The 57671-nt window shown below is 73.4% G+C and carries 45 protein-coding genes, 1 tRNA gene and 1 pseudogene (2 of these 47 cut by a window edge); 26 read left to right on the plus strand and 21 right to left on the minus strand.

Going from position 1 to position 57671, the window contains the following annotated elements:
• A protein-coding gene (locus tag C569_RS0105575; protein WP_018784809.1) for a BON domain-containing protein crosses the window boundary here: on the plus strand, nucleotides 1–475 show its 3' portion. It extends 197 nt beyond the left edge of the window; the window shows 475 of its 672 coding nt (coding positions 198–672); the start codon falls outside the window, past its left edge; it ends in the stop codon at nucleotides 473–475.
• A gap of 77 nt (nucleotides 476–552) precedes the next feature.
• Nucleotides 553–1671, plus strand: coding sequence for a glycosyltransferase family 4 protein (locus tag C569_RS0105580; RefSeq protein ID WP_018784810.1), 1119 nt, complete (start codon nucleotides 553–555; stop codon nucleotides 1669–1671).
• A gap of 4 nt (nucleotides 1672–1675) precedes the next feature.
• On the opposite strand, the gene C569_RS0105585 is transcribed toward C569_RS0105580, so the two are convergent.
• Nucleotides 1676–3145 carry a serine/threonine-protein kinase gene (locus C569_RS0105585; RefSeq protein ID WP_018784811.1) on the minus strand — a complete coding sequence of 490 codons (1470 nt, stop codon included), beginning with the start codon at nucleotides 3143–3145 and terminating at the stop codon, nucleotides 1676–1678.
• Nucleotides 3146–3325: 180 nt separating this feature from the next.
• Here C569_RS0105585 and C569_RS0105590 point away from each other — a divergent pair, with 180 nt between their 5' ends.
• The 4 genes from C569_RS0105590 to C569_RS0105605 are packed head-to-tail and all read left to right on the plus strand — an operon-like array spanning nucleotide 3326 to nucleotide 8998.
• Nucleotides 3326–4159: a patatin-like phospholipase family protein gene (locus C569_RS0105590; protein WP_018784812.1), complete on the plus strand. Its 834-nt coding sequence runs from the start codon at nucleotides 3326–3328 to the stop codon at nucleotides 4157–4159.
• Nucleotides 4160–5185 carry a 1-acyl-sn-glycerol-3-phosphate acyltransferase gene (locus C569_RS0105595; protein ID WP_018784813.1) on the plus strand — a complete coding sequence of 342 codons (1026 nt, stop codon included), beginning with the start codon at nucleotides 4160–4162 and terminating at the stop codon, nucleotides 5183–5185. It abuts the gene before it with no gap.
• A 55-nt stretch (nucleotides 5186–5240) separates the two neighbouring features.
• Nucleotides 5241–5561, plus strand: a complete 321-nt coding sequence (cutA, locus tag C569_RS0105600; protein ID WP_013288324.1) for a divalent-cation tolerance protein CutA — start codon at nucleotides 5241–5243, stop codon at nucleotides 5559–5561.
• A 47-nt stretch (nucleotides 5562–5608) separates the two neighbouring features.
• Entirely contained in the window at nucleotides 5609–8998 is a 3390-nt protein-coding gene (locus C569_RS0105605; protein WP_018784814.1) for an SCO7613 C-terminal domain-containing membrane protein, read from the plus strand.
• Nucleotides 8999–9240: 242 nt separating this feature from the next.
• On the opposite strand, the gene C569_RS0105610 is transcribed toward C569_RS0105605, so the two are convergent.
• Nucleotides 9241–10056: an SDR family NAD(P)-dependent oxidoreductase gene (locus tag C569_RS0105610; RefSeq protein WP_255327258.1), complete on the minus strand. Its 816-nt coding sequence runs from the start codon at nucleotides 10054–10056 to the stop codon at nucleotides 9241–9243.
• Between the two features lie 248 nt (nucleotides 10057–10304).
• Here C569_RS0105610 and C569_RS0105615 point away from each other — a divergent pair, with 248 nt between their 5' ends.
• The gene (locus C569_RS0105615; RefSeq protein WP_018784816.1) at nucleotides 10305–11357 is read left to right on the plus strand and encodes an acyl-CoA desaturase; all 1053 of its coding nucleotides are present in this window, start codon (nucleotides 10305–10307) and stop codon (nucleotides 11355–11357) included.
• A 49-nt stretch (nucleotides 11358–11406) separates the two neighbouring features.
• Here C569_RS0105615 and C569_RS0105620 read toward each other — a convergent pair whose 3' ends face one another.
• Nucleotides 11407–12171, minus strand: a complete 765-nt coding sequence (locus C569_RS0105620; protein WP_018784817.1) for a hypothetical protein — start codon at nucleotides 12169–12171, stop codon at nucleotides 11407–11409.
• Between the two features lie 219 nt (nucleotides 12172–12390).
• Between C569_RS0105620 and C569_RS0105625 the strand changes: the two genes are divergently transcribed.
• Nucleotides 12391–13539 (plus strand): FHA domain-containing protein, encoded by a 1149-nt coding sequence (locus C569_RS0105625; protein WP_026267739.1) that lies wholly within the window; start codon nucleotides 12391–12393, stop codon nucleotides 13537–13539.
• A gap of 79 nt (nucleotides 13540–13618) precedes the next feature.
• Here the strand turns inward: C569_RS0105625 and rocD are convergent, their stop codons facing one another.
• From rocD to C569_RS0105640, 3 genes are all read right to left on the minus strand, one after another.
• Complete coding sequence (rocD, locus tag C569_RS0105630; protein WP_026267740.1) at nucleotides 13619–14833, minus strand: ornithine--oxo-acid transaminase; 1215 nt, start codon at nucleotides 14831–14833, stop codon at nucleotides 13619–13621.
• Nucleotides 14833–15648: a dimethylargininase gene (ddaH, locus tag C569_RS0105635; RefSeq protein ID WP_026267741.1), complete on the minus strand. Its 816-nt coding sequence runs from the start codon at nucleotides 15646–15648 to the stop codon at nucleotides 14833–14835. The genes rocD and ddaH overlap by 1 nt, the downstream gene beginning before the upstream one ends.
• Nucleotides 15649–15934: 286 nt before the next feature.
• Nucleotides 15935–16837 (minus strand): DUF4190 domain-containing protein, encoded by a 903-nt coding sequence (locus tag C569_RS0105640; RefSeq protein WP_026267742.1) that lies wholly within the window; start codon nucleotides 16835–16837, stop codon nucleotides 15935–15937.
• 441 nt (nucleotides 16838–17278) lie between these two features.
• Here C569_RS0105640 and C569_RS0105645 point away from each other — a divergent pair, with 441 nt between their 5' ends.
• Nucleotides 17279–18088 carry an Fpg/Nei family DNA glycosylase gene (locus C569_RS0105645; protein WP_026267743.1) on the plus strand — a complete coding sequence of 270 codons (810 nt, stop codon included), beginning with the start codon at nucleotides 17279–17281 and terminating at the stop codon, nucleotides 18086–18088.
• 1 nt (nucleotide 18089) lies between these two features.
• Here the strand turns inward: C569_RS0105645 and C569_RS0105650 are convergent, their stop codons facing one another.
• From C569_RS0105650 to C569_RS0105665, 4 genes are all read right to left on the minus strand, one after another.
• Entirely contained in the window at nucleotides 18090–18962 is an 873-nt protein-coding gene (locus C569_RS0105650; protein WP_018784822.1) for an aminoglycoside phosphotransferase family protein, read from the minus strand.
• A 52-nt stretch (nucleotides 18963–19014) separates the two neighbouring features.
• Nucleotides 19015–20436 (minus strand): WGR domain-containing protein, encoded by a 1422-nt coding sequence (locus C569_RS0105655; protein WP_018784823.1) that lies wholly within the window; start codon nucleotides 20434–20436, stop codon nucleotides 19015–19017.
• 131 nt (nucleotides 20437–20567) lie between these two features.
• Entirely contained in the window at nucleotides 20568–21944 is a 1377-nt protein-coding gene (locus C569_RS0105660; RefSeq protein WP_026267744.1) for an FAD-dependent oxidoreductase, read from the minus strand.
• Nucleotides 21945–21985: 41 nt separating this feature from the next.
• Entirely contained in the window at nucleotides 21986–23134 is a 1149-nt protein-coding gene (locus C569_RS0105665; RefSeq protein ID WP_026267745.1) for a glutamate--cysteine ligase, read from the minus strand.
• Between the two features lie 204 nt (nucleotides 23135–23338).
• Here C569_RS0105665 and C569_RS0105670 point away from each other — a divergent pair, with 204 nt between their 5' ends.
• The 3 genes from C569_RS0105670 to C569_RS0105680 all read left to right on the plus strand — a co-directional run bounded on the left by C569_RS0105670 (nucleotide 23339) and on the right by C569_RS0105680 (nucleotide 25995).
• Nucleotides 23339–23614, plus strand: a complete 276-nt coding sequence (locus tag C569_RS0105670; RefSeq protein WP_026267746.1) for a DUF6412 domain-containing protein — start codon at nucleotides 23339–23341, stop codon at nucleotides 23612–23614.
• Nucleotides 23615–23746: 132 nt separating this feature from the next.
• The gene (locus tag C569_RS0105675) at nucleotides 23747–24493 is read left to right on the plus strand and encodes a membrane protein insertase YidC (protein WP_018784827.1); all 747 of its coding nucleotides are present in this window, start codon (nucleotides 23747–23749) and stop codon (nucleotides 24491–24493) included.
• A gap of 77 nt (nucleotides 24494–24570) precedes the next feature.
• On the plus strand, nucleotides 24571–25995 hold the full coding sequence (locus C569_RS0105680) for a carbohydrate-binding protein (RefSeq protein WP_018784828.1): 1425 nt from the start codon (nucleotides 24571–24573) through the stop codon (nucleotides 25993–25995).
• Between the two features lie 54 nt (nucleotides 25996–26049).
• On the opposite strand, the gene C569_RS0105685 is transcribed toward C569_RS0105680, so the two are convergent.
• Nucleotides 26050–26712: a DedA family protein gene (locus tag C569_RS0105685; protein ID WP_018784829.1), complete on the minus strand. Its 663-nt coding sequence runs from the start codon at nucleotides 26710–26712 to the stop codon at nucleotides 26050–26052.
• Between the two features lie 177 nt (nucleotides 26713–26889).
• On the opposite strand from C569_RS0105685, the gene C569_RS0105690 reads away from it, so the two are divergent.
• Nucleotides 26890–28542: an alpha-amylase family protein gene (locus C569_RS0105690; protein WP_018784830.1), complete on the plus strand. Its 1653-nt coding sequence runs from the start codon at nucleotides 26890–26892 to the stop codon at nucleotides 28540–28542.
• Between the two features lie 60 nt (nucleotides 28543–28602).
• Nucleotides 28603–29361 (plus strand): 3-oxoacyl-ACP reductase FabG, encoded by a 759-nt coding sequence (gene fabG, locus C569_RS0105695; RefSeq protein WP_018784831.1) that lies wholly within the window; start codon nucleotides 28603–28605, stop codon nucleotides 29359–29361.
• On the opposite strand, the pseudogene C569_RS0105700 reads toward fabG, so the two are convergent.
• Together C569_RS0105700 and C569_RS0105705 are read right to left on the minus strand one after the other, a co-directional pair.
• Nucleotides 29334–29809 (minus strand): annotated as a pseudogene (locus C569_RS0105700) (hypothetical protein). The gene fabG and the pseudogene C569_RS0105700 sit on opposite strands and share 28 nt — an antisense overlap.
• Nucleotides 29802–30212 carry a hypothetical protein gene (locus C569_RS0105705; protein WP_081635903.1) on the minus strand — a complete coding sequence of 137 codons (411 nt, stop codon included), beginning with the start codon at nucleotides 30210–30212 and terminating at the stop codon, nucleotides 29802–29804. The pseudogene C569_RS0105700 and the gene C569_RS0105705 overlap by 8 nt, the downstream one beginning before the upstream one ends.
• 131 nt (nucleotides 30213–30343) lie before the next feature.
• On the opposite strand from C569_RS0105705, the gene C569_RS0105710 reads away from it, so the two are divergent.
• Nucleotides 30344–31240 (plus strand): Gfo/Idh/MocA family protein, encoded by an 897-nt coding sequence (locus C569_RS0105710; protein WP_018784834.1) that lies wholly within the window; start codon nucleotides 30344–30346, stop codon nucleotides 31238–31240.
• 58 nt (nucleotides 31241–31298) lie between these two features.
• Here C569_RS0105710 and C569_RS0105715 read toward each other — a convergent pair whose 3' ends face one another.
• Nucleotides 31299–31496: a DUF2795 domain-containing protein gene (locus tag C569_RS0105715; RefSeq protein ID WP_018784835.1), complete on the minus strand. Its 198-nt coding sequence runs from the start codon at nucleotides 31494–31496 to the stop codon at nucleotides 31299–31301.
• 132 nt (nucleotides 31497–31628) lie between these two features.
• Here C569_RS0105715 and C569_RS0105720 point away from each other — a divergent pair, with 132 nt between their 5' ends.
• Nucleotides 31629–32885, plus strand: coding sequence for an erythromycin esterase family protein (locus C569_RS0105720; protein ID WP_018784836.1), 1257 nt, complete (start codon nucleotides 31629–31631; stop codon nucleotides 32883–32885).
• A gap of 34 nt (nucleotides 32886–32919) precedes the next feature.
• Here the strand turns inward: C569_RS0105720 and C569_RS0105725 are convergent, their stop codons facing one another.
• The 3 genes from C569_RS0105725 to C569_RS0105735 all read right to left on the minus strand — a co-directional run bounded on the left by C569_RS0105725 (nucleotide 32920) and on the right by C569_RS0105735 (nucleotide 36218).
• Complete coding sequence (locus C569_RS0105725) at nucleotides 32920–35100, minus strand: MMPL family transporter (protein WP_018784837.1); 2181 nt, start codon at nucleotides 35098–35100, stop codon at nucleotides 32920–32922.
• A gap of 28 nt (nucleotides 35101–35128) precedes the next feature.
• Nucleotides 35129–35674, minus strand: a complete 546-nt coding sequence (locus C569_RS0105730) for a TetR/AcrR family transcriptional regulator (protein ID WP_026267748.1) — start codon at nucleotides 35672–35674, stop codon at nucleotides 35129–35131.
• Nucleotides 35675–35816: 142 nt separating this feature from the next.
• Complete coding sequence (locus C569_RS0105735; RefSeq protein ID WP_018784839.1) at nucleotides 35817–36218, minus strand: helix-turn-helix domain-containing protein; 402 nt, start codon at nucleotides 36216–36218, stop codon at nucleotides 35817–35819.
• Nucleotides 36219–36290: 72 nt separating this feature from the next.
• Between C569_RS0105735 and ligD the strand changes: the two genes are divergently transcribed.
• The gene (gene ligD, locus C569_RS0105740; RefSeq protein WP_018784840.1) at nucleotides 36291–37250 is read left to right on the plus strand and encodes a non-homologous end-joining DNA ligase; all 960 of its coding nucleotides are present in this window, start codon (nucleotides 36291–36293) and stop codon (nucleotides 37248–37250) included.
• A gap of 252 nt (nucleotides 37251–37502) precedes the next feature.
• Here ligD and C569_RS0105745 read toward each other — a convergent pair.
• The 4 genes from C569_RS0105745 to C569_RS0105760 form a co-directional block, all read right to left on the minus strand.
• Nucleotides 37503–37574: transfer RNA gene (locus tag C569_RS0105745), tRNA-Arg, on the minus strand.
• Between the two features lie 76 nt (nucleotides 37575–37650).
• The gene (locus C569_RS0105750) at nucleotides 37651–38346 is read right to left on the minus strand and encodes a winged helix-turn-helix domain-containing protein (protein WP_026267749.1); all 696 of its coding nucleotides are present in this window, start codon (nucleotides 38344–38346) and stop codon (nucleotides 37651–37653) included.
• Nucleotides 38347–38692: 346 nt separating this feature from the next.
• Nucleotides 38693–39367: a DUF305 domain-containing protein gene (locus tag C569_RS0105755; protein ID WP_018784842.1), complete on the minus strand. Its 675-nt coding sequence runs from the start codon at nucleotides 39365–39367 to the stop codon at nucleotides 38693–38695.
• 10 nt (nucleotides 39368–39377) lie between these two features.
• Nucleotides 39378–40214 carry a DUF3105 domain-containing protein gene (locus C569_RS0105760; RefSeq protein WP_018784843.1) on the minus strand — a complete coding sequence of 279 codons (837 nt, stop codon included), beginning with the start codon at nucleotides 40212–40214 and terminating at the stop codon, nucleotides 39378–39380.
• 100 nt (nucleotides 40215–40314) lie between these two features.
• On the opposite strand from C569_RS0105760, the gene argS reads away from it, so the two are divergent.
• The 9 genes from argS to C569_RS0105805 form a co-directional block, all read left to right on the plus strand.
• Nucleotides 40315–41982, plus strand: coding sequence for an arginine--tRNA ligase (gene argS / locus C569_RS0105765; protein WP_018784844.1), 1668 nt, complete (start codon nucleotides 40315–40317; stop codon nucleotides 41980–41982).
• Between the two features lie 60 nt (nucleotides 41983–42042).
• Nucleotides 42043–43452, plus strand: coding sequence for a diaminopimelate decarboxylase (gene lysA / locus C569_RS0105770; RefSeq protein ID WP_018784845.1), 1410 nt, complete (start codon nucleotides 42043–42045; stop codon nucleotides 43450–43452).
• Nucleotides 43449–44753, plus strand: a complete 1305-nt coding sequence (locus tag C569_RS0105775; protein WP_026267750.1) for a homoserine dehydrogenase — start codon at nucleotides 43449–43451, stop codon at nucleotides 44751–44753. Before lysA ends, C569_RS0105775 begins: the two co-directional genes overlap by 4 nt.
• Nucleotides 44754–44864: 111 nt before the next feature.
• Entirely contained in the window at nucleotides 44865–45914 is a 1050-nt protein-coding gene (thrC, locus tag C569_RS0105780; protein WP_026267751.1) for a threonine synthase, read from the plus strand.
• A gap of 225 nt (nucleotides 45915–46139) precedes the next feature.
• Entirely contained in the window at nucleotides 46140–49382 is a 3243-nt protein-coding gene (locus C569_RS0105785) for an efflux RND transporter permease subunit (RefSeq protein ID WP_018784848.1), read from the plus strand.
• 152 nt (nucleotides 49383–49534) lie between these two features.
• On the plus strand, nucleotides 49535–50779 hold the full coding sequence (locus tag C569_RS0105790; protein ID WP_018784849.1) for an MFS transporter: 1245 nt from the start codon (nucleotides 49535–49537) through the stop codon (nucleotides 50777–50779).
• A 64-nt stretch (nucleotides 50780–50843) separates the two neighbouring features.
• On the plus strand, nucleotides 50844–51746 hold the full coding sequence (gene thrB, locus C569_RS0105795) for a homoserine kinase (RefSeq protein WP_018784850.1): 903 nt from the start codon (nucleotides 50844–50846) through the stop codon (nucleotides 51744–51746).
• Between the two features lie 336 nt (nucleotides 51747–52082).
• Nucleotides 52083–54146, plus strand: coding sequence for a transcription termination factor Rho (gene rho, locus C569_RS0105800; RefSeq protein WP_018784851.1), 2064 nt, complete (start codon nucleotides 52083–52085; stop codon nucleotides 54144–54146).
• 141 nt (nucleotides 54147–54287) lie between these two features.
• Nucleotides 54288–57671: the 5' portion of a phosphodiester glycosidase family protein gene (locus C569_RS0105805; protein WP_018784852.1), read on the plus strand. It continues 51 nt past the right edge of the window; 3384 of the gene's 3435 nt are visible here — the first part of the coding sequence; the start codon lies at nucleotides 54288–54290; its stop codon lies off the right edge, out of view.

Raw genomic sequence — 57671 nt, forward strand, 5'->3', positions numbered from 1 at the left:
CCAAGCGGTCGCCAGTGACCTGGCGGTCGACCTGCCCGCCACGGACCTGCGTACCGACGCCGACATCGCGATCGCGGCGAGCCGGGCGCTGGAGTGGGACAGCTTCGTGCCCGCCGAGCGGCTGGACGTGACCGTCGCAGACGGCTGGGTGATGCTCCGGGGCGAGGTCGAGTTCGGCTTCCAGCGCCGTACCGCCGAGCGGGAACTGCGCCGGCTGCGCGGCGTACGCGGTGTGACGAACCTGGTCGAGGTGCGGCCCCCGGCCCCGCCGAGCGACGAGCAGAAGCGGCTCGACCTGCGCCGCCTGCTGCTGCGGCGTACCGGCACCGAGCGGATCGACGCCAGGGTCGACGGCGACACGGTGGTCCTCGACGGCGTCGTGGGTGCCTGGTGGCAGCGGGAGGACGCGGAACGGGCCGCCTGGGCGCTGCCCGGCGTACGGGAGGTGCACGTCGGGATCGTGGTGTCCGGCTGACCGGGCTGTCGTTTACCGCGGGCCGGGCCGGGAACCCGCGCGCAGCGGGGTACGCCGGGGACCGACGGGGAGGACTCGTGGCCGTGAACCAGCAGTCCTCGGAACGTGCGTGGTCCGCGCCGTTGCGGATCGCCATGGTGGTGCCACCGTGGCTGTCGGTGCCGCCACCCGGCTACGGCGGGCTGGAGACGGTGGTGGCGGGGCTCGTCGACGCGCTCGCCGACCGTGGGCACCGCGTCACGCTCTTCGGCGCCGGGACCGAGCACGGCACCGCCGCCGACTTCGTCTCCACCTGTGACGACCTCCAGTACGAGCGGATGGGCGAGTCGCTGCCCGAACTGGCGCACCTGGCCCACGTGGACCGCCTGGTCGACCCGGCCGGCTTCGACCTGATCCACGACCACACCACGATCGGCCCGATGGTGGCCGGCCGGCGCCGGGTGCCCACGGTGGCCACCGTGCACGGCAACCCGGTCGGCGAGTACGGCACGGTGCTCGGCAACACCGACCGGGGCGTGGGGCTGGTGGCGATCTCACACGCCCAGCGCCGCGCGAACCCGGGGCTGTCCTGGACCGGCACCGTGCACAACGCGATGCCGCTGCGGGACATCCCGCGCAAGCGCAGCCCGGGTGCGGGCCCGGTGCTCTGGCTGGCCCGGTTCAGCCCGGACAAGGGCCCGGACGTGGCGATCGCGGCCTGCCGGGCGGCCGGGCTACCACTGACGCTCGCGGGCAAGTGCAACGAGCCGGCCGAGCGCCGCTACCTGGAGCAGGTGGTCCGGCCGCTGCTCGGCGACGACGTCACGCCGGTGGTGAACGGGGACCGGGCGACCGCGCTGCGGCTGCTGCTGGACGCCCGCTGCCTGATCATGCCGATCCAGTGGGCGGAGCCGTTCGGCATGGTGATGGTGGAGGCGATGGCGACCGGTACGCCGGTGGTGGCGCTGGGCCGGGGCGCGGTGCCGGAGCTGGTCCGCGACGGGATCACCGGATTCGTCTGCGACCACCCGGGCGAGCTGCCGGCGGCGTTGCGGGCGGCGGCGGACCTGAACCCGGCGGACTGCGTCGCGCACGTGGCGGAGAACTTCTCGGTGGAGCGGATGGCCGCCGACTACGAGGCCGTCTACCGGGGCTTCCTCGCCGCGCGGGCGCCTGCACGAGCACCCCTGGCGGCGGCGCGCGCCGTCGCCGGCTGACCCGTCAGGTCTGCCCGGCCACGAGTTCCGCCGCGGCGGCGTCGAGTTGCCGCGCGTACCCGGGGCTGATGCTGCCCTCGCGGCGACGCTCGTCGATCTTGCCGCGGAGCCGGTCCACGGCGGCCGTCACCTCGTCCTCACCGGTCGCGGCGACCGCGTTGCGCAGCAGGTTGCGCAGGTCCACCCCGACGTCCTCGCGGATCTGGCCCTCGGTCAGCCCGGCGTCGATCAGCCCGTCCACCCGTTCGGCGGCGTCGGCCTGACCGGCGGCGGGCGGGCGGGCGCCGCCGGTCGGCGGCGGAGCCGTCGGCCCGGCGGGCGGCGTGGTGGCCGGCTGTCCGGTCACCTGTGGTTCGGCGGGCGACGGCTGCGCCGGCCCGGCGGTCGGCAGCCCCTGGGGACCGGCCGGCCGCTCGGGCGTCAGCGCGGGCGCCAGCAGCGCCGCCGCGGCGACCACAGTCACGCCGACGGCCGCCAGCGTGACTGTCCGGCGCCGTCCCGGCGCGGCAGCGGGGGTGCGCGCCGCCTCCGGAGCCGGGTTCGCAGCCGGACCGGCCGGCGGAGCCGGGTCGGCCGGGGGCGGGGAGGTCAGCGCGGGCAGCGTCATGGTCGGCGCCAGCATGGTGGCCGCCTGCGGGTCGGCGGGCAGCAGTTGGTCGCGCAGCACCGCGGCCACCCGGTGCGCGGTGGGTCGCCGGCGTGGGTCGCGGGCCAGGCAGCGCAGGCAGATGTCCGCGACCGGTGCGGGCAGTCCCGGCACGCCGTCCAGTGTGGGCTCCGGACAGTCCGCCAGCGCCGCGCCCAGTTGCTCCCAGGTCTCCGCCGGGTACGGCGGCTGCCCGGTCAGCGTCTCGAACAGCAGCACGCCGAGCGAGTACACGTCGGTGGCCGGCTGGGCGGGCGCGCCGTCGAGCCGTTCCGGGGCCACGTACGCGGGGGTGCCGAACGTGCCGCCGTCCTCGTCGTCGTCCGGCGTGCCGACCCGGGTGGCGATGCCGAAGTCGAGCACCTTCGCGCCGGTGCCGGTCATCATCACGTTGGCCGGAGTCACGTCGCGGTGCACGATGCCGAGCCGGTGTGCCGCGGCCAGCGCCTCGGCCACCTGCGCGCCGGTCTCCACCGCCGCCGGCCACGGCAGCGGCCCCTGGGTCAGCAGGTGTTCCAGCTCCTCGCCGCTGAGCAGTTCCATCACCACGAACGAGGTGATCGAGCCGTCCGGGGCCACCGTCTCGCCGTAGTCGTGCACGGCGGTGACGTGCGGATGGTCGAGCTGGGCGGCCGAGCGGGCCTCCTCGCGCACCATGTCGCGGAACCGCGCGTCGGCGGCGAGCGAGGGGGCGAGCACCTTCACCGCCACCACCCGGTCGAGCACCTCGTCGCGGGCACGCCAGATCACCGACATGCCACCGGCGCCGATCCGGTCGATGAGCCGGTACCGCCGGGCCAGCAGACGGCCGGTTTGGAATGTCGCCATCAGCTCGCACCTGCCTGGGCTCGGGAGCGCTATCAGGTTGCGGGAATGTGTCTGACATGTCAACGGTCGTCCCGTTGACGATCGCGCGGGGTCAGAACCAGGGTGGCGTCGCGTGACGCCCTCCGTCCCGGTCGGGGCGGCCACCGGGTCGGGTGTGGACCACGTGCCAGGATGAACGGCATGGCAGCGGGTCCGGTGGCGTTCGTGCTCGGCGGCGGGGGAGTGCTCGGCGCGGTCGAGGTGGGCATGCTGCGTGCCCTGTTCCGCGCCCGGATCACACCCGACATGGTGCTGGGCACGTCGATCGGCGCGGTCAACGGCGCCCTGGTCGCCGCCGACCCGACCGAGGCGGTCACCGACCGGCTGGTCCGGCTCTGGGCGTCGCCCGAGGCCAGCGAGGTGTACGGCGACTCGGTCGCCCGGCAGTTGCGCCGGTTCGCCGCCCGTACCCACCTGCACTCGCCCCGCCCGCTGTACCGCCTGCTGGAGAGCGCGCTGGGCGAGGACACCACGTTCGCCGACCTGGCCGTGCCGTTCCGGTGCTGCGCCGCGAACATCGAGCGTGCCGCCGAGCACTGGTTCCACACCGGACCGCTGGTGCCGGCGGTGCTCGCGTCCGCCTCGGTGCCGGGGCTGCTGCCGCCGACGAAGATCGACGGCCAGCACTACATCGACGGCGGGGTGGTCAACTCGATCCCGGTCGGCGAGGCGGTGCTGCTCGGCGCGAAGCAGATCTTCGTGCTCCAGGTGGGCCGGATCGAACGCGAGCTGAGCCCGCCGCGCCGCCCCTGGGAGATCGCCCAGGTGGCGTTCGAGATCGCGCGCCGGCACCGGTTCGCGCGGGAGATGGCGGCGCTGCCCGAGGACGTCGAGGTGCACGTGCTGCCCACCGGCGGGCTGGAGCCGCGTGACGACAGCCCGTGGGCGTACCGGGACACGGCGGCGGTGGGACGGCGGATCAGCCGGGCGTACACTGCCTCCCGCCGATACCTGGACACCGCGCTGGAGCGCTGAATGCCGCTGCCGCCCCGCTGGCTACGCCGGCTGGTGCTCGCCCCTGGCGTGGTGCTGCTCGCCTTCTTCGTGGTGACCACGCTGCCGGCCTGGGCACTGCTGGCGCTCGCCGCGTCCCCGCTGGTGCCGGGACGGCTGCGCCCGCTGCGGCTGCTCTGGATCGGCGCCGTCTACCTGGTGTGGGACGCCGCCGCGCTGCTCGCCCTGTTCCTGCTCTGGCTCGGCTCGGGCTTCGGCGCGTACAAACGCGCGCCGGCCTTCCAGCGGGCCCACTACGTCCTGGCCGGCTGGTTCCTGCGGATCATGTTCTGGCAGGCCCGGTGGACGCTGCGGCTGAGCATCGACGTGGTCGGCACCGACCCGGACACCGCCCTGCCGGGCCGTCCCGAACTCGTGGTCTGCCGGCACGCCGGGCCCGGCGACTCGTTCATCCTGATCCACGCGCTGGTGAACTGGTTCAAGCGGGAACCCCGGATCGTGCTGAAGGAGACCCTCCAGTGGGATCCGGCCATCGACGTGCTGCTCAACCGGCTGCCCAACCGGTTCATCGCGGCCGGTCCGGACGGCCGGGATTCGGTGGTGCGGCAGATCGGGCACCTGGCCGCCGGCCTGGACGACGACGACGCCTTCGTGATCTTCCCGGAGGGCGGCAACTTCACCCCGTCGCGGCGGCTGCGTGCGATCGACCGGCTGCGGTCGCTCGGCCTGGAACGGATGGCCCGGCGCGCCGAACGGATGCGGCACGTGCTCGCCCCGCAGCCGGGCGGGCTGCTCGCCGCGCTCGACGCCGCGCCGGACGCCGGGGTGATCTTCGTGGCCCACACCGGCCTGGACCAGATGCTCACCGTCGCTGACGTGTGGCGCGAACTGCCGATGGACAAGCGGATCGCGATGCGGTTCTGGTCGGTGCCGCCGGAGGAGATCCCGGCCGGCGAACAGGAACGCATCGACTGGTTGTTCGACTGGTGGGCCCGCATCGACACCTGGATCGCGGCCAACCGCAACGGCGCGGCCGACGACGCCTGAGCGAATCGCCGCGTGTGGTCAGCGCGGCTTCAGGTCCGCCGCGTAGGGTGCGCTGGTGGACCAGATCTGCGTGGTGACGACTGTGGTGGACGCCCGCGGGGTCGCGGACGTGCTGGCGGCCGCGGCCGTCGCCGGCCGGCTCGCGGCCTGCGCCCAGGTCGGCGGCCCGGTGGACAGCACCTACTGGTGGCAGTCGGCGATCCAGACCACCGCCGAGTGGCAGGTGCGGTTCAAGACCGCGCCGGACCGGGTGGACGCCCTGGTCGACCAGCTCCGCGCCAACCACCCGTACGAGGTGCCGGAGATCCTGGTCAGCCGGGAGGACAGCGGGAACCCCGGCTACACCGCCTGGGTACACGAGCAGACCCGGCCCTAGGTACTCCTACTCTGTCCGGCCGCCCCGCCGCTGACGAAGCTGGCGGGGTGGAGAACACCGGCTACCCCTGCCCCGGTTGCGGCACCCCGGCCGACCTCGTCGCCGGATGCCGCGCCTGCGGCCGTCCGCCCTACCCGCCCGCCGCCGAGGTGGTCCGGCTGGACCGGGAGATCACCGAGCTGGTGCCGCGCGTCGAGGCGGCGCGGCTCGCGTACCAGGATCTGTCCGGCCGGCTGGTCACGGCCCGGCAGCGGCGGGCGGCGCTGGCCGCCCGGATCCGACAGGAGATCCCCACGCCGAGCGCCGCCGGTCCCGCGCCGCTCCCGGCGCCGATGCCGCCGCGGCCGGTTCCGGTTCCACCCACCCCCGCGGTACGCCCCGGCGGCGCGGAGGCCTCCACCCGCGCGGTCCAGGGTCTGCTGTTCGTCCTCGGTGGAGTGCTGCTCGGCACCGCAGCCGTGGTGTTCACCGCCGTCGCGTGGGCCACGTTCGGGGTGGCCGGCCGGGCGCTGATCCTGCTCGCCGTCACCGCACTGGCCCTGGTCGCGCCGCTCGTCGCCCGGGCTCGCGGCCTGCGCGGCACCGCCGAGACGCTCGCCTCGGTGGCGCTGCTCCTGGTGGTCCTGGACGGGTACGCCGCCTGGTCGGTGGACCTGGCCGGGGTGACCGGCCTGCCCGGCAGCCGGTACGCGGCGCTGGTGACGGCGATCGGTGCCGCGGTGGCGGCCGGGTACGGCCTGATCAGCCGCCTCACCGCACCCTGGTTCGCGGCGTGGCTGCTCGCGCAGCCGGTGCTGCCGCTGGCTGCCGCCGCGTTCCGGCCCACCGCCGCCGGCTGGGCGCTGGTGCTGACCGCCGTGGCGCTCGGCGACCTCGCGTTGGTGGTCGCGTTGCGCCGCCGTACCTCCGGCACGCGCGCGGTGCTGGTGACCGGGCAGGTGCTGGGCTGGACCGGGCACGGCGTGGCGCTGGTCCTGGCGGCCGGCTGCGCGCTGGTGCCGGTGGCGCTCGGCCGCGCGGCGGGCACGCCGCTGCTGGCCGGCGGCCCGCTGCTGGTGGTGGCGCTGGCGCTGGTCGCCGGCGCGCTCGCCGCCGGTGGCCGCCTCTGGCGCGCGACGGCCGCCGGTCTGCTGGTGCCGGTGCTCGCGGTCGCGCTGGTCCGGCCGGTCGGCGAGCTGCGCCCGGGTCTGCTGCTGCTCGCCGCGGGCCTGGTGGTGGCGGCGCTCGCCGGTGCGGTCCGGGCGTTGCCGGCGTCGATCCGGACCGGCCCGCTCGTGGGCGCGCTCGCCGTGGCCGCCGCGCTGGGCCAGGTCGCGGTCGTGCTCACCGTCCTGGTCGGCGCGGCCACCGCGAGTGCCGGATTCCCGGCCTGGCAGGGCGGCCGGGACGTGCCGGTGCCGTCCTGGGGCTGGCAGCTTCCGGCGGCCCTGCTGCTGACCGCCGGGGCGGTCGCGCTGCTGACGCCCCGGGCCGTCCGGCCGCTCACCGGTGTGGCGGCGGCCGGGCTGGTCGCCCTCGCCGCGCCGGCCGTGACGGCGACGCCGTGGCCGCTGGTGCTGGTCGTGGACCTCGCGACGGCCGCCGCGCTGCTGCTGGCGGCGGTGGCCCGGCCGCGCGGGGGGCGGGTCGTCGTGCCGGTCACCGCGTCGGCCGGGGCGGTGCTGCTCGGGCACGCGCTGCTGGTCGGCTGCGCCGCCCCGGCCGGTGCCGTCGCCGTGCTCGCCGTCACCGCGGTGCTCGGCGCGACGCTCGCCACGCTGGGCCGGCGTGGACAGGGCGCGCAGCCGGTCGTCGGGGGCGTGGCGCTCGCGGTGGCGCTGCTCGCCGTACCGGCGGGCGTGGCGGTCACGCTGCTCGGCCTCGGCGCGCCGGCCTGGTGGCAGCTGCGCGGCGCGACCGCCGCAGTCGTGGTGCCGGTCGTCGTCGTCCGCACCGTCCGTCGCCTGTGGGCCGAGCTGACCGGGTACGCCTCGACGGGGCTCGCCGTGGCGCTCGCCGGTGTCGGTCTCGGTCCGCTCGCCGTGCCGGGCGGGGAACCGGTGGCGCTGTACGCCGCGGTGGGGGTGCTGCTGGCGCTCGCCGCCGGGGCCGGCTCCCGGCCGCCGGTCGCGCTGCGCGCAGCCGGTGCCGCGCTGGCCGTCCTGGCGTTGCTCGCAGTCGCGCCGGTGGTGCTGACGGTGCTCGTGGACCTGCCGGTGCAGCCGTGGTCCGGGGTGCCGGCTGCCGGGGAAGCCTCCGCCGAGACCGCCCGCGCCGGGCTTGTGCTGCTGCTCCTGAGCGCCGCCGCTGGAGCGTACGCCGCGACGGATCGCCGCATGGCGTGGTGGCTCGCCGCGCTGCCGTTCGGCGCGGTCGCGCTGCCGGTGCTGGCGGCTGCGGCCGGTGCTCCGTGGCCGGTGGTGCCGGCGGCGGCGTTCGGCGTCGGGCTGGCCGCACTGCTGGCCGCCGCGCTCACCCGTGCACGCCCGGTGGTACTCGTGCCGCTGGGGGCGGTGCTGGCCGGACCGGGGTTCGGTGGCCTGCTCGCCACCCGGGCGGGGACGCTCGCCGCGCTCGGGGCGCTGGTGGTGGCCGGTGCCGTCACCGGGGCGGCCGGGCGGCCGGCGGTGGTCCGGATCGCGGGGTGGCTGGGTGCCGTCACAGCGGCGACCGGGTTCGCGGTCACCGTCCCGCTCGCGGCCGGGCTGCCGCTGCGTACCGCGGCGTTCGCCGCCCTGGCCGTGGCGGCGGTGACGCTGCACGCGGCGCCGCTGCTGCGCGTCGCCCGGCCCGCCGGATCCACGTGGGCGCTGGAGGCGGCGGCGCAGGCGGTGGCGCTGCTCGCGCTGCTGCTCACCGGCGGCTCGCTGCGGTACGCGGCGGCGGTCTGCGTGCTGTGGGGCGTGGCCGTCGCGGTCCGGGTGCCGCGCCGGGGTGAGTCGCCGGCCGGGCGTCGTGTGCTCGCCGCGGTGGCCGCGGGCAGCGAGCTGGTCGGTGGTTGGCTGCTGCTCGCGGCGGGCGGGGTGGTGGTGCTGGAGGCGTACACGCTGCCGGCGGCGGCGCTCGCCCTGGGCGCCGGGCTGCTGGCGCTGCGGCGGCGGTCCGGGCTTACCAGTTGGCCGGCGCTCGGCCCGGGACTCGCCGCGGGGTTCCTGCCGAGCCTCGTGTCGGTGCTGGTCTCCGGTGAGCCGCAGCCGTGGCGGCGGCTGGCGCTCGGCGCGGCGGCGCTCGCCGTCGTGCTCGGCGGGGCGGCCCGACGCTGGCAGGCGCCGGTGGTGCTGGGTGCGGCCACGCTGGTGCCGCTGGCGCTGCACGAGCTGGCCCGGGGCTGGGACCTGCTGCCCCGCTGGATCTTCCTGGGTCTCGGCGGGCTGCTGCTGATCGGGCTGGCCGCCACCTACGAGCGGCGCCGGCGCGACCTGGTCCGGCTGCGCGAGGCGGTCGCCCGGCTCGGCTGAAACGGCGGAAAAGGCCCGCCCCCGTTCAATTCAGGCAACGAGCGCCAAGATCTTCAGTTGGGACGAAGCTATTCGGAAAGCGGCCATGCTCCAGAAGGCGACGTGGGAGCGGGCAGCTCGACGTTGCGCCCCTCATCATGTCCACCGAATCTGAGGGCGGACGGAGCGGTCAGCTCCGTCCGCCCTGGAGCCTGGGGCACCTGAGCGGGCACGCCACCCTGCTTCGGTACCGCTCTCGTGCCTCACCTGATCGGCGAACCGCCGTCGACCGGGATGGTGTGGCCGTGGATGAAGGACGCGTCGTCGCTGGCGAGGAAGCAGACCGCGCGGGCGATCTCGTGCGGCTCGCCGTACCGGCCGGCGGGTGCCTGCATGGTCAGGTCGTAGAACGGGAAGTCGCTGGTGATCTCCGCGCCCTCGAAGGCGGCGGTCTTGATCACGCCGGGGCCGATGCCGACCGCGCGGATGCCCTGGTGGCCGTAGTCGTAGGCGATCTGCTTGGTGAGCCCGATGACGCCGTGCTTGGCGGTGGTGTACTCCGCGCCTACCTCGCTGGCGACCACGCCGGACGCCGACGACACGTTGATGACCACACCCTTGCCGCGCTCCAGCATGTGCGGCAGCGTGGCCTTCGTCGCGAGGAAGACCCCCTTCAGGTCGACCTCCATGACGCGGTCCCACTGCTTGTTCTCGATCTCCAGCAGCGGCACGTACGCGCCGAACACACCCGCGTTGTTCACCAGCACGTCGATGCGCCCGTACGCGTCGAGGGCGGCGCTCACCATGGCGCGTACCGAGTCCTCGTCGGTGACGTCGGCCGCCACCGCCACCGCGTCGCCGCCGGCTTCCTTGACGCGCGTGACCGTCGCCTCGGCGCGTTCCAGGGAGAGGTCGGAGACGACCACCTTCGCGCCCTCGGCGGCCAGCTCGACGCACATGAACATGCCGAGTCCGGAGCCGACCTGGTCGGGACTGAAGCCGCCGCCCGTCACCAGTACCACCTTGTCTGTCAATCCACGCACCGCGCTGTCTCCCGTCTGTCGACGACCGTGCGACATGCACCCTGGTCGTTCGGATGAATGGCACTCATCTTTACGTACAGACTAGCTGGTCAGAGGGGGTGCGCCCACTGGCGACATGGCCCGCTGCGGTGCGACGAGGATCGTTTGTGCCGCTTCCGCCCGGAGGGGTAGGGGCAGCACCACCCCGAGCCGGGGGTTTGCGGGATTACCCAGGGCGACGATCACCGCCATAATCGGTGACGGAGAGTCGCGTACGGAGCGTGGCTCGCGGCATCGGGGGCGACATGACTTCTTCCACGTCGACGGAACCCGCGGCACGGCGGGGCAGCGACTACGCGCGGCTGTCCCGCCGGATCGCCCAGGCGGGGCTGTTCGAGCGGCGGCCCGGCCGGTACGCGCTCCGGATCGTGCTCACGCTCGGCGCGTTCCTGGCCGGCTGGGTCGTGGTGGCGCTCGTCGGCGATTCGTGGTGGCAGGTGCCGTTGGCGGTGGTGATGGCGGTGGCGACCACGCAGGTGGCGTTCCTCGGCCACGACGGCGGCCACCGGCAGATGTTCCGCCGGCGTGGCCCGAGCGAGGCGGCCGGACTGGTCGCCGGCAACCTGGCGGTCGGGCTCAGCTACGGCTGGTGGGTGGACAAGCACAACCGGCACCACGCCAACCCGAACCACACCGACGAGGACCCGGACGTCGGCGCGGGCGCGCTGGTGTGGACGTACGAGCAGGCGACTGCCACGCGCGGCCTGAGCCGGTGGATGGCCCGCCGCCAGGCGTGGCTGTTCTTCCCGCTGCTCCTGCTGGAAGGGCTGGCGCTGCACGTGGCGAGCGTGCGGGCGCTCGTCGGCCGGGAACCGGACGGGCGGTGGCGGGTGCCGATGCGGCACCGCGCCGTGGAGGCGCTGCTGCTCACCGCGCACGCCGCCGGCTACCTCGGTCTGCTGTTCACGGTCATGTCCCCGACCAAAGCGCTGCTGTTCGTCGCCGTGCACCAGGGCTTGTGGGGGCTCTACATGGGCTGCTCGTTCGCCCCGAACCACAAGGGCATGCCGATGCCGAGCGCCGACGACGAGCTGGACTACCTGCGCAAGCAGGTGCTTACCTCGCGCAACGTACGCGGCGGCCGGTTCGTCGACCTGGCGCTGGGCGGGCTCAACTATCAGATCGAGCACCACCTGTTCCCGAACATGCCGCGCGCCAACCTGCGTCGGGCCCGGCTGCTGGTCATGGCGTACTGCGCCGAGCAGGGCGTCCCGTACGCGGAGACCGGGCTGTTCGAGTCGTACCGGCAGGCACTGGCGCACCTGCACGACGTGGGCCGCCCGCTGCGCGCGGCCTGAGCGGGGCGAGCCGGGCGGGGGGCCCGTGGGCCCCCCGCCCGCCGTCGGGTCAGATCCGGGTGCCCGAGAAGGCCGCGGCGACCTCCGCGGGTGCCTCCTCCACCGCGCCGGGCGCGGGCGGGCTCAGCCGCACCGGCGTGCCGAACTCGGAGTAGGTGACAGACATCTGCTCGAGCGACGCGTCGATGGGAGTCATGTCCAGCTTGAAGGTGCGCAGGCGCCCCTGCTCGTCCAGCGTCGCGGTGAACGGCAGGGCCTTCGCCTTGTCGCCCGCCGCCATGAGCGCCTTCCCGTTGGCGCCGCTGCGCGTGTAGTCGAGCGTCCCGGCGTACGCCCGGTCACCCGAGCTGCGGACGTCGACCACTGCCGCGAGCAACTTCTTGACCCCGCCCGGGTCGTCCACCGGCATCACGCCGTCACCGGTGTCCATGCGCAGCCACTTCCGGGAACCGCCGAGCTGCTCGCCCAGCGCGCCGTCGAACTTGACCCAGGTGTCGGTGCCGATGACCAGCATGCGCACCTCACCGAAGGCGGCCATCGTCAGGGTGGTCTGCATGGTGCGGGCCCGCGGGTCGGTCACGCCGTACGCGGTGAGCATGGCCGAGTCCAGCTTGACCCGCAGCGTCTGCTCGTTGAGCTTCTCGATGGCGGCGGTCAGTTCGTCACGCGGCGTCGTCGCCGGGCTCGTGGAGCCCGCAGCGGTGGCCCGTTCGGCTGGCGCGTCCGTGCCGGGACGGTCTCCGCATCCGGTCAGACCGAGGCCGAGCACCGCGACGAGCGCGACCCCCGTGGTCGCCAGCCGTCGTTTCGTCATCAATGATGTTCCTCCGCGAGAAGGGCCCCCACCGGGGCCGGACGGTCAATGTAGCGGCGCCGGCCCGGTGGCGTGCGCCCTTTCCGCAGTCCGCGGCGACGTCGCCGGCAGGGGTGGCCGGTAGGGTCGTCGCATGGTGGAGGACGCGCCCCGATGGTGGCGCGCGGCGCGGCGGGTCCATCGGCCGCGTCACGGGACGACATCGTGCGGAGCTGCGGCATGAGATTCGAGATCAGCAAGGTGCTCGACGCCATCGAGGGTCGGGTCTGCACCGATCCGTCGCTGGCCCGGGCCGTGGTCGACCTGGCCGAGGTGATCCGCTGGCAGAACCTGGACGGCGGGCGTCCGGCCAGCCTGCTGCGGCTCGGCATGGTGATCGACGCGCTGTCCCGGCAGATCGGCGAGGACAGCGTTCCGGTCTACGCGATCGTGCACCGGGCGCTGCTGTCCGACGCCGACCTGACCTCGAACGAGCGGATGGTGGTGCGTCGGTGGGCCGACGACGGCCTGGTGGAGGTGCTCGACCAGCCCGGTGACCGGATGCTGGAGGTGGCCGACCTGCTCGGCCTGCCGGTGCTCACCCGGGCGCGGCTGGACGGGCTCGTCGGGCGGTACCCGTGGCTCGGGCAGGCGGGCCGGGTGCTCGCCCCGGTGCCCGGCGCCGGCGGGCCGGTCTTCATCGCGCACGTCGGCGGCGGCCAGGACCCGACCACCGGCAGCCGATCGCCGGCCGGGGTCAAGGTGCTCTCCCGGAAGTGGCGCTGCCCCGAGCCGGGCTGCGCGCTGTTCGGCGGCGGTGGGGGCGGCGGCGCCTTCGCCGACCTGGCCGCCGTGGACCGGGTACCGGCCGAGCAGCCGCCGCCCACGCTGCGTACCGGCGCGCCGACCTGCCCCCGGCACGGCGCACGGCTCTCCGACGCCGGCCCGCGCCCGCGTACCGCGGTGCTCGCCGTGCGCATCGGCGGCCTGGTCCGCAAGCGGTTCGTGCTCACCGAGACCGAACCGGTGGCGATCGGCCGGGCGCCGGACGGCCCGGGCGCGGTGACGCTCGGCCAGTGGCTCAACGACGAGGCCCGGCGCTGGATCAGCCGCAGCCACATCATGCTGGAGCTGCGGGCGGGCGAGGTGGTGGCCACCGACACCAGCACCAACGGCTCCGGCGTGCGCCCCGGCGGCTCGATGGCCGAGCACGAGCGGATCGCGCTGGCGCCGCAGCAGTCCCGGGTGCTCGCCGGGAGCGATCTGATCGAGCTGTACCCGGGCGTGCAGGTGGGCCGCGCCGACGACATGAGCAGCGACGCGAAGTACGCCCCGAACTCGGTGATGGCCGAGGCGCCGACCATGGCGATGCGACTGCCGCGTCAGTGACGGGCACGTGCGAAGGCGCCGGGACCGTCGCGGTCCCGGCGCCTTCCTCGCGTACGGCCTCAGCCGCGTCGCGTACGCCTCAGTCGGCCAGCACGGCGGCGAGCTGCGCCACCGCGTGGTCGATCTCCTCCTCGGTGATCACCAGCGGCGGGGCGAGCCGGATGGTCGAGCCGTGCGTGTCCTTGGCGAGCACACCCCGCTCCATCAGCCGCTCGCACGCCTGCCGGCCGGTCATCAGCTCCGGGTCGATGTCCAGCCCGGCCCACAGCCCGCGCCCGCGTACCGCCACCAGGCCCTTGCCGATCAGGCCGCGCAGCCCGGCGTGCAGCCGCTCGCCCAGCTCGGCCGAGCGGCGCTGGAACTCGCCGGTGGCGAGCAGCCGGACCACCTCGGTCGCGACCGCGCAGGCCAGCGGGTTGCCGCCGAACGTCGAGCCGTGCTGGCCCGGCTGGAGCACACCCAGCACGTCCCGGTTCGCGGCCACCGCCGACACCGGCACGATGCCGCCGCCGAGCGCCTTGCCCAGCAGGTACATGTCCGGCTCGACGCCCTCGTGCTCGCAGGCGAACGTCGCGCCGGTACGCCCCAGGCCCGACTGGATCTCGTCGGCGACGAACAGCACGTTGCGCTCGGTGCAGACCCGGCGCACGCCCGGCAGGTAGCCCTCCGGCGGCACCACGACGCCCTGCTCACCCTGGATCGGCTCCAGCAGCACCGCGACCGTGTTCTCGTCGATCGCCTCGGTCAGCGCGTCCAGGTCGCCGTAGGGGAGCACGGTGAAACCCGGTGTGTACGGCCCGAAGTCGGCGCGCGCGTCGGAGTCGGTGGAGAAGCTGACGATCGTGGTCGTACGGCCGTGGAAGTTGCCTTCCGCCACCACGATGTTGGCCTGGCCCGGGGCGACGCCCTTGACCTGGTAGCCCCACTTGCGGGCGACCTTGATGCCGGTCTCCACCGCCTCGGCGCCGGTGTTCATCGGCAGCACGAGGTCCTTGCCGCAGAGCGCGGCCAGCTCGCGGCAGAAGTCGGCGAACTGGTCGTGCACGAACGCGCGGCTGGTCAGCGTGAGCCGGTCGAGCTGCGCGTGCGCGGCCTCGATCAGCTTCGGGTGCCGGTGGCCGAAGTTCAGCGCCGAGTATCCCGCCAGGCAGTCCAGGTAGCGGCGGCCGTCCACGTCGGTCAGCCAGGCGCCCTCGGCCGACGAGATCACCACGGGCAGCGGGTGGTAGTTGTGCGCCGTGTGACGCTCCGCGTCCCGGACCGCGGACGGAGTCCGCAGCATGTCGTCGATGATCACTTGCTCGCCTTTCCCTGACGGAGTCGCAACGTGCAGCACTTGGGTCCGCCGCCGGCCTTGCGCAGCTCGGACAGGTCGATCCCGATGGTCTCGTAGCCTCGGTCGCGCAGCTTCGCGGCCAGGTCGGTGGCCTGCGCGGGCAGCACCACGTGCCGGCCGTCGCCGACCGCGTTCAGGCCCAGCACCTCGGCGTCGGCCATGGTGGCGTGGATCGCGTCCGGGAACAGCCGGCGCAGCACCGCCCGGCTGCCGGGGGAGAACGCCTCCGGCAGGTACGCCACGGTGCGCTCGTCGAGCACCGTCAGCGCGGTGTCCAGGTGGTAGAAGCGGGGGTCCACCAGCTGCATGGTGATCACCGGGTAGCCGAAGACCTCCTGGAGCTGGGCGTGGGAGGCGTGCGCGGTGCGGAACCCGGTGCCGGCGAGCAGGTGGTCACCGGCCAGCAGGACGTCGCCCTCGCCCTCGTTGACGTGCTTCGGGTCGTACAGCTCGAAGCCGGCGCCCTCGAACCAGGCCCGGTACGCGGGCGCCTCGTCGGCGCGCTGCGGGTCGCGGAACTGCACCGCCATGGCCTTGCCGTCGATCACGGTGCCGCCGTTCGCGGCGAAGACCATGTCCGGCAGGCCGGCGACCGGCTCGATCAGGTCGACCTCGTGGCCCAGGTCGAGGTACGTGCGCCGAAGCTGCTCCCACTGCCGGATCGCCAGGTCGGCGTCGACCGGGGCGGTCGGGTCCATCCACGGGTTGATCGCGTAGTCGACGGCGAAGTACGTCGGCCGGCACATCAGAAAGCGCTGGCGGATGGCGTCCATCGTCATGTCGTGCTCCCAGGGTCGGGCGCGCCCGGCCACGGTCGGCCCACGGGCTGGCGCCGTGCTCCAACGTTATGCGGCCCGGGTAGACGACATCCACCACCGGAAGTTGCGTTCGGCAGCTAATCGTTGCGTTGAATCGGTCAGCGGCGAGTGATCATTGCGCCGACGCCGGACACACTTCGGGGGCGGCGAACCGCCGCCCCCGAAAGAGGTGTCGCCCGGCCGGTGAACCACCAGAACTGATCGGGCCCGCCGGAGCTGCCGGCGATCGGGACAGTGCCCGTCAGAACCAGCTGCCAAACTGTGAGTCGAGCCACTCGCGGAACCGGCCCACCCAGTCGCCGTCGGTGGTCGGCCAGTCGAACTGGCCGGTCATCGCCACGATGCCGAGCACCACGGCGGCCAGACCGACCGCGATACCGATCAGCGCGTCGGTCTTGCCCGCCACGTGCCGCCGACGGGTCGCGATCAGGCCCAGCACCGCCAGCACGGCGCCGGTCGCGCCGACGCCGATGCCGTACCCGGCGAGCGTGCCGGAGAGCACGAACAGCGCCCCGACCACCGAGACGATCAGGCCGAGCGTGGCGAGCAGGCTGGCCCGGGGACGCTTTGTGGTGTACGGCTCCGGCCGGTCCACCCGGCCGTCGCGGTCGGCGTCCGTACCGTCGGGCCGGCCGTCCCGGTCGAGGTCGGTGTGGTCCGGACGGCCGTCGCGGTCCAGGTCCACGGTGCGCTCGGCAGCGGGCGCCGCGCCCACGGTGCGGGCGTCGGTCACCGGAGCGGTCCGCGTGTCGGCGTCGACCCGGCGGCCGGTGACCGCGCGCGCCGCCGCGCCGCGGTCCGCCGCCCGTCGCCGGGCCTCCGCGTCCCGCTCGTCGTCGGCCGCAACGAGGCCGTCGGTCGTCGTGGCGGCGGTCCGGCCGCCGGGGGCGGTGGCCGCCGTCCGGCCGTCGGTCGCCACCGCCGCGCCGCTGTCGCGGGCGTCCCGGTCGGCCGCCGCTTCCCGGGCGCGCTCGTCGTCGGTGGCGGTGGCGGCGCTGCGGTACGTGGTCCGCTCCTCGTCGCGGTCGGTGACCACGGGCCGGCCGGCCGGCTGCTCGGCGGTCCGGTCGCGCTCGTCGACCACGCCGTCGCCGTTGGTATCGGCACTGGTCGCCGGGGTGTTCCGGCGGGACAGGATCTTCACGATGGCACCTCCTGATCCAGGCGCGGAGGCCGCGCATGACATCCAGGAAGTACCCAGGTGCCCCTGAATCGACACCCCAGGACCGACTGGATGCGCTCGTCAGCGGACCACCGCCACGCGCGGTGCCCGGGGTCAGACCGTCGACGGACACGGTGCCCGAGCGTTGCGGCCCGGTGACCGCCTCGGCCACCGGGTCGCGCCACGCGGTGGCGTCCTCGCGGCTGGCGAAGAGGCTGGCGACCAGCGGCGGGTCGTAGCCGCAGGAGACGACTGCCCGGCACCGGGATGGCCCATCACCCCGCGTGTGTCCCTCCGGCGAGCGGCTCGCACTGGCTCCCGAGCGCTACCACCGCCAGTCTCTCAGTCGACGGACATCGATCAAACGGCGTCCCGCGGCCCGAAGTCGCCGGCGGTGCGATCCGCTGGCTACGCTTGGCGGTCGTGCCAGAGGGACACTCCATCCACCGCCTCGCCGCCCGGCACGCCGAGCTGTTCGCGGGCGACAAGCTGCACGCCGACAGCCCGCAGGGGCGCTTCGCCGAGGGCGCGGCCCGCCTGAGCGGCACCGTCCTGGACGGCACCGAGGCGTACGGCAAGCACCTGCTGCACCACTATGCGGGCGACCTGACGCTGCACGTACACCTCGGCCTGTACGGGAAGTTCGCCGACGGGCCGGGGGAGCCACCGGCCCCGGTCGGGCAGGTGCGGCTGCGGCTGCACAGCGACCGGCACTGGCTGGAGCTGCGCGGCCCGACCGCCTGCGAGCTGCTGACCCCGCCCGAGGTGGCGGCGCTGCGCGACCGGCTCGGGCCGGACCCGCTGCGCGCCGACGCCGACCCGGACCGGGCGTGGGCGCGGATCCGCCGCAGCCCCACCCCGCTGGCCGCGCTGCTGCTCGACCAGTCGGTGGTGGCCGGCACCGGTCTGATCTTCGTGACCGAGGCGCTGTTCCGGGCCGGTCTGCCGCCGCTGCTGCCGGGGCGGGAGCTGACGCCGCCCGGCTGGGCCGAACTCTGGGCGGACCTGGTGGCGCTGATGACCCGCGCTGTCGAACGGGGCCGGATCGACACCGTGCGCGACGCCGACCTGCCGGAGGCGACCGGCCGCGCGCCCCGGGTGGACCGGCACGGCGGCGAGGTGTACGTCTACCGCCGCCCCGGCGCGCCCTGCCACGTCTGCGGCACCCCGGTCAGCCGGGGCGCGCTCGCCGGGCGCAACCTCTACTGGTGCCCCACCTGCCAGGCAGGCTGAGTCACATCTCGTCGAGCAGCCAGCGGGCCACCTCGACGTTGCCCGGGAAGACCTGGTCGCCGCCGATGCTCCAGGCCACCGCCTGACCGATCGCCCAGCCGCGTACCCGCTCCCGGTCCAGGCCCAGCTCGGTGCTGAGCCGGTCGAGCCGGTGCCGGACCGCCGACGGACAGTGGCCCAGCTCCGCGCCGCGCACGAGCGGCACCACAGCGAACTCCTGTTCGCCGACCAGCGGCTTCGGGTCGATCACCAGCCACGGCTCGCGCCCTGCCGCCAGGATGTTGCCGGCGTGCAGATCCTGGTTGACAAGCACCTGTTCGCCCTGGCTCGGCGCCAGATCGGCGAGCAGCCCGAGCGCGGTGTCGAGCAGGCGCCGCTCGTACGGGCGGCCGGTCCGCCGCCAGTTGCCAGGCATCCGGTCCGCCCACCCGGCGGCCTCCTCGGCGAGCGGCGTGAACGGCGCGCCGGCCGGCACCGCGAGCCCCGGCAACAGGCCGGTCGCCATGTCGAGCGCCGCGTCGGCCGCCAGCGAGTGCAGCGGCGTGCCGGGGTCGCAGCGCTCGACGAGCAGCGCGCGCCGGTCGGCGTCGTGCCCGAGCAGCCGGATCGCGCCGCGCCCGTCCCAGTGCGCCAGCGCGGTGGCCTCGTGGACGCTGTCGTCGTCCGGGTACTGGAGTTTCAGCACCGCCCGGGTGCCGTCCGGAAGCGTCGCGGGCAACGCCAGCGAGGCGAACGCGTACGCGAATGGCGGGCCGGGCGTCAGCTCCCACCGCGCGACGCAGTCGGCCAGCCGGCCGGGCAGCTCCGCGAGCCACGCCCGGCCGGCCTCGGTCCGCTCGACCCAGCGCAGCCCTTCGGGAATGTCGCACCGCATCGGGTCATCCTGACCGGTGCGGCGACGATCCGCTGTCCCGGGCGGGCTCTCGTCAGCGCAGCCGGCGGATGTCCCCGTACGCCCGGTAGAAGCCGCCCCGGCCGGACTCGCGGACCTCGGTGACCAGGTAACGCGCACCCGGCTCGCGGATGCCCTTGGGGAACTGCACCGACCAGTCCCGCCGGTAGCCGTCGGCGAGGACGTGCACGCGCAGCCGGCCGCCGTGCTCGACGCACTGCACCAGCACGCCGTCCCGGTCGTCCGTCGTCACCTCGACCGACGTCCACGCGGCCGTCTCGGGCATCCGGGCGGGCGCCTTGACGTCCACCACGTCGGGCACGCTGCCCGCCTCGGCCGCCCGGATCGCCGCCTCGCTCGCGTCGATGCAGGCCAGGTGGCCGCTCGTGGTGACCACGTAGAGCCGGTTGTCGTGGTATTGCATCGAATACGCCGAGCCGCAGCCGGTGCCGAGCTTCCACAGCCGGTTGCCGGCCCGGTCGAAGCAGTAGATCGAGGACGCGCTGTCGCCGGCGAACACGTACCGGCCGCCCTCGGCGGTGGCGCAGGAGAAGACCGCCGAGTCGCAGCGGTAGACCTGCTCGGCCCGGCCGTCCTTGTGTAGGCGCACCACCTCGCGGGTGCCGGTGCCGGCGAACACGGCGTCGCGCTCCTGCCAGCCGAACAGGACCGCCCCGGTGCCGGTGTGCCACAGCTCGCGCCCGGTGCGCCAGTCGTAGCCGGTGACCCCCTTCGAGTGGCCGTGGTAGAGCGCGTCGGCGTCGCAGCGCACCATCCACGCCGACCGGCCCCGGCCCGGCCGGCGCCAGAGGAACTCGTCCTCGTGGTCGATCGCCGAGATGCCGCCGTCGCGGTCGGACACGCCGAGCACGCCGTCGTGGATGTCCAGCCAGTAGATGTCGATCTCGGGTGCGATCGCGTACGCCGCGCGGGGCACCTTGCCGGACAGGTCGTAGACGTTGCCGTCGTCGCAGCCGGCGTAGACCCAGGCGTCGTCGGCGACGATGCACTTCACCCCGTCGGGGAGCCGGACCTGGTTGACCAGCCGGGCGTCGTGGTCGAGCGTGGTGATCACGCCGTGCTCGTTGCCGACCATGCAGTGCCGGTCGTCGACGAAGATGCCGAAGGCGGGCGCACCCGAGGCGTACCGCCAGAGGACCGGGGCGGTGCGGGCGGTCGACCGGGTGCTGACGATCTGCCGGCGCGACACCGTCCGCTTCTGGCGTACGCCGGGCACCGCCGGGGCGTACCCCTTGCGGACCTTCTCGCCGATCTTCTTCGCGGCGGCGGCGCGGGCGCGGGTGTTGTCCGGGTAGGTGCTGGTCTTCACCTGGCCCTGGTCGCCGATCCGCCCGTAGCGGACGGTCATCGCGATGTCGTCGACCACCACCTCGTAGAACTTGTGCGCTTTACCGTCCACTTCGGACAGTTCGAGGTAGGTCGTCTCCTGTGGCATGGGGGTTTACCTCCGAGGGGAAGTGCCGGACCGGCAACGCGCACACGCTAACCCCCGGCACCGACAAACCCGGGTGCCGGTGTTAAGAAGGGGCCCTTCCTCTACCGGAGGCGTTAATAGGGGGCCCTTCCTTACACGGCGGCCAGCGCGTCGACGGCCTTGCGGGCGGCGATCAGCACCGGATCCCACACCGGGGCGTACGGCGGCGCGTAGCCCAGGTCGAGGGCTGTCATCTCGTCCACGGTCATGCCGTTCCACAGCGCCACGGCGAGCACGTCGATCCGCTTGGCCGCCTCGGACCAGCCGACGATCTGCGCCCCGAGCAACCGCCCGCTGAGCCGTTCGGCGATCAGCTTGACCGTCATCGGCCGCGAGCCCGGGTAGTAGCCGGCCCGGTTCGTCGACTGGGCCAGCACCGTGACGAACTCGAAGCCGGCCTCCCGCGCGTCCCGCTCACGCAGCCCGGTGCGGCCCACCTCCAGCTCGCAGACCTTGGTGACGGCGGTGCCGATGACGCCGGGGAAGGTGGCGTACCCGCCGCCGATGTTGATGCCCGCGACCCGGCCCTGCTTGTTGGCGTGCGTGCCGAGCGGGATGTGCACCGGCATGCCGCTGACCCGGTGCAGAGACTCCACGCAGTCGCCCGCCGCCCAGACGCCGGGCACGCCCGGCACCCGCATCCGGCGGTCGGTGCGGACCGCGCCGGAGGGACCGATCGGCAGGCCGGCGGCCTCGGCGAGCGCGGTGTTGGGGCGTACGCCGAGACCCAGCACCACGACGTCGGCCGGGATCGGCCCCTCGTCGGTGACCACCGCGGAGATCCGGCCGTCCCGCTCCTGGAGACCGGTGACGGTGAGGCCGGTGCGGACGCCGATCCCGGTCGCGCGCAACGCGTCGGCCACCAGCTCGCCCATGTCCGGATCCACAGTCGACATCGGCTGGTCGGCCTGCTCGACCAGCTGGACCTTCAGCCCGCGCTGCACGAGCGCCTCGCTCATCTCGACGCCGACGTAGCCGCCGCCGACCACCACCGCGTGCCGGGGCCGGGGTTCGCGTTCCAGCCAGTCGATCAGCGCCGCGCCGTCGCCGAGCGTCTGCACGCCGTACACGCCCGACACCTCGTCGCGCGCCCACTCCGGTTGCACCGGGGACGCTCCGGTGGCGTACACCAGGGTATCGAAACCGGCGCGGACCTCGCCGCCGCCGTCCAGGTCGCGCGCGGTCACCTCGCGGCGGTCCAGGTCGATGGCGGTGACCTCGTGGCGGGTACGGACCTCGATGCCGAAGTCGTCGCGGAAGGTCTGCGGATCGCGGGAGATCAGCTCGTCCCGCTCCGCCACCATGCCGCTGACCCAGTAGGGGATGCCACAGGCCGAGTAGGAGGTGAAGTGACCGCGCTCGAACGCGACGATCTCCAGGTCGGAGCGGTCGCGGCGGCGGCGTCGCGCCTGCGACGCCGCCGACATGCCGGCGGCGTCGCCGCCGATGACGATCATGCGTTCGGCCACGTCGCCCATCCTGTCATGCCGGGCCACGGCCGCGCGGCCGCTCAACCACGGGTCTGTCGCGCCACGTCCGCGACCACGTCGACGAGCCGTCCGGTACGCGCGAACACCTCCCGCTGCCGCGCCGCGCCGCTGCCGTGCCGGCGCAGCCCGGCCAGCAGGTCGGTCACCCGGTCCAGGTCACCGTGCCGTTCCAGTTCCGGGCGCAGCCGGTCCACCAGGCGGTCCAGCAGCTCCCAGGCCGGGCGCAGCTCACCGTCGGTGAGGTCGACGCCCTCGCCCTCCAGCCCGTCGTGGGCGGCCCGCCAGTGCGCCGCCACCAGCAGGTGGTGGTCGGTGTTGACGGCCGGACGGCCGGCGGCGACGTCGGTGAGCGCGGTGGCGACGAGCGCGCGGACCAGTGCCGCCACCAGCACCGCGTCGTCCACCGACGGGCAGACGTCACCGATGCGGATCTCCACCGTGGGGTACTTCGCGGAGAGCCGGGCGTACCAGTAGAGCATGCCCTCGTCCAGCATCACGCCGCTGGCGATGAGCTGCCGGATCAGCCGCTCGTAGTGCTCGTGCGACTCCAGGAACGGGGTGGGCGCGACCGACGGCCAGCGTTCCCACTCCACCGAGCGCCAGCTCGCGTACCCGGTGTCCTCGCCACGGGAGAACGGGGAGTTGGCGGTGACCGCGTGCAGGATCGGCAGCCACGGCCGGACGTGGTTGAGCACCTGCACGCCGGTGCCCGGGTCGGGGATGCCGACGTGCACGTGCATGCCGTTGTTGCCGGGCCCGGGCACCAGCAGCCGGAACCGCTCGATCATCCGGTCGAAGCGCGGCTTGTCCACCACCGGCGGCACCGGCCCGTCGACCGGCCCGGTGCCGATCGCGAGCAGCCGTACGCCCGCCCGCTCGGCGGCGTCGGCCAGCTCGGTGCGCAGCATCGACAGCGAGTGCCGGATCGAGGACAGGTCCAGCCCGGGTGGGCTGCCGATCTCGATCTGGCTGGTCTGGAACTCGCGTTCCACCTGACCCCGCAGCTCGGCCGGCACCTGATCCATGACCAGGTCGACGGCGGGTACGGCGGCCCCGGTGTGCGGGTCGGCGAGCAGGAACTCCTCCTCGACGCCGACTGTCAGCAGGTCGGTTCCGCCGGGTGCGGCGCTCTGCTCCCGCTCCGCCACTGGGCCACTCATCGTCACCACCGTCTCTCCGGACCGCTCGCGGCACCGTGCCACGTGGTCGAGGCCCTGTTACCCACCGTGTCCGTTTCCGGAAACGTGCCGGTGGCGTGTCGGCGCCGGTTCGCCCGTTCGGGTCGTCCGGCCGCAGTGGCGGCGTACCGGTCCGCCGTGCGCGCGGGGCGCCCGCGGCGTGACAGGGCGGGCTAGTGTGGTCGCGTGGCCGGGATGCTGGCGGTGCTGACGGGGGCGTGGGCCTACGCCCTCACGCTGTTCGCCGACCGGCCGGCCGGCCTGGTCGCCGGTGCGGCCGTCGTCGCCGCGCTGCTGCTCGCCACCCTGCTCGCGCTGCGGGTCCGCGCGCTGCCCACGCCGCCCGGCACCCGGTTCACCGCCTCGCTGCGGGCGCGCGCCCGCCGTCGGGGGGTGCCCCGGCAGGTCGACCCGGACGCAGCGGGGCGTCCGCGTCCCCGCGCACCCGGCCTGCGCCCCTCGGCCGCGTAGCCGTCCGCCGGTTCGCTCCGGCGGTCGCCGGTTGCTCCGTCCCGGCTTTCGCGGCCGATTCCGTCGTCATCCGTCCCGCCGTGCGGCATGTCGCCGCCCGGGACACCGGAATCGCCATCGAGGGGTCCACCCATGCTCGCCTTCGCTCCGTTGCACTCCGCGGCCTCGGCCGCGGCCACCGTCGTCACCTGGCTCGCCGAGGTGCTCGCCCCGCTCGCCGGCGGCGCCGCGACGGCCGCCGCCATCGTCCTGTTCACAGTCGCCGTCCGGCTCCTGATCTCGCCGCTGACGGTGGCCCAGGTTCGCGGGGAGCGGCGCCGCGCCGCGCTCGCCCCCGATGTACGGGAGCTCCAGCGCCGGTACGCCGACGATCCGGCCCGCCTCCAGAGCGAGTTGTTCGCGCTCTACCGCAACGCCGGGGCCAGCCCGGTCGCGGGCTGCCTGCCGGCGCTGTTGCAGGCGCCGTTCTTCCTGGTCATGTACCGCGTGTTCGCCACCGGTGACGGGGCGCCGGAGCTGCTGGGGGAGCGGCTCGCCGGCGTACCGCTGGGGTGGCACCTCGGCGACGGGCTCGCCGGCCCGGTGCCGCTGGTGTTCGGGGTGCTGCTGGCCGCGCTGCTCGCGCTGGCCTGGTGGTCCTCGCGGCGGATGCGCCGGGCGGCGGCCGCCACCGGCACCGTGGCCGGTGCCCCGGCCGAGGGGCCGGGCGCGGCGGTGCTCGGGCGGCTGCTGCCGCTGCTGCCGTACGGCACGGTGCTGGTGGCGCTCGTGGTGCCGCTGGCGGCGGTGCTCTATCTGGTCACCACCACTGCGTGGACGGCGCTGGAGCAGGTGGTGCTGCGCCGGCCGCAGCCGGCGGAAGCCATCGACAAGCGTTGACAAGTGCGGGGGCGGGCGCGTAGAAATCGCTCTCAGAGAGCGCTCTCCGGACCCGTCCCCGCAGAGAGGCACCCCGAATGAACCCGATCCCGGCGGCCCCGGCCGCCTCCGCAACCGAGCCCCGAACACGCCGCCGGCTCGCCCTGGCCGCCGGCGTCCTCGCGCTCACCACAGCGCTCGCGGGCGTCTCGATGACCGCCCAGGCCGCCGTGCCCCCGACGCCGTCCGGCTGGAACCTGGTGTGGAGCGACGACTTCACCGGCTCCGCCGGCACGCTGCCCTCGTCCGCCAACTGGATCATCGACACCGGCACCGGCTACCCGGGCGGCCCGGCCAACTGGGGCACCGGCGAGATCCAGACCTACACCTCCAGCACCGCCAACCTGGCCCACGACGGCTCGGGCAACCTGCGCATCACGCCACTGCGGGACTCGGCCGGCCGCTGGACCTCGGCCCGGATCGAGACGGTGCGTTCGAACTTCAAGGCGCCGTCGGGCGGCGTGCTGGCCCTGGAGGGCCGCATCCAGATGCCGAACGTGACAGGCGCGGCGGCGTCCGGGTACTGGCCGGCGTTCTGGGCGCTCGGCTCGCCGTACCGGGGCAACTACCAGAACTGGCCGGGCATCGGCGAGTTCGACGTGATGGAGAACGTCAACGGGATCAACTCGGTCTGGGGCGTGCTGCACTGCGGTGTCGCGCCGGGCGGCCCGTGCGGGGAGTTCAACGGCATCGGCGCGTCCCGGGCCTGCCCGGGCAGCACCTGCCAGTCGGCGTTCCACACCTACCGGTTCGAGTGGGACGCCTCGACCAGCCCGCAGCAACTGCGCTGGTACGTCGACGGCCAGCTCTTCCACACCGTCCGGCAGAACCAGATCGGTGAGCCGTACTGGAGTCAGATGACCAACCACGCCGGCTACTTCCTGCTGCTCAACGTGGCGATGGGCGGCGGCTTCCCGGACGGCGTGGCCGGCTCGGCGACGCCCACCGCCGCCACGGTGCCCGGCCGGTCGATGCTCGTCGACTACGTGGCCGTCTACACCCGGGGCGGTGGCGGCAACCCGTCGCCGAACCCGACCACGCCGCCGCCGGGCGGGGTGCGCGACGCGTACGCCACGATCCAGGCCGAGTCGTTCAACGCGCAGAACGGCGTGCAGGTGGAGACGTGCGCCGAGGGCGGCCAGGACATCGGCTGGCTCGCCAACGGCGACTGGGCCCGCTACGACAACGTCGACTTCGGCTCGACGCCGCCGCGCGACTTCGTGGCCCGGGTCGCCTCCGGCGCGGCGTCCGGAGTGAGCGGGCTGGTCGAGGTCCGGGTGGACAGCCCGACCGCGCCGCCGATCGGCAGTTTCGCGGTCGGCAACACCGGCGGCTGGCAGACCTGGCGCTCGGTGCCCGGCAACGTCGGCGCGGTGACCGGCCGGCGCACTGTCTACCTGACGTTCAGCAGCGGCCAGCCGTCCGACTTCGTCAACGTCAACTGGTTCACCTTCCGCCGCTGAACGCGGCCGCAACGCGGCCCGGACCCCTCGGGGTTCGGGCCGCCCGCGCGGCGGTCAGCGCCCGGTGGCCACCGACTGCCGGGCGCGCCGCCGGCGTACCTTCTTCACCGCCCAGCTCACGATCATGAAACCGAAGACGGCGAAGATCGCGTAGTTGAACCACTGGCCGTACCTGTCGACGTCCCTCCACCGCGAACCGAGGGCGAAACCCGCGCCGACGATCAGCGCGTTCCACACCCCGCTGCCGAGCGTCGTCAGCAGGATGAACTCGCCCAGCGGCATCCGGTTCGCACCGGCCGGGATCGAGACCAGGCTGCGCACCACCGGCACCACCCGGCCGATCAGCACCGCCCACCGGCCGTGCCGCTCGAACCAGCGGTCGGCCTTCTCCAGATCCTCCAGGTCGACCAGGGGGATGTGGTCCAGCCAGCGCTTGAGCCGGTCCTCGCCGAGCGCCGCGCCGAGCCAGTAGAGCACCAGCGCGCCGAGCAGAGAGCCGACGGTCGCGGCGACCACGATGAGCACCACGTTGAACCGGCCCTCGGCGGACAGGTAGCCGGCCATCGCCAGCACGATCTCGCTCGGGATCGGCGGGACGATGCTCTCCAGCGCCACCAGCAGCGCCACCCCGACCGCGCCGAGCGAGTCGATCACGCTCGCCACCCAGCCGGTCAGCCCGGTGAACTGGTTCGGGTCGACGTCCTGGGCCAGGGCCATGGCGGTCCTTCCACGCGAGAGCCGGAGATCCGACGTGATACCCGGACGACCCGCCGTCACACCTTTGCCTCAGACTCCGGGTGCAGCGCGGCGTCCGCCGGACCCCGCCGCCAGCCGGTGAAGCGGACCAGTCGTACCGGGTTTGCCGCCGGGCGCGATCGGAGAACTAGTCCCCGCATGGGTGACAGGTGGTATCAGGAGGCGGTCGTCTACTGCCTCGACGTCGACACGTACGCGGACTCCGACGGCGACGGGGTGGGTGACTTCCAGGGCCTCATCGGCCGGCTGGACTATCTGGCCCGGCTCGGCGTGACCTGCCTGTGGCTGAACCCGATCCACCCCTCGCCGAACAAGGACGACGGGTACGACGCGACCGACTTCTACAACGTCGACCCGCGCCTGGGTACGCTCGGTGACTTCGCCGAACTGCTGCACCAGGCGGGCAACCGGGGCATCCGGGTGATCATCGACCTGGTGGTCAACCACACCTCGGACCAGCACCCGTGGTTCCAGTCGGCCCGGTCCTCGCCCGACTCGCCGTACCGGGACTGGTACGTCTGGGCCGACCACGAGCCGGACGACCGCCACCAGGGCATGGTCTTCCCGGGCGAGCAGCACGAGACGTGGACCTACGACCGGACCGCCAAGGCGTGGTATTACCACCGCTTCTACAAGTTCCAGCCGGACCTGAACGTCGAGAACCCGAAGGTCCGGGCGGAGATCAAGAAGATCACCTCGTTCTGGCTGCAACTCGGCGTCTCCGGCTTCCGGATGGACGCGGTGCCGTTCATCATCGAACGTACCGAGCCGGGCAACCCGAACTCACCCAAGGACTTCGACTTCCTCACCGACCTGCGCCAGCACGTGCAGTGGCGGCGCGGCGACGCGGCCCTGCTGGCCGAGGCGAACGTCGAGCCGGACGAGCTGCCCGTCTACTTCGGCGACGGCAGCGGGTCGGGCAACCGGATCCACATGCTGTTCGACTTCATGCTCAACGGCCGGCTGATGCTCGCCCTGGCCCGGGAGGACCCGGAGGCGATCATCGACGCGTTGCGCGACACCCCGAAGCTGCCCACCGGCGGCCAGTGGGCGACGTTCCTGCGCAACCACGACGAGATCGACCTGTCCCGGCTCACCGCCGACCAGCGCAAGGACGTGCTGGCGACGTTCGGGCCGGACGAGAACATGCAGCTCTACGGCCGGGGTATCCGCCGGCGTCTCGCACCCATGCTCGGCAACGACCGCCGGCACATCGAGCTGGCGTACGCGTTGCAGTTCTCGCTGCGCGGCACGCCGGTGCTGCGCTACGGCGAGGAGATCGGCATGGGGGAGAACCTGGCGCTGGACGGACGCGACGCGATCCGTACCCCGATGCAGTGGTCATACAAGGACAACGCGGGCTTCTCCACCGCCGAGCCGGAGAAGCTGATCCGCCCGGTGATCGACAAGGGTGAGTACAGCTACCAGAACGTCAACGTCACCGCCCAGCGCAAGGATCCCCGGTCGCTGCTCGCCTGGTTCGAGCGGATGATCCGGACGCTGCGGGAGGCGCCGGAGATCGGCTCGGGCAGCACCACCCACATCGACGTGCCGATGCCGCCGGGTGTGCTCGCGCACCGCGCCGACGGGCGTACCGGGACGATGGTCTTCCTGCACAACCTCGGCACCGGCGACGCCGAGGTCGACCTGAGCACGCTGGCGCCGGAGGCGGACCTGCCGATCGACGTGCTGAGCGACCGCAACTACGAGGACGTGGGCAAGCTCGACCGGCTCAAGCTCGGCGGGTACGGCTACCGGTGGATCCGGCTCTGCCGGGGCGACGGCCGGTAGGCACGGCGTACCGGCGGGTTAAGCTCCTGCGATCGAGCCATAAGTTACCGGGAGGTAATCATGTCGGAGGAGCCCCGCGTCGCCATCGTCACCGGAGCCGCGCGCGGCATCGGGGCGGCGACCGCCCGCCGTCTGGCGGCCGACGGCATGGCCGTCGCCGTGGTCGACATCGACGAGTCCGCCACCAAGGAGGCAGTGGACGCCATCGGCTCGGCCGGCGGCAGGGCTCTCGGCGTCGGCGCCGACGTGTCCGACCGGGCCCAGGTCGAGGCCGCCGTGGAACGGATCGCCGCCGAACTGGGCGCACCGACAGTGCTCGTCAACAACGCCGGCGTGCTGCGTGACAACCTGCTGTTCAAGATGACCGAGGGCGACTGGGACACGGTCATGGGCGTGCACCTGCGCGGGGCGTTCCTGTTCAGCCAGGCCGCGCAGAAGCACATGGTCGAGGCGAAGTGGGGCCGGATCGTCAACCTGTCCAGCACGTCCGCGCTCGGCAACCGGGGCCAGGCGAACTACTCGGCCGCCAAGGCCGGCCTCCAGGGCTTCACCAAGACGCTGGCGATCGAGCTGGGCCCGTTCGGGGTGACAGTGAACGCGGTCGCGCCGGGCTTCATCGTCACCGACATGACCGCGGCGACCGCGGCCCGGATGAAGGTCGACTTCGACGACCTGCAGAAGCACGCCGCCGCCGAGATCCCGGTACGCCGTCCCGGCCGCCCCGAGGACGTCGCGCACACCATCTCGTTCCTGGCCAGCGAGGGCGCGTCCTTTGTCTCCGGCCAGGTCATCTACGTAGCAGGCGGTCCCAAGGACTGACCCGCCCCACCCGGCGCGGGCCCGCTCAGGCGGGGTCGCGCCGGGTGCGCCAGAGCCAGAACAGGCCGAGCACCGGAAGCACCAGCGGCACGTAGCCGTAGCCGCTGCCGAAGTCGGACCAGACCGTCTCGTCCGGAAACAGCTCCCGGTCGGCGATGCTCAGCACGCCCACCCCGAGCACCCCGGCCAGTTCGACGGTGCAGCAGGCGAGCGCGACCCGGCGGCCGGTGTGCCCGGCCCGGGCCAGCCCGACCGCCGCCACGATGTAGATCAGCGCGGCGAGCGCGGAGAGCAGGTACGCCACCGGCGCCTCGTCGAACCTCGTGGCGATCTGCAAGCCGGCCCGCGAGGTCGCGGCGATGGCGAAGAGGATGTAGACGGCGATCAGCAACCGCCCCGGCCCACGGTTGGTGGCGCGCTGCTCGTGTCCGGAAGTGGTGTCAGCCACCGAGGATGTCCCAGGTCTGCTGGAGGCGTACCGCCACCACCGGCGTGACCAGGCAGATCGCGCAGACGATGCCCGAGCCCCAGCGGGTCGGCTCCATCCGGGCCAGCACCCAGGCCAGCGGCGGCAGGCAGACGAGCGTCACCAGGTAGCCGAAGAACGCGCCCGGCTCGCCCGGCCGGTCCCCGCCGCCGAGCGCGACGAGCGCCGTCACGGTGAGCGCGAGCAGCGCCACCTCCAGCACCGCCAGGCCGACGAACTGGATCCGGTCCGGCGGCCGGTGGCGTACCGCCGCCACCAGGGCCCAGACCGCGACCGCCAGCGAGATCACGATCGCGACCGTGGCGAGCGGCCCGTCCACCGGAGAGGCGTCCGCCGCGCTGGTCGTCGACACGGTGTCGTTCACCGGCACAGCCTACTAATCCGTGTAGTAGCGGCTCGCCCGCCGGGTCGGGGCGCGCCGGACGGGTCCGGGGACTAGCGTGGATCACGGTCCCGGCGCACGCCGGTGGCGGACGTCGACGGCAGGGGGCCGGGGTGCGGTTCGGGTTGTTCGGCACGGGTTACTGGGCGGCGGAGACGCACGCCGCGGCCATCGAGGCGCACCCGCGGGCCCGGCTCGCCGGCGTCTGGGGGCGCAACCCGGCGAAGGCGGAGGAACTGGCCACCCGGCACGGCGTACCGGCCTTCACCGACGTCGACGCCCTCATCGACGCCTGCGACGCGGTCGCCGTGGCGCTCCCGCCGGACGTGCAGGCCGACATCGCCGTGCGGGCCGCCACCGCCGGACGGCACCTGCTGCTGGACAAGCCGTTGGCGCTCGACCTCGCCGACGCCGACCGGGTGGTCGCGGCGGCCCAGGCGTCCGGGGTCGCCTCGGTGGTCTTCTTCACCCAGCGCTTCCACCCGAACGTCACCGGGTTCCTCGCCTCGACCGCGGCGGCCGGCGGCTGGCAGCACGCCCGCGCCACCATGTTCGCGTCGATCTTCCAGCCTCAGAACCCGTACGGCGACTCGACCTGGCGGCGGGAGCGCGGCGCGCTCTGGGACATCGGCCCGCACGCGTTGTCGCTGATCCTGCCGGTGCTCGGCCGGGTCACCCGGGTCGCCGCGATGGACGGCCCGAGCGGCCTGGTGCACCTGCTGCTCACCCACGACGGCGGTGCGACAAGCTCACTCTCGCTCACCCTCGACGCGCCGTCCGAGGCGGTCACCCGGGACTTCGTCTTCTTCGGCGAGAACGGCACCGAGACGGTCCCGCCCGGCGACGGCAGCGCGCTCCAGGCGTTCGGCGCCGCGCTCGACCAGTTGCTGGAGGAGGTCGACGCCGGCACCCGTGACCACCGCTGCGACGTGCGGTTCGGCCGCGAGGTGGTGGCGGTGCTGGACGCCGCGCAGACCGCCCGGACGCAGGCCCGCACCGTCGAGCTGTAAGGAAGGGCCCCTTCTTAACGTCTCCGGTAGAGGAGGGGCCCCCGCTTAACACCGCCGGTCAGGCGCCGGCTAGCGTGACGATCGCCTCGCCCAGTTCGGTGGAAGAGTGGAACTCCTCGGCCGGCAGGGACCGCAGCGCCTGGAGCGCCTCGGTGCTCGCGCCGTTCTCCTGGCCCCAGCGGACCAGATCCTCCCGGGAGACCGGGTAGTCCAGCCCGGCCAGGAACTCCTGCAACTGCGCGCCGGTGACGGTCATGCCGCCCGGCTACCCGCTGAGCCCGGCGCCATGCCCATCTGCGGGTTCCGGACCTCGTCCGCCGCGTGCCCGCCGCCGCCCGGGCTCAGCGGGTAGCCGGTTTGTCCCGACGGGCCCCGGGTAGCCGCTGACATGCTGGTACAGCGGCTCGGCGCGCCGAGCGACTTCGACCCCTTGCTGGACCGCGTGCGGGACGCCCGGGTGGTGATGATCGGCGAGGCGACGCACGGCAGCTACGACTACTACCGGCTGCGGGAACAGCTCACCCGGCGGCTCATCGCCGAGCAGGGGTTCGACTTCGTGGCGGTGGAGGGCGACTGGCCGGACTGCGACCGGGTGCACCGGTCGGTGGTCGGCGCCCCGGACGGGGCGGCCGATCCGCTCGTCGCGCTGGAGCGCTTCGAGCGCTGGCCCACCTGGATGTGGGCGAACGCCGAGGTGGCCCGCTTCTGCCGCTGGCTGCGGGCGTGGAACCTGGATCGCCACGAGGGGGAGCGGGCCGGCTTCCACGGGCTGGACGTGTACTCCCTCTGGGAGTCGATGCAGGCCATCTTCGACTACCTCGGCGAGGAGGACCCGGCCTCGCTGGAGGCGGCCCAGGAGGCGTACCGCTGCTTCGAGCCGTACGGCAAGCGGGTCGAGGAGTACGGGATGGCCAGCCGGTTCGTCTCCGCCCGGTGCGAGGAGGAGGTGGTCCGGCTGCTGGCGCGTACCCGGGAACAGGCCGCCGCGGACGGCCCGGACCGCTTCTCGGCCTGGCAGAACGCGGAGGTGGTGGCCGGCGCGGAGCGGTACTACCGGGCCATGGTCGGCGGCGGGCCCGAGTCGTGGAACGTCCGCGACGTCCACATGGCCGACACGCTCGACCGGCTGCTCGACCGGTACGGACCGGGCTCGCGGGGCATCGTGTGGGCGCACAACACGCACGTCGGCGACGCCCGGGCCACCGACATGGCGGCGGACGGCATGGTCAACATCGGGCAGCTCGGCCGGGAACGGCACGGCCGGGACGCGGTGGCGTTGATCGGCTTCGGTAGCTTCCGCGGCAGCGTGGTCGCCGCGCCGCGCTGGGGCTCACCGGCCGAGACGATGGTGGTCCCGCCGGCTCGGGAGGGCTCGGTGGAGCATCGGCTGCACGAGCTGATGCCGGATCGGGCGGTGCTGGTCTTCGGCGGCGACGACCAGCCGGAGTGGGTGACCGGCGAGGCGGACCACCGGGCCGTCGGGGTGGTGTACGACCCGAGCTTCGAGTCCTGGGGCAACTACGTGCCGACCCGGCTGGGTGAGCGCTACGACGCGTTCATCTGGTGCGACGAGACGACAGCGCTGCACCCGCTGCCGACGCTCGTGGTGCCCGGTGAGATGGAGACGTATCCGGCGGGCGTGTGACGGGTGGGGCCCGGACGGACCCCACCCGTACGGATCACACGTTCGCGTGCTGCTTCTCGGCGAGGTGGGCGCGCAGGCCCTCACCCTCGACGTCCACGTTGGGCAGGATCTTGTTCAGCCAGCGCGGCAGCCACCAGGCTGCGTTGTTCAGCAGCGACATCACCGCCGGCACGATCGTCATCCGGACCACGAACGCGTCGATGGCGACACCGATCGCGAGCGCGAAGCCCATCGACTTGATGATCGGGTCCTCCAGGAAGACGAAGCCGCCGAACACCGAGATCATGATGAGCGCGGCGGCGGTGACCACCCGGGCGCCGTGTCCCATGCCGTTGATGGTGGCCTGCTGGGCGGTGTCGCCGTGCACGAAGTCCTCGCGCATCCGGGAGACCAGGAAGACCTCGTAGTCCATGGCCAGGCCGAACAGGATGCCGATGAGCAGGATCGGCAGGAAGCTGACCAGCGGCGCCGGGGTGTCCAGGCCGACCAGGTCGGCCAGGTGGCCCTGCTGGAACACCGCCACCGTGATGCCGAAGGTGGCGGCCACGGTGAGCAGGAAGCCCAGGGCCGCCTTCACCGGCACCAGGATCGACCGGAACACCAGCATCAGCAGCAGGATCGACAGGCCCACCACCAGCAGCAGGTAGACCGGCAGCGCGTCGGAGAGCTTCTCCGACACGTCGATGCCGACCGCGGTGACGCCGGTGAGCAGCACGTCGGCGTTCTGGATGCCGGCGACCTGCGCACGGATGTCCTGCACGACCGTCTCGGTCGCCTCGTCGGTCGGCCCGGTCTCGGGGATCACGCCGAGCAGCGCGGTACGCCCCGACGGGTCGACCTGCGGCGGGGCCACCGCCAGCACCCCTTCGGTCTTCTGGACCAGCGCGGTGACCTGCGGGATGGCGGCCTGGGTGTCCTGCGGCGAGTCGGCGGTCACCACGACCGCGAGCCGGCCGGTGAAGCCGGGGCCGAAGCCCTCCCGGATCAGGTCGCTGCTGACCCGGGCCGGGGTGCCCTCGGCGGCGGCGGAGGCGTCCGGCAGCGCCAGGCGCATGTCCTGGGCCGGGACCGCGAGCAGGCCGAGGCCGAGCAGCCCGACCAGGATGACCGGGATGCGGAACCGGGTCACCCACCGCGCCCAGCGGAAGCCGAAGCCGGAGCGGTCCTCCGACCCGGTGGTCGGGTCCTCGACCGCCTTGCGGTCACGTAGCTTGCGCGGCAGCACCTTGTGGCCGGCGAAGCCGAGCAGGGCCGGGGCCAGCGTGATCGCCACCAGCACGGCCACCGTCACGGTGCCGGCGGCGGCCAGGCCCATCACGGTGAGGAACGGGATGCCCACCACGGCCAGGCCGGCGAGCGCCACCACCACCGTCGCGCCGGCGAAGACCACTGCCGAGCCGGCGGTGCCGACCGCCCGGCCGACCGACTCCTCCGGGGAGAGCCCGTCGAGCAGGTTCTGGCGGTGCCGGGAGGTGATGAACAGCGAGTAGTCGATGCCGACCGCGAGGCCGAGCATCAGCGCCAGGATCGGCGCGGTGCTGGTCAGCTCGACCGCGCCGCTGAGCGCGAACAGGCCGGCCATGCCGACGCCGACGCCGATCAGCGCGTTCAGCATGGTCATCCCGGCCGCCACGAGCGAACCGAAGGTGATCATCAGGACGATCGCCGCGACCAGCACGCCGATCGCCTCGGTCGAACCGACCTCCGGCTCACCGTTGAGCACCTCGCCGCCGGGCGCGATCTGCCAGCCCTGCGCCTCGGCCTGCGCGCCGACCTTCTCGTACGCGTCGCGCTGCTCGTCGGTGACCTCGTCGGCCCCGCCGGCGAACTGCACCTGGATCAGCGCGTACCGGCCGTCCGGGGTGAGCGCCTGCGCCTGGTACGGGTCGACCGCGCCGACCACGCCGGGCAGCGTGGCTGCCTCCTGGGTGACCTGCTTGACCACCGCCTGTCCGGCGGGTGAGGTCAGCGCGCCGTCCTGCGGCGCCTTGACGGCGATCGTGCCGGTGGCGCCGCTGGCCGCCGGGAAGCGGTCGGCGAGCAGGTCGATCGCCTTCTGCGACTCGGTGCCCGGCATGGTGAAGTTGCTCGCCGTCGGGCCCCGCAGCGTGGCCGCGGCCAGGCCGAGGCCGACGAGTACGACGAGCCAGACGACGGCGACGAGTCGTCGCCGGCGCAGGGATGCCCGGCCGAGCCGGTACAGCAGGGTCGCCATGGACCTTCCTTGTCCTCGCAGGAACGGATCAGGTGGTTACTTCGAGTGCGCGGTACGCCACCGCGCGCAGCGCGGTGCGCAGCTGGTCGTCGGGGATGTCCAGGAACTCGCCGCAGGTCTCGGCGATGCCGGCGAGCACGACGAGCGCCGCGACGCGTGCCTCCGGACGGTCGGAGAAGCCGGAGAAGGCGGCGATGAGATGTTCGGAGATCTCCTGGATGTGGGCGAACGCGGGCTGCTGGAGCAGGTCGGGGAACTCTCCCCGCAGCAGTGCGATCTCCCGGCGGAAGCGGACCGCCAGATCGACGAAGCCGTCCGCGGCGACGCGCTGGGCCTGGGCGCCGGTGTGCGCGGCGATCCGGGCGTCCAGTTCCTCCAGCATGGTGATGGCCGGGGCCATCAGCTCACAGAGCAGGGCGTCCTTGCTGGCGAAGTGGTAGAGCACAGTCGCCTTGGAGCAGCCCACCTCGCGGGCGATGTCCTGCAGCGAGGTGCCCTTGTACCCGGTGACGGCGAACCGGCGAGCGGCCGCGGTCAGCAGCTCGTGGTGGGTGGCGGGGGCCGGTCGCGCCATGTCGTCCAGCATGCCTGACCGATCGGTCAGCGTCTGACCGATCGGTCAGATCTACCGCGTGGTGTTCACCACAATGCGTCGTTTCCGCAGCTCAGGACTGTTCGGCACCAAGTCGACTGGGCGCAGCGGGTCGAGGGCTGGGTCAGGCCGACGGGTGGCCGTGCCTGCTGTCGTACTCGGCCCGGGCCGCGCTGATCGCCTCGCGATGCCGCTCCGCCCAGCTCGTCAGCGCCACCAGCGACTCGTACAGCTCCCCGGCCATCGGCGTGGCCGTGTACTCCACCTTGGGCGGCACCGTGGGATGAACGTACCGGTGCAGCAGCCCGTCCCGCTCCAGGTTACGCAGAGTCAGCGTGAGCATCCGCCGGCTGATCCCCTTCACCCGGCGCTCCAGCTCGGTGAAGCGGACCGGGCCGGCCGAGGCGGCGATCAGGATGCCGATGGCCCACTTGCCGCCGACCCGGTCCAGCGCCTCCCGCACGGTGCACGCGCCGGCCCGCTCCGCCGCTCCGGACCCGCACCGGTCCGCCTCTGCCTCACCCACGCACCGATCGTCCCAGGTGCCGGGCACCGTGTCGGGGTTGCCGAGCCGGGCCCGGCCCGGGATGGTGGTCCGATGGGTGCCGCCGACGAGAGCCGGGCCGGAGTGACGCTTACCAACCTCGACCAGCCGCTGTTCGACGGCGCCGGGGCGACCAAACGCGACCTGGTCGACTACCTCGACGCCGTGTGCGACCGGATCCTGCCGGAACTGCGGGACCGACCGCTGTCGGTGCTGCGGGTGCGGCCCGGCCAGGAGCCGTTCATGCAGAAGAACCTGCCGAAGTACACGCCCGACTGGGTCCGCCGGACCGAGGTGTGGGCGGAGGCGTCGCACCGGCGGATCTCGTACGCCCTCTGCGACGACCGGCGGACGCTGCTCTGGTTCGCCAACCAGCGGGCGGTGGAATACCACCCGACGCTCGCTCCGGCCGGGCAGGCCGAGCGCCCGAACCACCTGGTGCTCGACCTCGATCCCCCGGAGGGAGACGCGTTCGACGCCGTGGTGCGGGTCGCGCTGCTGGTGCGGCAGGCGCTCGCCGACGCCGGGCTGACCGGCGCGGTGAAGACGAGCGGCGCCAAGGGGGTGCACGTGGTCGTGCCGGTGGACCCGGCCACCACCGCGGAGGAGGCCGCCGCCGCGACCCGGGCGCTCGCCGCCCGTACCGAACGGCTCGATCCGGCGGCCGCTACCACCGCGTTCATCGTCGCCGACCGCGGCGGCCGCGTCTTCGTCGACTCCACCCGGGCGTACGGGGCGACGGTGGTGTCCGCCTACAGCCCTCGGATCCGGCCCGGCGCCACCGTGTCGTACCCGGTGGGCTGGACCGACCTGGAGAGCGCGAGCCCGGCCGACTTCACCGTACGGACCGTGCCCGCGCTGCTGGGTGACCGGGATCCCTGGGCGGAGGCGCTGCCCGCGCCGCAGCGGCTGCCGGCGGACCTGGTCGAGCAGGGGCGGACCATCCCGGTGGCCCGGGTGCAGGCGATGCACGAGGGCAAACGGCGAGCCCGGGCCCGCCGCGAGGCCGGGTGATCCCTGGGCGGATCAACGCCGCCGCATCGCGGCGGGTCGACTCAACGGCGCAACCAACATCGCCCGCGCCACCAGAACCGCCAACCGCCGATCAAGCCACCTCATCGAAACAGTCACGTAATGTCACCAATTTCACGCCATGGCCCTGCGTTGACGGACGAGACAGCTCGACGATCAGGAGGTGAGCCGTACTCACACGTGAAAGACCCTCGACCATGCCGGTCGAGGGTCTTTGATGATTGTTCTGTGAGGTGCCCCCGGCAGGATTCGAACCTGCGCCCCCGCCTCCGGAGGGCGGTGCTCTATCCCCTGAGCTACGGGGGCTCAGCGACCCGAGAAGAGTAGCAAACCCCCTCCCGGATCACCGAATCGGTACCCCCGCGAGTCGATCTTCGTCGGGTCAGGCCGCGGCGACGGCGCGACCGCAGCTCGGCAGCGGGTGCAGCACGACCCGGCGGGGCAGCCGGCGGGGCCACTCGTTGCGTGGCCACGAGCCGTCCACGATCAGGTGCACGGTGCGCTCCTCGGCGCCGCTGAGCCGCAGCACGAAGTCCCGGGGCAGCGGCGGGTCCACCGATGGTGTGGTGACCATGAACCGCACCCGTCCCCGCGAGGAGACCGCCGAGACCACGTCGGCGGCGGGCATGGTGCCGCGCAGGCGTACCCGGCCGATCCAGTAGACCTCCGCGGCGTGCTCCTGCGCCGCCCGCGTGATCGCCGGGTACTCGCTGCGTACCCAGCGCTCGACCGCGCCGACGCACAGGCCGCAGGCCCGCTCGCGCGGCTCGCGCGGCCCCAGACCCCAGGCCCGGAGGTACGCCCCGACGGTGCCGGCGTCCATCGCCAGCCCGAACCGGCGCTCGATGAGGGCGGTCAGGCTCTGCCGTGTCCAGAGCTCCTCGTCGAGGCCGAACTCGTCGGGGTGGACCCCCCGGAGCACGTCGATGAGTTCGAGTTCCTGTTCGCGGCTGAGCGTTCCCGGCTCGCCCTGCCGCAGTCCGCGACGGACGGCTGCCACCGCTCCGTCACCGCCGATGGTGTGGCGTCGGCACCAGCTGGTCACCGACCGCCCTGCGTCTCTGAGTGCAACCCCCACGTCTTGGGCAACGAGCCCGAATCGCAACTGGTCACGATATGTGGGTAGAAAAGTCTCTAACCCCCACAATGACCCGTTAGCCCCAAACCGTTACAAACGCTCAAACCGGGACATCTACCCCACATCGCGCGGCACTTGGCGTGGCCACCCCGCCCACGCCGTCCCTCCTTCGACCGGCCCATCCGCTCCGACCCGTTCTTGATCGACTCCACTTCGCCGAAGTGGTTGCATTCCACCCGTCCCGACCCCGCCTGGTGTCGATCAAGTACCGACGGGGGCGGGGACGGTGAGGCCCGGTGCCCCTGGGAGGGGACCGGGCCTCGGGGATGGTGCGGGGCGGCGAGTGTTATGCGGTGCCGCCCAGGCGCTTCAGCGCCGCGCTCAGGTTGGTCAGGTCGTTCTGCTGGGTGTTCTTCATCGTCTGGGCGACCGCCAGCACGTCGTCGTCGCTGCCCTCGTCGAGGATGCCGTCGATCATGTGCACCCCGCCGATGTGGTGGCGGATCATCATCTGGAGGAAGAGCACGTCGAACTCCCGACCGCTCGCCGCGCGCAGCTTCGCCATCTCCTCCGGCGTCGCCATGCCCGGCATCAGGCCGTCCTTGACCAAGCCGGCGCCGTCCGGCATCCACGCCATCGGGGCCTGCTCGCCGGTCGGGTCCAGCTTCCAGGAGCGCAGCCAGGTCTGCATGGTGCCGATCTCACCCTGCTGGCCGGTGGCGATGTCCACGCCGACCTGGCGTACCTCGGGATCCTGACCCTGGTCGAACGCCAGCAGGCCCATTGCGACGGCCTGGTTGTGGTGGGCGGTCATGTCCCGGGCGAACCCCGCCTCCGCCGAGTTCTCACCCGGGCGGGTGAGCGTCGGGGTGAGCAGGCCACCCGCGTACCCGAGAACCAGCCCGACCACGAGGGCGGCGGCCACCGCCAGCAGGCCGTAGCGGGGCACCGCATCCCGGCCGCCCTGGTCGGCCGGCGGAGCCTCGTCCAGGTCGCTGTCGGTGGTCACCGGAGCGGTCATCGCGGCGTCCTCACTGGGTGGGCTGCTGGGGCATGGTGTTCTGCAGGTTGTCGCGCGGGGTGGTGCCGGTGGCGGTGACGCCCTGGTCGCAGAGGGCGTTGGGGCCCTCGATGGAGGCGTTCACCCGCAGGGTCTTGATGAAGTCGTCGATCCGGCCGTCGTCGGCGTTGTCGACCTTGAGCTGGTAGCCCCAGGCCTGGAGCGAGATCGGCTTGTCCAGCCCCTCGAAGGGGCTGAGCATCATCTTCTCCTTGCCCTGCACCTTGCTGCGGAGCTTCTCCACCTGGTCGGCGGGCAGGTCCGGACGGTAGGTGATCCAGACCGTGCCGTGCTCCAGGCTGTGCACCGCGTGCTCGTTGGCGATCGGTGCGTCGTAGACGTCACCCATGCAGTTCTGCCATGCCTGGTTGTGCGGGCCGCCGACCGGCGGGGTGATGTCGTACTTGATCACGCCGGCCTGGTGGTTGCCGCCCTTGACCAGGTCCTTGTCCTTGGCGCGGTAGTCGACGATGCCGTCGATCGCCTCGGCGCGCTTCTGCCACGGCTGGCCGCCCTGGTAGACCGCCCACGCGCCGACGCCGATGATGCCCACGGCCAGGACGCCGACCGCGACGAAGAGGGCGATCGGGCCCCAGGAACGGCCCTGGCTCACCTTGACCGGGGCGACCGGCTTGCGGCCCTTGCCCCCGGCGCCCGGCCGTGGCGTGCCCTTGCCGCCCCCGGCCTTGCCCGAGCCGGCCTTCGCGGCGGGCTTGTCGGCAGCCGCGGGCCGGCCGGCGGCCGGCTTCTTGCCGGTGCTGACCACGGTCGGGCGGCGCTCCGGGCCGCCCGGGGTGCTGATGCTCATCGTGCCTCGTCAGGTCGGTCGGTCAGGGGGGAGCGCGGGGCCGGTTCACATGCTGGGTCGCCTCCGCGGTGCCCGAGTCTACCCCCGATAACATGGTTCGGTGACTCCCGCAGAACTCGCCGAGGTCGTCCTCGCCGCAGCCCACGCCGTCTTCGACGAGCGGGGACTGGACCGTGCCGCGCTGCCCGCGCAGACCACCGTCGAGCGACCCCGTAACCCCGATCACGGTGACTACGCCTCGACGCTGGCGCTCCAGCTCAGCAAGAAGGTGGGCGTACCGCCGCGGGAGCTGGCGACAGCGCTGGCCGACGAGCTGGCCAAGGCGCCGGGGATCAAGTCGGTGGAGATCGCCGGGCCCGGCTTCCTGAACGTCCGACTGGACGCGGCCGCCGCCGGTCAGCTCGCCAAGGTCATCGTCGAGGCCGGTCCGGCGTACGGGCGCAGCGACACGCTCGCCGGCCAGCGGATCAACCTGGAGTTCGTCTCGGCGAACCCGACCGGCCCGGTGCACATCGGCGGGGTCCGCTGGGCGGCCGTCGGCGACGCGCTCAGCCGCCTGCTCCGCGCCACCGGCGCCGACGTGGGTACGGAGTACTACTTCAACGACGCCGGCTCCCAGATCGACCGGTTCGCCCGCTCGCTGCTGGCCGCCGCCACGGGCGAGCCCGCGCCGGAGGACGGCTACGGCGGCGCGTACATCGCGGAGATCGCCGCCGCTGTGGTCCGGTTGCGGCCGGACGTGCTGGACCTTCCCGAGGACGCCGCCCAGGAGGTGTTCCGCAACGAGGGCGTCCAGCTGATGTTCGCCGAGATCAAGTCTTCGCTGCGCGACTTCGGGGTCGAGTTCGACACCTACTTCAACGAGAAGGACCTGCACGACGGCGGCGCGCTGGACGCGGCGCTGGACCGGCTGCGGGAGCAGGGGCACGTCGTCGAGTCCGAGGGCGCGACCTGGTTGCGCACCACCGAGTTCGGCGACGACAAGGACCGGGTGCTGCGCAAGTCCAACGGGGAGTGGACCTACTTCGCCGCCGACTGCGCCTACTACCTGAACAAGCGGGAGCGCGGCTTCGACCGGGTCGTGATCATGCTGGGCGCCGACCACCACGGCTACATCGGCCGGATGAAGGCGATGTCCGCGTGCTTCGGCGACGACCCGGCGCGCAACCTGGAGATCCTCATCGGCCAGCTGGTCAACCTGGTCCGCGACGGCGCCCCGGTGCGGATGAGCAAGCGGGCCGGCACCGTGGTCACGCTGGAGGACCTGGTCGACGCGATCGGCGTGGACGCCGCCCGGTACGCGCTGGCCCGCTACTCGGCCGACTCGCCCATCGACATCGACGTGGAGCTGTGGACCCGGGCCAAGAACGACAACCCGGTCTACTACGTGCAGTACGTCGCGGCCCGTACCGCAGGTGTGGCCCGCAACGCGGCCGAGATCGGGCTGACCCGTGGTGACGCCGCCGCGTTCCAGCCGGAGCTGCTCGGGCACGACAAGGAGAACGAGCTGCTCAAGGCACTCGCGGAGTTCCCGGCCGTGGTGGCCACCGCCGCCGAGCTGCGCGAACCGCACCGGGTGGCCCGCTACCTGGAGGAGAGCGTGGCGCAGGCGTACCACCGGTTCTACGACAACTGCCGGATCGCCCCGCAGGGCGACGAGAAGATCACCGACACCCACCGGGCGCGGCTCTGGCTCAACGACGCCACCCGGGTGGTCATCGCCAACGGCCTGCACCTGCTCGGGGTGTCCGCGCCGGAGCGGATGTAGCGTGCGAGCGCGAGGAGTGAGCTTGCGAGCCCAGCAGTCGCGAAGCGGAGACGAGTAGACATGCGGGCTCACGAGGCAGGTGCACTGCACGGTGAGATCGGCGGGCGGGGGCCGGCCTGGCTGCGTACCCCGGTCGACGTCAACGCCCTGGTGCCGCAACTGTGGCCGCGCAACGTGGCGCGCGGCCCCGGCGGCGCGCTCACCGTCGCGGGCCTGGACGTCCGCGACCTGGCCGCGGAGTACGGCACACCGGCGTACGTGCTGGACGAGGGCGATCTGCGCGAGCGCTGCCGCGAGTTCCGCGCGGCCTTTCCGGACGCGGACGTCTACTACGCCGGCAAGGCGTTCCTGTGCCGCGCCGTGGTCCGGATGATCGCCGAGGAGGGCTTGTTCCTCGACGTCTGCACCGGCGGCGAGCTGGCCACCGCGCTGTCGGCCGGGATGGAGCCGGCGCGGATCGGCTTCCACGGCAACAACAAGTCGGTGGCGGAGCTGACCCGCGCGCTCGACGCCGGTGTGGGCCGGATCATCGTCGACTCGTTCACCGAGATCGACCGGCTCTCCGCGCTGGCCCGCGAGCGCGGGGTACGCCCGAAGGTGCTGGTCCGGGTCACCGTCGGCGTGGAGGCGCACACCCACGAGTTCATCGCGACCGCGCACGAGGACCAGAAGTTCGGGTTCTCGCTGGCGGGCGGGGCCGCCGCGGCGGCCGCGTTCAAGATCCTCGACGAGGACGTGCTGGAGCTGCGCGGGCTGCACTCCCACATCGGGTCGCAGATCTTCGACGCCGGCGGCTTCGAGGTGTCCGCCCGCCGGGTGCTCGCCCTCCAGTCGCAGATCCGTGACGCCCGCGGTGTGCAGCTGCCCGAGCTGGACCTGGGCGGCGGCTTCGGCATCGCGTACACCACGCAGGACGACCCGGCGTCGCCGCACGACCTGGCGAAGCGGCTGCGCAAGATCGTGGACGGGGAGTGCGCGGCGGAGAACCTCGCGGTGCCGCACCTGTCGATCGAGCCGGGCCGGGCGATCGTCGGCCCGGCCGTGTTCACGCTCTACGAGGTCGGGACCGTCAAGTCCGTGCCCCTGGGCACTGGCGGTGACGCAGCCGACGGTCGTGCTTATGTCAGCGTGGACGGGGGGATGAGCGACAACATCCGTACCGCGCTCTACGACGCCTCGTACTCGGCCACGCTGGCGAACCGCACCTCGGCCGCACGGCCGATGCTCGCCCGCGTGGTGGGAAAGCACTGTGAGTCCGGGGACATCGTGGTGAAGGATGAATTCCTGCCCGCCGACGTGCAGCCCGGAGATCTTGTCGCGGTGCCCGGCACCGGGGCCTACTGCCGGAGCATGGCGAGCAACTACAACCATGTCCCGCGGCCCCCGGTCGTCGCCGTCCGCGAAGGTCGGGCGCGGCTGATCGTCCGCCGGGAGACCGAAGACGACCTGCTGGCATTGGATGTGGGATGACCTCACCGGTTCGCTTGGCGTTGCTCGGCTGCGGCACTGTCGGCAGCGACGTGGTCCGGCTGCTGCACGAGCAGTCGGAAGACCTCGCCGCCCGGATCGGCGCCCCGCTGGAGATCGCCGGGATCGCCGTACGCCGGATCGGCCGTGACCGCGGTGACCTGCCGGTCGACCCGGCGCTGTTCACCACCGACGCGCTCGGGCTGATCAAGCGCGACGACGTGGACGTGGTGGTCGAGGTGGTCGGCGGCATCGAGCCGGCCCGGGGCTGGCTGGTCGAGGCGCTGCGCGCGGGCAAGAGCGTGGTCACCGCCAACAAGGCGCTGCTCGCCGAGGACGGTGCGACACTGCACGACGCCGCCGCCGAGGGTGGCGCCGACCTCTACTACGAGGCCAGCGTCGCCGGGGCGATCCCGCTGCTGCGCCCGCTGCGCGATTCGCTGCACGGGGACCGGATCACCCGGGTCACCGGCATCGTGAACGGCACCACGAACTTCATCCTCTCCGCGATGGACGCCACCGGCGCCGGGTTCACCGAGGCGCTGGAGGAGGCCACCGAGCTGGGGTACGCCGAGGCCGACCCGACGGCCGACGTGGAGGGCTTCGACGCCGCCGCCAAGGCCGCCATCCTCGCCTCGCTGGCGTTCCACACCCGGGTGACCGCCGCCGACGTGCACCGCGAGGGCATCACCGAGGTGACCGCCGCCGACGTGGCCAGCGCCAAGGCCATGGGCTGCACGATCAAGCTGCTCTGCATCGCGGCCCGGGGCGCGGACGCGGCGGGCCGGGAGACAGTCAACGTCCGGGTGCACCCGGCGATGATCCCGTTGACGCACCCGCTCGCGAGCGTCGGCGACGCGTTCAACGCGGTCTTCGTCGAGGCCGACGCCGCCGGGCAGCTCATGTTCTACGGCCGGGGCGCCGGTGGTGCGCCCACCGCCAGCGCGGTGCTCGGCGACGTGGTGGCGGTGGCCCGCAACCGCCTCGCCGGGGTGCACGCGGCGAGCGAGTCGGCGTACGCGGACCTGCCGGTACGGCCGATGGGCGAGGCGCTCACCCGCTACCACATCAGCCTCGACGTGGCCGACCGGCCGGGCGTGCTGGCCGGGGTGGCGGGCGTCTTCGCCCGGCACGAGGTCTCCATCGCCACCGTGCGGCAGGGACCGGCCGGCGGGGACGCCGAACTGGTCATCGTCACCCACGTCGCGCCCGACGCGGCGCTCGCGGCGACAGTCGGTGAGCTGCGCGGGCTCGACATCGTCCGCTCGGTGACGAGCGTGCTGCGGGTGGAGGGTGGCGCGTAACCGACGCGTCCCGCCTGATGGTTAGAGCAGGGTGTGCCGGTGGCCGGCCGGGCCGGCTGGTCCACGCTGGTGGCAGGCCCCGGATCGGGGCGACGAGGCGAGGAGCACGAGATGTGGCGCGGACTGATCGAGGCGTACCGGGATCGGCTGCCGGTCACCGGGGCGACTCCCGTCGTCACGCTGCACGAGGGCGACACGCCGCTGCTGCCGGCGCCGGTGCTCTCCGCCCGGGTCGGCGCGGACGTGTGGCTGAAGGTCGAGGGCGCCAATCCGACCGGCTCGTTCAAGGACCGCGGCATGACGGTCGCGGTCTCGAAGGCCGTCGAGGCGGGTGACAAGGCGATCATCTGCGCCTCCACCGGCAACACCAGCGCCTCCGCCGCCGCGTACGCGGCCCGGGCCGGGATCACCTGCGCAGTGCTGGTGCCGCAGGGCAAGATCGCGTTGGGCAAGCTGGCCCAGGCGCTCGTGCACGGCGCGAAGCTGCTCCAGGTGCAGGGCAACTTCGACGACTGTCTCGGGCTCGCCGGCAAGCTCGCCCAGGACTACCCGGTCGCGCTTGTCAACTCCGTCAACATCGACCGGCTGCACGGCCAGAAGACCGCCGCGTTCGAGATCGTCGAGGCGCTCGGCGACGCGCCCGACATCCACTGCCTGCCGGTCGGCAACGCCGGCAACATCACCGCGTACTGGATGGGCTACTCCGAGGACCGGCGTGACGGCAACGCCACGAAGGCACCCCGGATGTACGGCTTCCAGGCGGCCGGCGCAGCTCCGATCGTCACCGGTCAGGTGGTGCCGGAGCCGTCGACGATCGCCACCGCCATCCGGATCGGCAACCCGGCGAGCTGGACGAAGGCCATCGATGCGCGGGACGCCTCCGACGGGCTGATCTCGGCGGTCAGCGACCGGGAGATCCTGTCGGCGTACCGGCTGCTGGCCCGCGAGGTGGGCGTCTTCGTCGAGCTGGGCAGCGCGGCGAGCGTCGCCGGTCTGCTCCAGCAGGCAGCGGCGGGCCGGGTGCCGGCCGGATCGCGGGTGGTGTGCACGGTTACCGGGCACGGCCTGAAGGACCCGGAGTGGGCCATCTCCACCGCCCCGGCGCCGGTGACCATCGCCAACGACGCGCTGGCCGCCGCCCGCTCTCTCGACCTCGTCTGAACCTCTGACCGACTCTAGTTCGGGGAGGTGGCGGGGTGCGGGTGGGAGTGATGCAGCAACTTCGGCGAAGCGGAGTCGATCAAGAGCGGGGTGGTGTGCTCAGGCGGGCACAGGCGACCTCGAAGCACGGCGGTGCGATCGGCTGGGGCGGATGCCGGGAGTGTCGGGGCGTGCGGCAGACTCAAGACGCCCCCGCAGACACCTCTCCAGGAGTGAATAACGCCGATGTCGCTGCTCGCCAGATTCAGTCTCGCCAACCGAGGTCTGATCGCCCTCGTCGCGTTGGTGACCACGGCGTTCGGCCTGTTCGCCGTGCCGTCGCTGAAGCAGCAGCTCCTGCCGTCGCTGGAGTTCCCCGCCGCGTTCATCGTGGCGACGTACCCGGGCGCCGCGCCGGAGATCGTGGAATCCCAGGTCGCCGAGCCGATCGAGAACAGCCTCAAAGGCATCCCGGGCCTGGACGAGGTCACCTCGACCTCGCGCGAGGGCTCGGCGACGGTCCAGGTGCAGTACGAGTTCGGCACCGACCTGGACGACGTGGTCAACAAGATGGAGACCGCGCTCAACCGGATCGACTCCCAGCTGCCCGAGGGCGTCGACCCGCAGGTGATCGCCGGTAGCACCGACGACCTGCCCGCGGTGGTGGTCGCCGCGACCGGTGACGGCGACGAGCGGGCGCTGGCGGAGAAGCTGCGCAGCGCCGTCGTGCCGGAGCTGGAGGCGCTGGACGGGGTCCGCTCGGTGGACGTCACCGGCGCCCGGAACCAGGTCGTGACGATCACGCCGGACCCGGTGAAGCTGGCCGCCGCCAAGGTGGCGCCGACCGCCATCGCGTCGGCGCTCAAGAGCAACGGCGTGGCGGTGCCGGCGGGCGCGCTCGCCGACGGCGACCGGTCGCTGCCGGTGCAGGTGGGCACGCCGATCCGTACGATCGACGACCTGCGCGGGATCGTGCTGACCACGGCACCCGCCGCCCCGGTACGCCTCGGCGACGTCGCCGCCGTGGAGCAGCAGCTCGCCCCGGCCACCTCGTTCACCCGGACCAACGGCAAGCCGAGCCTCGGCATCGCGGTGACCGCCGCTCCGGACGGCAACGCGGTGGACATCTCGCACGAGATCCGGGACCGGCTGGACGAGCTGTCGGCGGCCTCCGGGGCCGAGCTGACAGTGGTCTTCGACCAGGCCCCGTTCGTCGAGAAGTCCATCGAGAGCCTGACCACCGAGGGCCTGCTGGGCCTGGTCATGGCCGTCGTGGTGATCCTGGTGTTCCTGCTGTCGGTGCGCTCGACGGTGGTCACCGCGGTGTCCATCCCGCTGTCGGTGCTGGTCGCGCTGATCGTGCTCTGGTCCGGCGACTACTCGCTGAACCTGCTCACCCTCGGCGCGCTGACCATCGCCGTCGGGCGGGTGGTGGACGACTCCATCGTGGTGCTGGAGAACATCAAACGTCATCTGGAGTACGGCGAACCGAAACGGGACGCGATCCTCACCGCGGTCCGTGAGGTGGCCGGCGCGGTGACCGCGTCCACGCTCACCACGGTCGCCGTGTTCGCGCCGATCGCTCTGGTGGGCGGCTTCGTCGGGCAGCTGTTCGCCCCGTTCGCGATCACCGTGACGGTGGCGCTGCTCGCCTCGCTGCTGGTGTCGCTGACCGTCATCCCGGTGCTGGCGTACTGGTTCCTGCGGCCGCGCGGCGGTGCCGACGACGCCGCCGCCCGGCGGGCCGCCGAGGAGAAGGAACTGCGCAACCCGTTGCAGCGGGCGTACCTACCGGTGATCGACTTCGCCACCCGCTCCCGGCAGACCCGCTGGGCGACAGTGGGTGTCGGCCTGCTCGTGCTGCTGGGCACGTTCGGCCTGGCGCAGAAGCTCGAGACCAACTTCCTGGACGACTCCGGCCAGGACACGCTCGCCATCCGGCAGGAGATGCCGCCCGGCACCTCGCTCGCCGGCACCGACCGGGCCGCCGCGCGCGTCGAGGAGGTGCTGCGGCGTACGCCGGGGGTGGAGACCTACCAGGTCAGCGCCGGCGGCGGCGACAACCCGTTCGCCGGTGGCGGCAGCGACCGGGCCACCTGGTCGCTGTCGCTCTCCGACGACACCGACGCCGCGACGGTACGGCAGGGCCTGCGGAAGGAGCTCGACGCGCTCGGCGCGGACGTCGGCGAGGTCACGTTCGGCGGCGGGCAGAACGCCTCCGCCAACCAGGTCGAGGTGGTCGTGCAGGCCGCCGACCAGGCGACGCTGACCCGGGCGGCCGAGGCGGTACGGGGTGCGATGTCCGGCACGCCGGGCGTGGAGGACGTCACCAGCAGCCTGGCCACCCAGGTGCCGCGCGTCGAGGTCACAGTGGACCGGGTGGCCGCGGCCCGCGCGGGTCTCACCGAGGCGGCCGTCGGGCAGCTCGTCGCGCAGACGTACCGGGGAGCGCCGCTCGGGCAGGTGACGCTCGACGGTACGGCGCAGAACGTGGTGCTGAGCAGCGGCGCCCGTCCGCCGCTGACCGTCGAGGAGCTGCGGGCGCTGCGGGTCGGCGCGGTGCCGCTGGACGCGATCGCGGACGTCGAGCAGGTCGACGGCCCGCAGCAGGTGACCCGGATCGACGGGGAGCGCAGCGTCTCGGTCACCGGCACGGCGACCGGCTCGAACCTCGGCGCCACCACCCAGGAGCTGCAGAAGCGGCTGGACGCGCTGGACGTGCCGGGTGCCACGTACGTGATCGGCGGCGTGAGCGCCGACCAGGCGGACGCGTTCGCGGACCTCGGTCTGGCGGTGCTGGCGGCCATCGCGATCGTCTTCCTGATCATGGTGGCGACGTTCCGCAGCCTGACCCAGGCGCTGATCCTGCTGATCTCGGTGCCGTTCGCCGCGACCGGCGCGATCGGGCTGCTGCTGGTCACCGGTACGCCGCTGGGCGTGCCGGCGTTGATCGGCGTGCTCATGCTGGTCGGCATCGTGGTGACGAACGCGATCGTGCTGCTGGACCTGATCAACCAGTACCGGGCCCAGGGCATGGACGTGACCGAGGCGGTGGTCGAGGGCGGCCGGCGCCGCCTGCGGCCGATCCTGATGACCGCCGTCGCCACCATCTTCGCGTTGCTGCCGATGGCGCTCGGCCTGACCGGTGAGGGCGGATTCATCTCCAAGCCGCTCGCGGTCGTGGTGATCGGCGGCCTGCTCAGCTCGACGCTGCTGACGCTGGTGCTGGTGCCGACGCTCTACACCATGGTCGAGCGCACCAAGGGCTCGTTCCGGAACCGGCGGCGGGGCGGCGCTCCCGAGCCGGTCGAGCCGCAGCCGGACCCGGTGCCGGTGGCGGTCGGCGGCGGCGGGGAACGGGCCGAGGAACGGGCCGAGGTCGCGCCGCCGCCCGCTCGTCCGTCCGGCGCGCTCGTCGACGGCACCGACCAGTTCGAGGTGCTGCGCCTGCCCAAGAGCCGCCAGTCGCCGCTCCCGCCCACCGAATGACGAACCGGGAGGGGCCCCGCGCGGGCCCCTCCCGCCGCCTCGCGCGGCACAGAGCGAGCTTCGACGACGGCTTCCGCCCGCCAGCGGACCCTGTGGTGCTCCACACGGTCGGAGCCGCTGCCGTGCCCGGGGCGGCCCGGTAGGGTGCCCGCGTGTCACCCACCCTCTCGGTCCTCGTCCGCAACCGCGACTTCCGCCATCTGTTCCTCGCCGAGCTGGTGGTCTTCGGCGCGGACTGGTTCGTCATGGTGCCGCTGCTGGTGCTGCTGCCCGACCTGACCGGCAGCGGCGTCTGGGGTGCGCTTGTGCTGGCGGTGGACACCGGCACGACCGCGTTGCTGCTCCCGTACGCCGGGACCGTCGCCGACCGGTTCGACCGCCGCAAGGTGATGATGGTGGCGAACGTGGGCGCGCTGGCCGGGGTGTCGCTGCTGCTCGGCGTGCGAAGCGCCGGTACGGCCTGGCTGGCGCTGGCGGCGATCGCGCTGGTGGCGGTGGCGAAGGCGTTCTACTCGCCCGCCGCCCAGGCCGCGCTGCCGAACGTGGTCGACCCGGAGGACCTGGCCGCCGGTAACGCGGTGGCCGGCTCGGCCTGGGGCACGATGACAGTGGTCGGCGCCTCGCTCGGCGGGATCCTGAGCGCCGCCGCCGGCCCGTACGCCAGTTTCTGGGTGGCCGCCGTCGGCCTGGTCGCCGCCGCGGGCCTGGCCGCGTTGATCCGCCGGCCGCTGCAGGCGCCGCGCGACCCGGCGGCGACGGTGCCGCGCACCTGGGCGGCGATCCGCGAGGCACTGCGCTACATCGCCCACCGCCCGCGCGTGCTGGCGCTGGTCACTGTCAAGTCGGCGGTCGGGCTGGGCAACGGCGTGCTCACCGTCTTCCCGCTGCTCGCCGGGGTGTACGGAGTGGGCGCGGTCGGCGCCGGGCTGCTCTTCGCCGCCCGCGGTGCCGGCGCCCTGGTCGGCCCGATCATGATGCGCCGGGTGCTGAGCAACCGGGCCTGGCTGCTCACCGGCCTGGCGCTGTCCATGTCGATGTACGGCCTGGCCTATCTGGGCGCCTCGGTGGTGACCTGGTTCCCGCTGGTGCTGGTCCTGGTGTTCCTGGCCCACCTGGGCGGCGGCAGCAACTGGGTGCTGTCCAACTACGCGTTGCAGGGCGAGGTGCCGGACCGGCTGCGCGGCCGGGTCTTCGCCACCGACATGATGCTGGCGACGCTCGCCATCGCGGTGAGCCAGCTGGTGGTGGCGCTCGTGGTGGACCGGGTGGACGAGCGCACCGTGCTGGCCGGATGTGGCCTGGTCACCGTCGTGTACGCGATCGGCTGGCGGTTCGCCACCCGGCGGCTCTCGCTCACCGACCCGATCGACGCGCCGGCCCCGGAGCGGGCCGGCTGACGCGCCGGTCCCACGCTCCGGGCGGTCCGGCCGGGCTGTCGGGGTGACGTCCTAGCATGAGCCGGTGCCGACCACATTCACCCCCGGCCCGGTGCGGGTCCGGGTGCCCGCGACCAGCGCCAACCTGGGCCCCGGCTTCGACGCGCTCGGGCTGGCCCTGGGCCGCCACGACGACGTCGCGGCCGAGGTGACGGACGGCGGCGTACGGGTGTCGGTCACCGGCGAGGGCGCGGGGGAGCTGCCGTCGGACGAGCGGCACCTGATCGTCACCGCGATGCGGGCCGCTTTCGACGCGCTCGGCGCGCAGCCGGCCGGCCTGGCGCTGGAGTGCGTCAACCGCATCCCGCAGGCCCGCGGGCTCGGCTCGTCGTCGGCGGCCATCGTGGCCGGGGTGCTGGCGGCCCGCGCGCTGGTGGCCGACGGCGACCGGCGGATGGACGACGACGCCGCGCTGCGACTGGCGGCCGAGCTGGAGGGGCACCCGGACAATGTCGCCCCCTGCCTGCTCGGTGGCTTCACGATCGCCTGGACCGAGCCGGGCGGCGCGCGGGCGGTTTCGCTGCCGGTGGCGACGGCCGTGCGGCCGACCGTCTTCGTGCCCGCCGAGCGGGGCCTGACCTCGGTGGCCCGGGCGGCGTTGCCGGCCACCGTGCCGCACGCCGACGCGGCGTCGAACGCGGGCCGGGCGGCCCTGCTGGTGCACGCGTTGACGGCCGATCCCGCGCTGCTGCTGCCCGCCACCGTCGACCGGCTGCACCAGGACCAGCGGGCCCCGGGGATGCCGGGCACGGCGGCACTCGTCGCCGCGCTTCGTGTGGCGGATGTGGCGGCTGTGGTCAGTGGGGCGGGTCCGACCGTGCTGGCCCTGTCCGAGGTTCCGGCGGGGTTCCAGGCGGGAACAGATTGGCGGCGGTGGGAGTTGCCGATAGATGTCAGCGGTGCCCGGGTCATCCGGGGTAGAGTTTGACACGCCGAGCGGGGCCCTGTTGCCGCAGGTCGGACGAGGCGATTACGCTCTAGACCTAGCACAGCCGCGAAGCATGCGATCTTCCTGCGGTTCGGCGCACCCCGAAGCTCTCGGCGGTAGCCCGTCACCCCTGCTCAAGGCCCACGCCGCACCGCAGTTTCCACAGGTCGCCGCAGACGGCGAGACCTGCTCACCGATGGTGGTGAGTCGGGAAACCACCGGCTGCTGTGTCACAGACTCCCGCGACGCGTCCATGCGAGGCGGGTGCACCGAGGCCGCCCGGCCACCTGGTTCCACGACTCCGGGCAGCCCCGGCCTATCGAGGGAAGGAATCCATTGAGCGACACCACCGACATGACGTCGGATGTTTCCAACGTCGCTGGCGATGCCACCACCGCCGCCCCCACGCGCCGCCGGCGGAGCGGCACCGGTCTGTCGGCGATGCTGCTGCCGGAGCTCCAGAGCCTGGCCGCTTCGCTCGGCATCTCGGGCACCGCTCGCATGCGCAAGGGCGAGCTGATCAGTGCCATCACCGAGCGGCAGCAGGGCGGCGCCGCGGCCGGAACCCCTCGACCGCGAGCCGAGGTGGCGGCTGCGTCCGCTCCCGCCCGGGAGGAGGTGCACGCGGAGGTCCGTGAGGAGCGGGCCGAGGCACGCCCCGCCGAGCAGGCGCCGGCCGCCGAGGTGACCGAGGGGCGCACCCGCGGTCGCCGCAGCCGGGCCGCCGCCACGACCACCGAGGCGCGACCGGCCGAGGCGCCGGCGACCGAGGCGCGGCCGGCCGAGACGACGCGCGCCGAGGAGGCGCCCGCCGAGACCGGCGAGCGTGGCGACCGGGCCGAGCGCGGTGAGCGCAACGAGGGCCGGGGTCGTGAGCGCGGCGCTGACCGGGCCGACCGCGGCGGCGAGCGGGCCGACCGTGGTGGTGACCGGGGTGACCGCAACGAGCGCGGTGACCGCAACGACCGGGGTGACCGCAACGACCGGGGCGAGCGCAACGAGCGGGGTGACCGCAACGAGCGGGGCGAGCGCGCCGAGCGCAACGACCGGAACGAGCGCGGCGACCGGGGCGGCGACCGCAACGACCGCAACGATCGTGGTGACCGCAACGACCGTGGTCAGCGCGCCGAGCGGGACAACGACGGCGACGACGACGAGGGCGGCGGCCGGCGGGGCCGGCGCAGCCGGTTCCGGGACCGTCGTCGCGGTCGCGGCGAGCGGGGCGAGGGCGACGGCGGTGGCGGCCGCGAGCCGCAGGTCGGCGAGGACGACGTGCTCGTCCCGGTGGCCGGCATCATCGACGTGCTCGACAACTACGCCTTCGTCCGGACCACCGGCTACCTGGCCGGCCCGAACGACGTGTACGTCTCGATGTCCCAGATCAAGAAGTACGGCCTGCGCCGGGGTGACGCGATCACCGGTGCCGTGCGGGCCGCGCGGGACGGCGAGCAGCGGCGCGACAAGTACAACCCGCTGGTCCGGCTGGACACCATCAACGGGATGGAGCCGGACGAGGCGAAGCGCCGGCCGGAGTTCTACAAGCTCACGCCGCTCTACCCGCAGGAGCGCCTGCGGCTGGAGACCGAGCCGCACATCCTCACCACCCGGGTGATCGACCTGGTCATGCCGATCGGCAAGGGCCAGCGGGCGCTCATCGTGTCGCCGCCGAAGGCCGGTAAGACGATGGTGCTGCAGGCGATCGCGAACGCGATCACTCGCAACAACCCGGAGTGCCACCTGATGGTGGTGCTGGTCGACGAGCGGCCGGAAGAGGTCACCGACATGCAGCGGTCGGTGAAGGGCGAGGTCATCGCGGCCACGTTCGACCGTCCGCCGCAGGACCACACCACGGTCGCCGAGCTGGCGATCGAGCGGGCGAAGCGCCTGGTCGAGCTGGGGCACGACGTGGTCGTGCTGCTCGACTCGGTGACCCGGCTCGGGCGGTCGTACAACCTGGCGGCGCCGGCCAGCGGCCGGATCATGTCGGGTGGTATCGACTCCACCGCGCTCTACCCGCCCAAGCGCTTCCTCGGTGCGGCGCGCAACATCGAGAACGGCGGCTCGCTGACCATTCTCGCCACCGCGCTGGTGGAGACCGGGTCCATGGCGGACACGGTCATCTTCGAGGAGTTCAAGGGCACGGGTAACGCCGAGCTGAAGCTGGACCGGAAGATCGCCGACAAGCGGGTCTTCCCGGCGATCGACATCAACCCCTCCGGCACCCGCAAGGAGGAGGTCCTGCTCGCGCCGGAGGAGCTGGCGATCATCCACAAGCTCCGCAAGGTGCTGCACTCGCTGGACTCGCAGGCGGCGCTCGACCTCCTGCTGGACCGGCTCAAGCAGTCCCGCACCAACATCGAGTTCCTGATGCAGATCGCGAAGTCCACTCCGGGCGAGTGAGCTGACGGATCCGGCGAACGAGGGGCACGGCCGTATCGGCCGTGCCCCTCGTCGCGTACCGGTTCGGCGACCGTGAAGTTTTTCTACGGTTAAGCCGGTGGGTATTGAAACTTCTGTTCATCATCGGGTTGACTGTCGTCCATGCGAACCCGCAGTCGACCCGCCCAGCTCGCCGGCGTCCTGCTGCTGACGCCGTTGCTGACCCTCACCGGGCCGCCGCCGTCCGCCGCCACGGCAGCGCCGCCGGCCGCCACCGCCGCCGAGGACGCGCCACGCGCCTCGTCCCGCCCCGACTCCGCCGTCGCGCTCGCCGGTGCCGAACCGGCCGGCGGCCTGGAAACCGCCAAGACCACCCGGCCGGTCGCGCCCGGCCTCGACCTGACCTCCTTCGACAGGTACGACGCGGCCGGCTGGCTGCGCGCCGACGCCCTCACCGCCGACCTGGCCGGCGGGCTCACAGTGGACTACGTGAACTCCGGCGAGGTCACCAAGGACGAGCCGCTGCGCGCCGCGGTGGACCGGTCCCGTGCCGTCGCGGCGGTGAACGGCGACTTCTTCGACATCAACAACTCCGGCGCCGCCCAGGGCGTCGGCGTCCGCTCCGGCGAGCTGGTGCAGTCGCCGGTCGCCGGGCACCCCAACGCCGTCGGGATCAGCGCCCAGGGCATCGGCCGGATCGTCCAGGTCGGCTTCGAGGGCACCGCGGCGCTGCCCGCCGGGCCGGTGGCGCTCACCCAGTTCAACAACATGGTGCAGCGCGACGGCGTGGGCGTGTTCACGCCGCTCTGGGGGTCGTACACCCGGCAGCGGGCGGTGGAGGGGGCGGCCCGGACGGTCGAGGTGACGCTGACCGGCGGCCGGGTGGCGAGCGTCGCCACCACGGCGGGCGAGGGGCCGATCCCGGCCGGGAGCACCGTGCTGCTCGGCCGCGAGGCCGGTGCCGACGCGCTCGCCGCGCTGCGACCCGGCGACGCGGTGGACCTGACCTGGCGGCCACGGGCCTCCGACGGCGGTGACCTGCGCGCCGCGGTGGGCGGCGGCAACGTCCTGGTCCGCGACGGCGTCGTGCAGAGCATCGCCGACCAGTCGCTCGCTCCGCGTACGGCAGTCGGCTTCTCCGCCGACGGCCGCAAGATGATCATGCTGACGGTGGACGGGCGGCAGGTGGACAGCCGGGGCGTCACGCAGACCGAGATGGGCCGCATGATGGCCGAGCTGGGCGCCGCGAACGCGCTCAACCTCGACGGTGGCGGCTCCTCCACGCTGCTCGCCCGGGAGCCGGGCGCGGCCACGGTCCAGGTGGAGAACAGCCCCTCCGACGGCAGCGAGCGGCCGGTGCCCAACGGGCTCGCCGTCTACGCCCCGAAGGGCAGCGGCCGGCTCACCGGCTACTGGCTGGAGACCGCCAGCGATCCGACCGCCGCACCCGGTGTCGCGCCGGTGCGCGGCGGCCGGCCGGACCGGGTCTTCCCCGGCCTCACCCGCCGGCTCACCGCCGCCGGATACGACGAGACGTACGGCCCGGCCGCCGGCCAGCCGCGCTGGCACGCCACCCACGGCCGGGTCGACGGCGACGGCGTGTTCCGGGCCGTCGTCCCCGGCCGCAGCACGGTCACCGCCGCCCGCGGCCGGGCCCGGGGCACCATCGAGCTGACGGTGCTCGGCCCGCTGGCGCGTATCGACGGCACCGTCGACCGGGTCGGCCTGGACCGGGCCGGTGACAGCGGCCTGTTCGGCGTCGTCGGCTACGACGCCGAGGGCAACACCGCGCCGATCGAGCCGGCCGACCTGAAGCTGGAGTACGACAACGACCTGCTCGTCGTCACCCCCACCGCCGACGGCAACCTGTCCGTCAAGGCGCTCGCCGCGACCGGCTCGGCGCTGATCACCGCGCGGGTCGGCAACCGCAGCACGGTCCTGCCGGTGACGGTCGGGCTCACCGACGTTCCGGTGGCCGGATTCGACGACGCCGCGTCCTGGCGGTTCAGCCAGGCCCGCGCCTCCGGGTCGGTCGCCCCGGCCGAGGGGCGCACCGGCGGCGGGCTGCGGATGTCGTACGACTTCAGCCAGTCCACCGGCACCCGGGCCGCGTACGCCGACCCGCCCGCCTGGATCGACGTGCCCGGCCAGCCGCAGGCGTTCGGTATGTGGATCAAGGCGAACGGCGCCGGTGAGTGGCCCAGCCTGCACCTGCACGACGCGCAGGACACCCAGTTCGTGCTGCGCGGCCCGTACCTGGACTGGACCGGCTGGAAGTACGCCGAGTTCGCCGTGCCGCCGGGCGTGCAGTACCCGGTGCGGGTGCGCCGGTTCTACGTGGCCGAGACCGACCCGGCGGAGCAGTACCGCAGCGAGGTGGTGATCGACGACCTGGTGGCCCGGGTGCCGCCGGACGTGCAGGCGCCGCCGGAGCCCAACCGCACCGACCGGGTGGTGGTGCGAGACGGCACAGTGGACGGGGCGCCCTGGCGCTTCGCGGTGCTCTCCGACGCCCAGTTCGTCGCCGCTGATCCGGACAGCGACCTGGTCGCCCAGGCCCGCCGTACGCTGCGCGAGGTCCGCGCCGCCCGGCCGGACTTCCTGATCATCAACGGTGACTTCGTGGACACCGCCTACCCGGCGGACTTCGCGCTGGCCAAGCGCCTCCTGGACGAGGAGTTGGGCGGCGAGGTGCCGTACCACTACGTGCCGGGCAACCACGAGATCATGGGTGCGCCGATCGACAACTTCCGCAGCGTCTTCGGGGACACCTCGCGCGTCTTCGATCACCGGGGCACCCGGTTCCTGACGCTGAGCACCGCCACCGGCTCGCTGCGGGGAGGCGGGTTCGACCAGGTGGAGCTGCTGCGCCGGACGCTCGACGAGGCCGCCGCCGACCGCTCGGTCGGTTCGTTGGCGGTGTTCTTCCACCACCCGCCGCGCGACCCGAGCCCGGCCAGGGCCAGCCAGCTCGGCGACCGTAAGGAGGCGGCACTAATCGAGCAGTGGCTGGCGGACTTCCAGCACCGCACCGGCAAGGGCGCGCTGATGGTCAACGGCCACGTCGGCACGTTCCACGCCGACCGGGTGGACGGCGTGCCGTACGTGATCAACGGCAACTCGGGCAAGGACCCGTCCACGCCGGCCTCACTCGGCGGGTTCACCGGCTGGACCGAGTTCGGCGTGGACCCGGTGACGCCGGGGGAGGCCGAGCGGGCCCGCCGTGACCCGCTGGCCGAGGGGCCGAAGTGGGTGGCCGCGGAGATGCACGCCCACGTCGACCGGCTCGCCCTGACCGCGCCCGCGCAGGTGCGCCGGGGGGCGCCGGAGGGCGTCACGGCCACGCTGACCCAGCCCAGCGGCCGGCAGGTGCCGGTGGCGGCACCGGTCAGCGCCGACTGGTCCGGCTCGCCGAACCTGCACATCGGCGGTCTGGCGGGCGTACGACCGTGGCACGCCGCCCGGTTCGACCCGGCCACGGGCAAGCTCACCGCGTTGCGCCCCGGCGTGCAGATCCTGCTCACGGTGACCGTGAACGGCGTCAAG

It is taken from the genome of Micromonospora sp. CNB394, from assembly GCF_000374985.1.
GTDB lineage: Bacteria > Actinomycetota > Actinomycetes > Mycobacteriales > Micromonosporaceae > Micromonospora > Micromonospora marina.

Bases quoted from the DNA above. Each gene is read 5' to 3' on its own strand.
- C569_RS0105585 (WP_018784811.1), bottom strand. From the start codon at position 3,145: ATGGCGACATTCCAAACCGGCCGTCTGCTGGCCCGGCGGTACCGGCTC.
- C569_RS0105590 (WP_018784812.1), top strand. From the start codon at position 3,326: ATGGCAGCGGGTCCGGTGGCGTTCGTGCTCGGCGGCGGGGGAGTGCTC.
- C569_RS0105595 (WP_018784813.1), top strand. From the start codon at position 4,160: ATGCCGCTGCCGCCCCGCTGGCTACGCCGGCTGGTGCTCGCCCCTGGC.
- C569_RS0105610 (WP_255327258.1), bottom strand. From the start codon at position 10,056: ATGTCGCACGGTCGTCGACAGACGGGAGACAGCGCGGTGCGTGGATTG.
- C569_RS0105615 (WP_018784816.1), top strand. From the start codon at position 10,305: ATGACTTCTTCCACGTCGACGGAACCCGCGGCACGGCGGGGCAGCGAC.
- C569_RS0105620 (WP_018784817.1), bottom strand. From the start codon at position 12,171: ATGACGAAACGACGGCTGGCGACCACGGGGGTCGCGCTCGTCGCGGTG.
- C569_RS0105625 (WP_026267739.1), top strand. From the start codon at position 12,391: ATGAGATTCGAGATCAGCAAGGTGCTCGACGCCATCGAGGGTCGGGTC.
- ddaH (WP_026267741.1), bottom strand. From the start codon at position 15,648: ATGGACGCCATCCGCCAGCGCTTTCTGATGTGCCGGCCGACGTACTTC.
- C569_RS0105650 (WP_018784822.1), bottom strand. From the start codon at position 18,962: ATGCGGTGCGACATTCCCGAAGGGCTGCGCTGGGTCGAGCGGACCGAG.
- C569_RS0105655 (WP_018784823.1), bottom strand. From the start codon at position 20,436: ATGCCACAGGAGACGACCTACCTCGAACTGTCCGAAGTGGACGGTAAA.
- C569_RS0105670 (WP_026267746.1), top strand. From the start codon at position 23,339: ATGCTGGCGGTGCTGACGGGGGCGTGGGCCTACGCCCTCACGCTGTTC.
- C569_RS0105675 (WP_018784827.1), top strand. From the start codon at position 23,747: ATGCTCGCCTTCGCTCCGTTGCACTCCGCGGCCTCGGCCGCGGCCACC.
- C569_RS0105680 (WP_018784828.1), top strand. From the start codon at position 24,571: ATGAACCCGATCCCGGCGGCCCCGGCCGCCTCCGCAACCGAGCCCCGA.
- C569_RS0105685 (WP_018784829.1), bottom strand. From the start codon at position 26,712: ATGGCCCTGGCCCAGGACGTCGACCCGAACCAGTTCACCGGGCTGACC.
- C569_RS0105690 (WP_018784830.1), top strand. From the start codon at position 26,890: ATGGGTGACAGGTGGTATCAGGAGGCGGTCGTCTACTGCCTCGACGTC.
- fabG (WP_018784831.1), top strand. From the start codon at position 28,603: ATGTCGGAGGAGCCCCGCGTCGCCATCGTCACCGGAGCCGCGCGCGGC.
- C569_RS0105715 (WP_018784835.1), bottom strand. From the start codon at position 31,496: ATGACCGTCACCGGCGCGCAGTTGCAGGAGTTCCTGGCCGGGCTGGAC.
- C569_RS0105720 (WP_018784836.1), top strand. From the start codon at position 31,629: ATGCTGGTACAGCGGCTCGGCGCGCCGAGCGACTTCGACCCCTTGCTG.
- C569_RS0105725 (WP_018784837.1), bottom strand. From the start codon at position 35,100: ATGGCGACCCTGCTGTACCGGCTCGGCCGGGCATCCCTGCGCCGGCGA.
- C569_RS0105730 (WP_026267748.1), bottom strand. From the start codon at position 35,674: ATGGCGCGACCGGCCCCCGCCACCCACCACGAGCTGCTGACCGCGGCC.
- ligD (WP_018784840.1), top strand. From the start codon at position 36,291: ATGGGTGCCGCCGACGAGAGCCGGGCCGGAGTGACGCTTACCAACCTC.
- C569_RS0105755 (WP_018784842.1), bottom strand. From the start codon at position 39,367: ATGACCGCTCCGGTGACCACCGACAGCGACCTGGACGAGGCTCCGCCG.
- C569_RS0105760 (WP_018784843.1), bottom strand. From the start codon at position 40,214: ATGAGCATCAGCACCCCGGGCGGCCCGGAGCGCCGCCCGACCGTGGTC.
- lysA (WP_018784845.1), top strand. From the start codon at position 42,043: ATGCGGGCTCACGAGGCAGGTGCACTGCACGGTGAGATCGGCGGGCGG.
- C569_RS0105775 (WP_026267750.1), top strand. From the start codon at position 43,449: ATGACCTCACCGGTTCGCTTGGCGTTGCTCGGCTGCGGCACTGTCGGC.
- thrC (WP_026267751.1), top strand. From the start codon at position 44,865: ATGTGGCGCGGACTGATCGAGGCGTACCGGGATCGGCTGCCGGTCACC.
- C569_RS0105785 (WP_018784848.1), top strand. From the start codon at position 46,140: ATGTCGCTGCTCGCCAGATTCAGTCTCGCCAACCGAGGTCTGATCGCC.